We start from the raw sequence: 56,709 nt of genomic DNA, 5'->3' as shown, positions 1-56,709 counted from the left end.
TCCCGCTCACCCAGCAGGCGTGCGAGCAGGTGGTCGAGCCCGGCCTGGCCAACACCCTCGCCAACGCGATGAGCAAGGACGACGTCAGCGGCACCGCCGCCGGTGCCGCGCGGGCCGCCGGCTGGAACGCGCCGATGTCGGGCAAGACGGGTACCACCGAGAGCCACCGGTCCTCGGCGTTCCTCGGCTTCACCAACTCGCTGGCCTCCTCGGTCTACGTCTACGGCGACAGCCCGACCCCCGGCGAGATCTGCTCGTTCCCGCTGCGCAACTGTGGCGCCAGCAATGCCTCCGGCCTGTTCGGTGGTAACGAACCGGCTCGCACCTGGTTCAACGCCATCAAGCCGGTGCTCGACCGCTTCCCACCGGCCGCCCTGCCGCCCGTGGACGACAAGTACGTCCGCGGTGCGAACAACTCCCAGGTCCCGGACGTGGCGGGCAAGTCGCAGGGCGAGGCCACCTCGATCCTGTCCGGCGCCGGCTTCCAGGTCTCCGCGGTGACCAGTCCCGGCTCGCAGGCCAAGGGCACGGTGATGGGCAGTTCGCCGAACGGCTCGGCCATCCCCGGCTCGGTCGTCACCATCTACATCAGTGACGGCTCGGTCCGCGTGCCGACGCCGACCACGCCGCCGCCCGCGGCGCCTGCCCCGGTGATCCCGGGCCTCCCGCAGATTCCGCGTCTGCCACCGATCCCCATACCGGTGCCGCGGTAACAGCGAACGCGAAGGGCCGCCGTCCACTCCGGACGGCGGCCCTTCGTCGTTCGTGCGTCAGAGGCGGGCTTTGACCGCCGCGGACAGCCGCGACCCGTCGGCCTTGCCCTCGGCGAGCGCGGTGGCCGCCTTCATGACCTGACCCATCTGCTTCATGCCGGGCCGCTCGCCGATCTCCTCGGCAACCTGCGCGATCGCCGTGTCGGCGACATTGGCGACCTCGGCCTCGGTCAGCTGCGTCGGCAGGTACTGCTCGATGATCTCTTCCTCGGCGCGCTCGTTCGCGGCCAGTTCACCGCGCCCGTTCTGCTCGTAGATGACGGCCGCCTCGTTGCGCTTCTTGGCTTCCTTCTGCAGCAGCGCGAGCACGTCGGCATCGGCGAGTTCCCGCGCCTGCGCACCGGAGACCTCGGCGTTCTGGATCGCGGCGAGCAGCATCCGCAGGGTCGACAGACGCAGAGTGTCCTTGGCTTTCATCGCGGCGGTCATATCCGCGCGCAGTTGCGCTTTCAGTTCCGACATGCGCCTCACGCTAGCGGTTCGGCCACTCGAGTCTCATCACATTTTCATCGCGGCCGAAATTCGGACCGTTTGTGCGGAAACACACGCGCCGTTCCGGGAGGGGGTCGCCTATGCTGGGCAAATGCCCGTTATCTCGACGTCCGCTGTCCGCCGTACCGCGTTGGGAGCCGCCGGGGCCGCCGTCGCCGGTATCGGATACGCCACGCTGATCGAACGGAACGCGTTCGTCCTGCGTGAGGCGACGATGCCAGTGCTCGCGCCCGGCTCGCCGACGCTGCGCATTCTGCACGTCAGCGACCTGCACATGATGCCGGGGCAACAGCTCAAACAGCAGTGGCTGCGCGAACTCGACCGGCTCGAACCCGACCTGGTCGTGAATACCGGTGACAATCTTTCGCACCCCAAGGCCGTGCCCGCCGTCGTGCAATCGCTCGGCGCGCTGCTGGCCCGCCCCGGTCTGTTCGTGTTCGGTTCGAACGACTATTTCGCGCCGGTGCCGAAGAATCCGCTGAAGTATTTCAAGAAGGATCATCGCCGCGTTTACGGTGACCCGCTGCCCTGGCAGGATCTGCGCGCGGCGTTCACCGAGCGCGGCTGGCTCGACCTCACCCACACCCGTCGCGACCTCGAGGTGGCCGGCATCCGCATCGCCAGCGCCGGCGTGGACGACCCGCATCTGCAGCGCGACCGCTACGACACCGTCGCGGGCGCGCCGAACCAGCTCGCCCAGCTCAGCATCGGCGTCACCCATTCGCCGGAGCCGCGGGTGCTCGACCGCTTCGCCGAAGACGGCTACGACCTCGTCCTCGCGGGCCACACGCACGGCGGGCAGCTTGTCGTGCCCGGCTACGGCGCGCTGGTGACCAACTGCGGCATCGACAAGTCGCGCGTCAAGGGCGCCTCCAAGTGGGGCGAGCACACCCAGCTGCACGTCTCGGCGGGCATCGGCACCTCCCCGTGGGCGCCGTACCGGTTCTGCTGCCGCCCCGAGGCCACCCTGCTGACCCTGGTCGGCGCCCCGCCGAAGCGTCCCGCGGCCGACACCGGCCACGGCATCTCCACCTCGGAGGCCGTCGCCCGCTAGGGTTTCGCCCCGAACGACTTCTGTCAGTAGGGGAATGACGTGAGCAGTGGACCCGACGACCGGCGCGACGACCCGGCCGTTTCCGGCGGACCCGACCGGCCCGGCGCGGGCGAGCAGTCCGACGCGCAATGGCAGCGTCCCGCGCCCGGCGGTTCACCGCAGGCACCCGACCCCACCGCGGTGTGGACCCCGGGCGGCCCCGGCCTCCCGCCCACCCTGCGCTGGGATGGTTCGGGCCCACCCCCTGGCCTCCCCGACCCGACGCAGTGGACGCCGGCGGGCGCCCAGACCGAGCCCACTCAACTGAGCGGTTCGCCCTGGCCCGACCCCAATGCTCCTGCCCCACAGCCCGGCTCACCACAGCCCGGCCAACCCACCTTTGGCTACCAGCCACCGGTGCAGCCTGGTACGCCGTGGCCGTCCGAGGCGACACAGCTGAACCAGCCTGCCGCCGGCGCTCGGCCACCCGCGCCGCAGCCTGGCTCACCGCAGTCGTGGCCGCCCGGCGACCGGCAGCTGGGCGAGCACGGCCAGCATCCGGGAGCGACGCCCCACCCCTGGCAGCAGGACGCGACGCCGCTCGGCGGGTACGGCGCGATTCCCCCGACGCCCCCACCCGGGCCGGGGCAACTCGGTGCGCCGTGGCCCGGTACGAACAACCCTGCGGGGCAACAGGTTCCGCCTCCCGGCTGGGGGCAGGGCGCATCGGGCGGCGGTGCGCAGCAGTGGAATCCGGCGGTGCCGCCGGGTCCGGGGCAGCACTGGGCCCCGGGTGGGCAGCAGTACGGGGAGGTTCCGCCGCTCGACCAGTACGGGCGGCAGCAGTACGGGCAGGCGGTCGGTGGGCCGAAGTCCGGTGGGAAGGCGGCGATGTGGGTCGGCGCCGGGCTCGCGGCGCTGCTGCTCGGTGGTGTCGCGATCACGGCTGTTGTGCTCACGCGCGAGGACAAGACGGCCGAAGCGTCCGATTCCGGCGCGACACCGTCGATGGTCAGCGCGCTCACCACGACCGGCGCGCCGTCGTCGAGCAGGCCCAAGCCGAGTTCGACGACACCCACACCCACCGGGGCCGCGTCCAACCGCAAACCGCTCATCGAGGGCTATCAGGTCGTTGCCTCCCCCGATCGCGGCGCCGCCTACGACGTGCCGCCCAGCTGGACCGTCGCCACCGAGACGACCATCGGCGGCGTGGGTGAACCGCCCGGAGACGCCGTCATCGGCAAGGGCTACGCCACCGACGGCCGGGACTACTGCCCCGGCTCCACCCGAACCATGTCGCTGCTGACCGGCTCCAAGCTCGACGATCACGCCGCCGCGAGCGCGGAGCTCGGCAAGAAGGCGGCGCCCCTCGCCTACTCCGGCTCCACCGGCACCCCCGGCCCCGCCCAGCCGCTGAAATCCATCGACGGCAAGACCGACGGCATGTTCACCGAAACCACGGGCACCGTCCCCAACCCGAAGCCCGGCTGCGGCCCCACCTACTCCATCTACACATACGCCTTCAAGGGCGCGAAAGACGGCAGCTTCGTCATGGTCATGATCGCCGACACCGGCGTCCCCGACGCCGTCGACGCCGCCGCCGCGAAGCGCATATTCAGCAGCATCCGAGCCCTCTGACCTCCCAATTTAACGATTCCGACCACCTCGTTGTAAGCTACTTCAGGTTCGCCTCACGGGGTGTGGCGCAGCTTGGTAGCGCGCTTCGTTCGGGACGAAGAGGTCGCAGGTTCAAATCCTGTCACCCCGACGTGTTGGTTGAGACACAAAAGAACCCCTGACCTGGGATTCCTGGTCAGGGGTTCTTTGCTTTCCCGAGTCAGCGATCCCCTCGGTTGGGCACCGTACGCAGTCACACGCAGCACTCGGATGCACGAAGACTTAGCAGGTCGTCAGTCGATGGTCTGCAGCGCGGCGCAGCGGAGTAGTTCAGCGCGGCGGGAGGACGGCGGGTCGCCACCGACTGACTGGCGTTCGCTCGTCATCGTCTACTCCAGGCCAAAAGCGACGGACAGCGCGCAAGTCGCAGTTGACGGAATGCAATCAATAGCGCGTGAGCTGACCAGGTCCTCTGGTATCAACAGGCATGGGAATCGTGCGCACCTCGACTACCCGCATCCTCGCACCGGCTGACGTGACGCATCGTGCGATCTTCGAAGCGATGCAGGCTGCAGGCTATGACGTCACTCCCGGCAATCCGATCATTGGCAATGCCAAGCGGTCCATGATGAAGAACCGATGGGCCTCGACTGTCACCGCCGGCGTACGCCCGGAGACAGGCACAACGACGCTGGTCGACTGGTCTGTCGACATGATGGGCGACAAGCACAACACAGTCCTCACAGAGATCCTGCAGTCGCTTCGGGGCGTCACTGTCGACGATCTCGGCGTCGCTGCAGCACTCGAACGTCTAGGGAAGATGGGCCGGTTCTTCGGATTCCTGGAGGCATCCGCTCTCACTCAGTATGTGCACACCGGTGAGCGGGTCGTCGAGCTCGCGCAAGGCATCTATAACGGCCGACAGGGGATGCTGGTCCTCACCACCCAGCGGTTGTTCTTCTTCGACAAGTCGATACTTGGCGCCAAGGTGGAAGAGTTCGAGTTCTCGGCTATTGGATCGCTAGGACATTCCAAGAAGATGGGCGGTGAAACCATCAACATCTCGATCTCCGGGCGGTCGGCAGAGATCAAGCAGATTCCACACGGCCGCGCCGAGACATTCATCCAGGCGTTCCGAACGGTCAGGTCTGCACACTCGGCGCCCGCGGTTGCGCAGGCCACAGTGGCCCCCGACCTCGCCGATCAGATCAAGAAGCTCGCAGAGTTACGTGATCTCGGGTTGTTGACCGACGCCGAGTTCGAGTCGAAGAAGGCCGAACTGCTCGCCCGCATGTGACTACCGGACTGATCAGTGCTGGATCAAGCCGCCGACGTTGACGGGATCGACGTGGCCGGTGGTGGGCAGGGTTCGGGCCAGGGTGAGGCCGATGTCCACGAGGGAGGATCTGCGGAGGTCGGCGACCTCTGTGAGTGGGGTCCAGGTGGGCTCGGTGGCGGCGCCGTCGGGCTCCGCGCGGAGTTCGCCGCCCAGGACGGCTACCTGGTAGAAGACGCCCACATTCTGATGTTCCACACCGGCTCGCGCCGCCTCTGCCGGAATCACCCGGGAGTCCACGCCGAGCAGCCGCTCGACAACCCCGCGATGCCCGGTCTCCTCGGCGAATTCCCTGGTCACCGCGTCGAACGGGTCTTCGGCGTGCTCGACGCGGCCGCCGGGCAGGGTCCACAGGACCGCGCCATCAGGCCCCACGTGGCGAACGAGCAACACCGATCCGCCCTCGATACAGACGGCGTAGGCCGCCAATCGGAAACTCATCCACAACCTCCCACCTCACCGGCAACCTACGGCGTGCCGGTCAGGGCCCGTCGCGGCGGGGCGCAGGTGGGAGCGGGGGGCCGTGCAGGACGGGCTCTTCGGGAGCTTCGCGGTCGAGGGGGTTCGGCCACCAGACGGTGACGGCGATGACGGCGCACAGGCCCAGGATGAGGGCCAGGATCGCGGCGGCGGATTCGGTCATGTTCGCCCTTCCGGGTGAGCGGAGTGGGAGGGTCGAAGGCAAGGGTGCGCGCGGACTGTGTCGGCTGGAGTAACCGCGTGTTCGCGAGGGGTTGAGAAGTGCTCTCAGTGGCGATCGGGCCGCGGTGAGGGTGTCGGCTGTGAGCACCCGCTAACCTGACGCTTACTTTCTGTCACTTGATAGAAATTACCGATCGATAGCGTATACACCCATGTCGACAAGGGTGGATGCACCGGATGACGGCCCGGGCAGACCGCTGCGGGAGGTCGTCTACGAGACGCTGCGCGGCGAGCTGATGAACGGCGACATCCGTTTCGGCGCCCGCCTCACCGAGCCCAAACTGTCGGCGCGCTTCGGGATCTCCCGCACGCCCGTGCGCGAGGCATTGACCATGCTCTGCTCGGACGGTCTGCTCGAGCGCGAGGAGTACGGATTCAGCCCGGTCCGGCCGAGCGTGAGCCGCATCCGCGACCTGTACGAGCTGCGCCTCACCCTCGAGCTCGGCGGCATGGACCGCGTGCGCGCCGACCCCGCGCTCACCCATGACGAGTCGCTGCTGCGCGCCGAACAGCGGCGCTGGGAGCTGCTGCGCGCCGATCCGCCCGCGCAAGAGCCCGGGTTCGTCGTCGTCGACGAGGAATTCCACGTCGCGCTGCTCACCGCGGCGGGCAATGCCGAGATGGTGCGCGCGCTGGTCGCGGTGAACTCCCGGATCCGGCATGTCCGCATGTACGACTTCATGATCAACAACCGCATCGAGACCACCATCAGCGAGCACCTCGGCATTCTCGACGCCGTCCTCGCCGGCGATCTCGCGCTGGCGCAGCGGCTCCTGCACACCCACATCGGCGACTCGCTCGATGTCGTGCTCGACCGCATCTCGCGCGCCGTCGCCGCCATGTCCATGAGCGATTAGGAGACCAGCCATGCCAGCACCCGACACCGTGACGCCGACCGCCAGGGTCGCGGCGGCGTACGCGCGCATCGCCGAGGTGGACCGGCCGGAGGTCTGGATCACCCTGCGTCCGCAGGACGAGCTCCACACCGAGGCAGCCGAATTGGAGCGGCGACTCGATGCGGGCGAAGACCTGCCGCTGGCCGGGCTGCTGGTGGCTGTGAAGGACAACGTCGACGTCGCGGGCCTGCCCACCACCGCCGCCTGCCCCGAATTCGGCTATCCGGCAACCGAAACCGCCGCGGCCGTGCAACGACTCGTCTCCGCGGGCGCGCTGGTGCTGGGCAAGACGAACCTGGACCAGTTCGCCACCGGCCTGGTCGGCACCCGCAGCCCGTACGGCGCCGTCCGCAATGCCGCGCATCCCGAATTGATCTCCGGCGGTTCCAGTTCCGGCTCCGCCGTGGCGGTCGCGCTGGGCATCGCCGACCTCGCGATCGGCACCGATACCGCGGGCTCGGGCCGCGTGCCCGCCGCGCTGCACGGCATCGTCGGCATCAAGGCCAGCCTCGGCGTGATCCCCGCGCACGGCGTGGTCCCGGCCTGCGCCGACTACGACGCGGTCACCGTCTTCGCCGGCGACCTCGACCTGGCCGTCACCGCCGCCAGGACCATGGCGGGACCGGAGCCACGTGATCCGCGCAGCCGCGCCTGGCCCGCCGACGTGCGCCTGGCCGCCTCCACCCGGCCGAAGGTGGCGATCCCGCGTCCGGACGATCTCACTCCACTGAGCACCGCCTACCGCGCGGCCTTCACCGAAACCGTTGCCGCCCTGCGCGACCAGGGCGTCGCGGTGCACGAGATCGACATCTCCGCGCTGCTCGACGCCGCCCGGCTGCTCTACGACGGCGCGATCGTCGCCGAACGCTACGCGGCGGTCGGCGAATTCGTCGACAAGGGCGCGCCCGGCCTCGATCCGACCGTCGCCGGAATCATCGGCGCGGCAAAGGAACTCGACGCCCATGCCTTCGCCACCGATCTCGACACCCTCGCACGGGCCCGCGCCGCGGCCACCGCCCTGCTCGCCGGGTACGACGGTCTGCTGCTGCCGACTACCACCGAACATCCGTCGATCGCCGAGGTCGCCGCGGAGCCGCTCGCGATCAACCGCCGCCTCGGCACGTACACCAACTTCTGCAATCTGCTCGATCTCGCCGCCGTCGCCGTCCCCGGCACCCCCACCGCTGACGGCCTTCCGTTCGGTGTGATGGTGGTGGTCCCCGCCTTCGCCGACCAGCTCGCCGTCGACCTGGCCGCCCGCCTGACCGGCGCGGAACCACCGCTATTCGTGGAAAACGCTGTGCCCCTGGCGGTTTTCGGCGCCCACCTGCGTGGCCAGCCCCTGCACTGGCAGCTCGAACAGCTCGGCGCCCGCTTCGCCGGCGAGATCACCACCAGCGACGCCTACCGCCTCACCGCCCTCGACACCACCCCGGCGAAGCCGGGTCTGGTCCGGCACGGCGCGGGCCTCGGCGCCCCGATCAGCGGCGAACTGTTCCTCGTCTCCCCCGGCGGACTCGGCCGCTTCCTCGCCGAACTCCCCCCGCCGATGGCGCTGACCAGCATCGATCTGGCCGACGGCCGCTCCGTGGTCGGCTTCGCGTGCAGTTACGACGCGGCGGTCGCCGCCTCCGACATCACCGAGTACGGGGGCTGGGTGGCGTACCTGCGGGCTCAGTGACCTCGATGCCGAGTTCGGCGAGCAGGCCGAGCACACGCCGGTGGATGTCGTCGCGGATCGGGCGCACCTGGGCCAGTTCCAGGCCCGCCGGGTCCTCGATGATCCACTCGTCGTAGCGCACGCCGGGCACCAGCGGACAGGTGTCGCCGCAGCCCATCGTGACGATCACGTCGGCGGCGCGGATGATCTCGTCGGTCCACGGCTTCGGATACTCGCGCGAGATGTCGACGCCCACCTCGGCCATCGCCGCCACCGCGGCCGGATTGAGCTGACCGCCCGGTTCCGAACCACCCGACCAGGCGACCGCGCGGCCGAGCGCCAGCTCCTCGAAGAACCCCAGCGCCATCTGCGATCTGCCCGCGTTGTGCGTGCACAGGAACAGCACCGTCGGCCGCGGCTTGGCGACCTTGCCCTCCAGCTTGGCCAGCGCCTGCAGCCGCTGCCTGCCGAAGCGTTCCGCCAGCAGCGGCAGGTACAGGGTCACCGTCGCGCGCGCGGCGAAATTCTCGTAGGAGGAGTAGAGGTAGCGGTGGATGGTGTCCGGTTCGAACATCGTCGCGAACTCTTCGCGCAGCCGTGCCTCGGCACGATCAAGGGCGTCTCGGTGCTCGGCAATCTCGACCACTACTCAACCCTTACCGCTGATCGTGACAAACGCAAACGACCGGGCCGGTAACTCTCGTTTCGACCCGGCCCGGTCGGCGTACTCCACGACACCCCCGGTGGAACATCCGCGGCCCAGTCCGTCGGTGTGGTTACCGTCGGCAGTGCGTCTTCAGCGTCTGGAAGAGCCACCTTCTGGTCTGCACCGCCGGGTCCGACTGATCACCCCTCGAGACCGGTCGGACCCGGTAGTTCCGGTGTCTGACAAAAGGATGCGACGCGCGTCTCTAGAGGTTCTTAAGAACAACTTGTCGGCCCGCGGCGATACATCAGCGAGAATGGAAGTACCGACAAGATGGAGAAACGACGATGGAGACCTTGATCGTCTGGGTGCTGGCCAGCCTGCTGTACTGGTTCAGCAACTTCTGACAGATACGACGAGAGGCAGGCACGCCATCGGCGTACCTGCCTCGTTCACTGTCCGGGCGGTCAGCTGCCCCGCACGCCCTCCTCGACCCGCTTGCCGAGCTCGGCGTCGACATTGCGCCAGTACTCGAACACCCGGCTCAGCACCGGTTCGCTCACCCCGGCACTGACATGCCCGACGATGTTGTCGACCAGCCGCTGCCGCGCCGCGTCGTCGAGGACCTCCCGCACCAGCGTGCCCGCCTGGGTGAAGTCACCGTCCTCGGCGTGCTCGATGTAGCCGGCCCGCACCATCGACGGCTCGAACTCCCACAGCCCGCCGTCACCGGCCGCGGCCGGATCCGCGTGCGGGCCGCCGTACGAATTCGGCGCGTACACCGGCACATCCGCGGCGTTGTAGTGGTACCGCATGGCGCCCTCCTTCGAGTAGGAGTTCACCTCGGCGGCCTTGGCCTGGTTCGGCGGGAGCTGCGCGTAGTTGGTGCCGATGCGGTAGCGGTGCGCGTCGGCGTAGGCGAAGACGCGGCCGAGCAGCATCTTGTCCGGCGAGAAGCCGATGCCGGGCACGATGTTGGACGGCTCGAAGGCGGCCTGCTCGATGTCGACGAAAAAGTTGCCCGGGTTCCGGTTCAGCGTCCACTTGCCGACCTCGATCAGCGGGTAGTCGCGCTGCGACCAGACCTTGGTGAGGTCGAACGGGTTGAAGCGGTAGCCCTCGGCCTCGGCGACCGGCATCACCTGGACCTTCAGCGTCCAGCTCGGGAAATCGCCGCGCTCGATCGCGTCCCACAGGTCCTTACGGTGGTAGTCGGGATCCGAACCGGCGAGGGTGTCGGCCTCGGCCTGGGTGAGGAATTCGATGCCCTGGTCGGTCTTGAAGTGGTACTTCACCCAGAATCGTTCGCCCTCGGCGTTGATCCACTGATAGGTGTGCGAGCCGAAGCCGTCCATGTGGCGGTAGGTCCTGGGCAGGCCGCGATCGCCCATCAGCCAGGTCACCTGGTGCGCCGACTCCGGGCGCAGCGTCCAGAAGTCCCACTGCATGTTGTGATCGCGTAGGCCGCTGCCAGGCAGGCGCTTCTGCGAGCGGATGAAGTCGGGAAACTTCATCGCGTCCTTGATGAAGAAGACCGGGGTGTTGTTGCCGACGAGGTCGTAGTTGCCGTCCTCGGTGTAGAACTTCACCGCGAAACCGCGCGGGTCGCGCCAGGTGTCGGGGCTGCCCTGCTCACCGGCGACGGTGGAGAAGCGGGCCAGCGATTCGGTGCGCGCGCCCGGCTGGAACAGCTTGGCCTTGGTGTAGCGGCTGACGTCGCCGGTCACCACCAGCTCGCCGTAGGCGCCCGAACCCTTGGCGTGCACGATCCGCTCCGGCACCCGCTCGCGGTTGAACTGGGCCAGCTTCTCGATCAGGTAGTGGTCGTGCAGCAGCACCGGCCCCTGGGTTCCGGCGGTGAGCGACTCGTCGTCGCTCTCGACGGCGCTTCCGGTGTTGGTGGTGGTCGGCTTGGTCATTTCGCGTCCTCCTGATTTCGGCAGTCGGGGCACAGCCCCCAGAAGACGACCTCGGCCTCATCGATCGCGAAACCGTGATCGTCCGCGGGCTGCAGACAGGGCGCGGCGCCGACGACACAGTCCGTGTCGACGACCGCCCCACAACTTCGGCACACCAGGTGATGGTGATTATCCCCGGTCCGGGTCTCGAACCTGGCAGGCGAACCGGCCGGCTCGATCCGGCGCAGGATCCCCACTCGCACGCAGGCGTTGAGCACGTCGTACACCGCCTGCGTCGACACCGTCCCGAGCGCGGCCCGCGCGGCGGCGGTGATCGCCTCCGCGTCCGCGTGCGGCCGCGCCGCGACCGCGTTCAACACCGCGAGCCTGGGCGCGGTGACCCGCAGCCCGGCCTCGCGCAACAGTCGGCGAGCGTCGATGTCCTCGGTGTGCACGTCATCCACTCTCCTCTTTTTCTGGAATTAGTCAAGAATTGGAGAAGTTCAATCTGCCGTTGCGCGGATCACATCAGGGCACCGGAATAGCTCGCCGGGCGCCGTGGTTGAACCCCACTGTCGGCGTCCGAACAGCCCCGGGCCTCACCCCTTTGTCGCTACGAGCGACCACTCGCCGAGAGGCGCTTGTGGGGCGTCGACACCCTGACGGGCCGCCCACGCGGCGGCCCTTCGACTCGAAAAGCCGCCAGGTCTCCCTCATCGACCTGGCGGCTTTTTTCGTGTCGGGAGGCGGCGAACCTGTTCATGCTCGAGGATGGGGCGCATGGGAGCTGATGCGCCGTTGCGACGTGGTTTGGGTCTGCGGGACTCGGTGGTGATCGGGCTCGGCGCCATGGTCGGGGCCGGGGTGTTCGCGGCGTTGGGGCCCGCGGCGGGGGTGGCCGGGTCGTGGCTGCTGGTGGCGCTCGGGCTGGCGGCGGTGCTGGCGTACTGCAACGCGATGTCGTCGGCGCGGTTGGCGGCGCTGTATCCGGTGTCGGGCGGGACGTATGTATACGGGCGGGAGCGGCTCGGGGAGTTCTGGGGATATCTGGCCGGGTGGGGATTCGTCGTCGGGAAGACGGCCTCGTGCGCGGCGATGGCGTTGACGGTCGGCAGTTACGCCTGGCCGGCGTACGCGCACGCGGTGGCGGTGGTCGCGGTGCTGCTGGTGACCGGGATCAATTACGTCGGCGTGCAGAAGTCGGCGCTGGCGACGCGGGTGATCGTGGGGCTGGTGCTGCTGGTGCTGGCCGCGGTGGTCGTGGTCGGGATCGGCGGGGACCACGCGGAGGCCACAGTGCTCGACAAGGAGATCGGGCCGTACGGGGTGCTGCAGGCGGCGGGGCTGTTGTTCTTCGCGTTCGCGGGATACGCGCGGATCGCGACGCTCGGCGAGGAGGTGCGTGATCCGGAGCGCACGATTCCGCGCGCGATCATGCTCGCCCTGGCGGGCGCGTTGACGGTGTACGCGCTGGTCGCGGTGGCCGCGCTGCTGACACTGGGCTCCGGCGGACTCGCCGCAGCGCACGACCCGCTCGCGCGGGTCGTCACCGCGGCGGGCGCGCCGTGGCTGGCGCCGGTGGTCCGCGCGGGCGCGGTACTCGCCGCCGTCGGTTCGCTGATGGCGCTGATCCTCGGCGTCTCCCGGACGACGCTCGCCATGGCGCGCGACGGCCATCTGCCGCGCGCACTGGCCGCGGTGCATCCGCGCTACGCGGTGCCGCATCGCGCCGAGCTCGCGGTCGGCGCCGTCGTCGCGGTGCTCGCGGCGAGCGTCGACCTGCGGACGGCGATCGGGTTCTCCTCGTTCGCGGTGCTCGGGTATTACCTGGTCGCGAACCTGTCGGCGGCCACCCTCACGGCGGAGGAGGGCAGGCCGGCGCGCTGGGTGCCGGTGGTCGGCGCGCTCGGCTGCGTGGTCGTCGCGTTCGCGCTGCCGCTCGCCTCCGTGCTCGCCGGACTCGCCGTGCTGGCCTGCGGCGCGGCGGTTTACCACCTTCGGGGTTTTACGGGTGTGTGAACATACCGGTGGACAGGGGATCGCGCGGCCCCGCTTTACGGGTTACGGACGACGCGGCGGTCTAGTCTCGGCCGTATGGGGCTGATCAGGGGATTTCTCGCGGGGACGTTCGCGGTCGCACTGGTTTCGGGGTGCCTGCTCGGCGCCCCCGCGCAGGCAGCGCCTGCCACCTCGAAGAGCTGCGAGGTGACCTCCGCGCGGGAACTCGAACGCGCCCGCCCCGAACAGGTCGGCCTCGATCCCGCGAAACTCGAAGCGGCGCTGCAGTTCGCGGCCACCCGCAATCGCAACAACGTGCAGGTCTTCCGGCACAACTGCCTGGTCGGCGAGGGCCTGCGCAACGCCGAGACCGGCAAGGTGGCCTGGAACATCTGGAGCGTCACCAAGTCCGTGGTCTCGATGCTCGCCGGAATTGCCTCCGACCAGGGAAAACTCGCGATCGACGCCCCGATCGACCGCTACCTGCCCGCCGGTCTGGGCGACGCGACGCACCGCGCGATCACAGTCGAGAACCTGCTCACCGAGACCTCCGGCATGAAGACGGGCGTGCTCACCGAGGGCATCACCGCGGTGATCCCGGTGGACCCGAACAGCGCGGTGCAGGCGCTGGCGGTCGAGCTGGCCAACCCGCCCGGCACCGAATTCAGTTACAGCCAGCGCAATGTCGACCTGCTCTCGTACGTGATCGAGCTGGCCGTCGGCGAGCCGCTGCAGCAGTTCGCGCAGCGTGAGCTGTTCGATCCGCTCGGCATCGCGAAGACCGACTACTACTGGGCGCGCGATCGCTCCGGCCACACCTACGGCTACGCCCACCTGATGATGCCGCCCGACAACCTGTCCAAGATCGGCCTGCTCGTCGCCAACGAGGGCGAATGGGCGGGACAGCGCCTGATCTCCGCCGACTACCTGCGCAAAGCGCGCACCCCGTCGCCGCGGAACAGCTGCTACGGCTACCTGTTCTGGATCGGCGAGAACTGCGCCGAGTCACCGGATTTCCTGCCGTCGGACACCTTCTTCATGTCCGGCCTCGGCCTGCAGAACGTGTGGTTCATGCCGAGCCTGGACCTGATGGTGATGTGGACCGGCGCGTTCGGCAACGAGACGAAGTACGGACCGAGCGGGGTGATCGCGCACACCGAGGAGCTGCCGCACGAGTTCTTCCGCAGGCTGTTCGAGGCGTTCACCGACACGAAGGCGCCGACCGCGCAGCCGTACGTGGAGCCGCCGGTGCAGTTCGATCCGGCCACGCTGGTCGACAGCAACATCCTGCTCGCGGTCTTCGGCATCGGGCCGGGCGCCTACCCGGGCTGCACGGTGTTCGACTGCCTGAACCAGCCGCTGGCGGCGCCGTTCGCCAGCATTCCGCCGGGGTGCGCGATCCTGGTCTGCCTCGGCGACGACCCGCGCACCCCCGGCATCCGCTAGCGGTCCAGCGTGGTCGTCCAGCCGTGGTCGGTGTCGCCGCGCAGGGCGTCGGCGTGCCGTTTGCGCAGGGTGGTGGTGACCGGGCCGACGACGCCCGCGCCGACCGTGCGTCCGTCGACCTCGAACACCGGCGCGGCGCCCGCCGAGGTGCCGGTGACGAACACCTCGTCGGCGATGTAGAGCTCGGTCAGATCGACGGTGCGCTCCTGCACCGGGATGCCCTCCTCGCGGGCGAGGGTGAGCACGGTGCGCCGGTTGATGCCGTCGAGGATGTCGCAGGAGACATCGGGGGTGATCAGGGTGCCGCCGCGGACCAGGAAGATGTTGGCCGCGGACAGTTCGCAGACGTGGCCGTTGGCATCGAGGAAGATGCAGTCGTCGTAGCCGCTGTCGATGGCGTCCTGCTTCGCCAGCACCGAGTTCACGTACGCGCCGTTGACTTTCGCGCGCGAGGGGATGGCGTTGTCGGGGATCCGGCGCCACGGGCTCGACTTCAGCCGCATGCCGTCCTGCGGCACGATCGGTACCGCGTCGTAGACGAACATGCTCACCTCGATGGCGCACCCGCGCACCCGCGTGCCCGGAATCGACTCCACCACATGCACACTCACGCGCACGAAGACGTCGTCGGCCGGATCGTTCGCCTCGACGAGGTCGACCACCGCCTCCTGGAAGCGCGCGTAGTCCCACTCCTGGGCGAACCGGTCGATCCCGATGATCTTGCAGGACTCCTCGAGCCGCCGGAAATGGTCGGCCAGCCGGAACGCGCTGCGCGCACCGTCGGCGACCCGCACGGGAAACACCGTGTAGACACTGAGCCCGTAGAGCACCGCCGAGGTGGCGATGCCGACGGTCGCCTGAGCAGCGGGAACGAGCTTGTCACCGAGGAATACGTGCGGATGCGGTTGCGCCATCCGGCAAAACTAACAGCAGCTCCCGCCCCCGGCTAACCGTTTACCGAGCCGTGACCGGCACGGGCCGCGGCGGCGGCCATGGGCGCCGGGTCGAGGTAGTCGCGGAACAGCACGACCTCGCCGTCGCGCACGTGGATCACGTTGACGGCGGACCGGACTCGCGTGCGTTCCTGCCCCGGACGGGTCACCTCCACCTCGTTCTCCACGATCACGACCTCCGGATCGTCGGTGGCGTAGATCCGCGGGTGGATGGCGTGCACCTGCACCGCCGAGGTGGCCGACCAGCCCTGCGCCAGGGCCGCCCGGATGGCCTCCCTGCCCTCGATCCGCACCGGCGCGCCGCCCGGCCCGAAGGGCAGTTCGAAGGCCGCGTCGTCGGCGAAGAAGGCGGTGAAGGCGGCCGCGTCCCGGGTGGGGACGACGGCGAGCAGCTGTTCGACCAGTTGAACCGGAGTCATGAAACCCCATGATCCGCACCGCGCGCACGGCGGTCAAACGCGACGACGGGCCGGAGCCTCGCGGCCCGGCCCGTCGTACGGCGACACTCAGCGGTTGTTCAGCAGAACTTCCGCGATCTGAATGGTGTTGAGCGCGGCGCCCTTTCGCAGGTTGTCACCCGAGATGAACAGGGCCAGACCGCGACCGCTCGGGACGCCGGGATCCTGGCGGATGCGCCCGACCAGCGAGTCGTCCTGGCCGGCGGCGGCCAGCGGGGTGGGCACGTCGACCAGGCGCACGCCGGGCGCCTTGGCCAGCAGCTCGGTGGCCCGCTGCACCGAAAGCGGTTCGGCGAATTCGGCGTTGATCGACAGCGAGTGCCCGGTGAAGACCGGCACGCGCACGCACGTGCCGCTGACCAGCAGGTCGGGCAGGCCGAGGATCTTGCGGCTCTCGTTGCGCAGCTTCTGGTCCTCGTCGGTCTCGCCGGTGCCGTCGTCGACCAGCGAACCCGCGAGCGGGATCACGTCGAACGCGATCGGGGCGACGTACTTGTTCGGCGCGGGGAACTCCACGGCCGAACCGTCGTGCACCAGCTTCTCGGCATCGCCGGCCACCGCGCGGATCTGCGAGGCGAGCTCCTCGACACCGGCCAGGCCCGAGCCGGAGACGGCCTGGTACGAGGACACGATCAGGCGCTGCAGGCCCGCCACGTCGTGCAGCGGCTTGAGCACCGGCATCGCGGCCATGGTGGTGCAGTTCGGGTTCGCGATGATGCCCTTGGGCAGGTTGCGGGTGGCCTCGGGGTTGACCTCCGAGACGACCAGCGGCACATCGGGATCCTTGCGCCAGGCCGAGGAGTTGTCGATGACCGTCACGCCCGCCGCGGCGAAGCGCGGGGCCTGCACACGCGACATGGTGGCACCGGCCGAGAACAGCGCGATGTCCAGACCCGACGGATCGGCGGTCTCGGTGTCCTCGACGACGATCTCGCCGCCGCGCCACGGCAGCGTCTTGCCCGCCGAGCGCGCCGAGGCGAAGAAACGCACCTCGTCGGCCGGGAAGTTGCGCTCTTCCAGCAGCTTCCGCATGACGGCGCCGACCTGACCGGTCGCGCCGACGACTCCTACCCGTACACCCATCGCTTAACGCCCCGTTCCGCCGTGGACGACGGCGGCCTCTTCGCCGCCGAGATCGAAGGCCTGGTGCAGGACCTGCACGGCCTCGTCGAGTTCGGTGTCGCGCACGAGCACCGAGATCCGGATCTCCGAGGTGGAGATCAGATCGATGTTCACGCCCGCGTTGGCCAGCGCCTCACAGAAGGTGGCGGTGACGCCGGGGTGCGACTTCATGCCCGCGCCGACCAGGGAGACCTTGCCGATGTGGTCGTCGTAGAGGACCTGTGCGAAGCCGATCTCGTCCTGGCGCTTGGTGAGCATCTCGACCGCGCGGGCGCCGTCGGTCTTGGGCAGGGTGAAGGTGATGTCGGTCTTGCCCGTGTCGACCTTGGAGATGTTCTGCAGCACCATGTCGATGTTGATCTCGGCGTCGGCCACCGCACGGAACACCTTGGCCGCGTAGCCCGGCTCGTCCGGCAGGGCGACGACGGTCACCTTGGCCTCGCTGCGGTCGTGCGCGACGCCGGTCAGGATTGCCTGCTCCACGGGAATGTCCTCCATCGATCCGAAAACAGTGGTGCCGATCTTGTCGGTGTAGGACGACCGGACATGAACGGGCACGTTGTAGCGGCGCGCGTACTCCACGCAGCGCAGCATCAGCACCTTCGAGCCACAGGCCGCCATCTCGAGCATCTCCTCGTAGGAGATCTTGTCGAGCTTCTGGGCGTCGCCGACGATGCGCGGGTCGGCGCTGAAGATGCCGTCGACGTCGGTGTAGATCTCGCAGACGTCGGCCTTCAGCGCGGCGGCCAGGGCGACGGCGGTGGTGTCGGAACCACCGCGGCCCAGCGTGGTGACGTCCTTGCTGTCCTGGCTGACGCCCTGGAACCCGGCGACGAGCACGATCTGCCCCTCGTCGAGCGCCTCCCGCAGGCGGCCGGGAGTGACGTCGATGATCTTGGCGTTGCCGTGCGCGCCGGTGGTGATCACGCCGGCCTGCGAGCCGGTGAACGAGCGCGCCTCGGCGCCGAGCGAATGAATCGCCATGGCCACCAACGCGTTCGAGATGCGCTCGCCGGAGGTGAGCAGCATGTCCATCTCGCGAGCGGGCGGCGCCGGCGCCACCTGTTCGGCGAGATCGAGCAGTTCGTCGGTGGTGTCACCCATCGCCGAGCAGACCACGACCACGTCGTGGCCCTGCTTCTTGGTCTCCACGATCCGTTCAGCGACGCGCCGGATCCGCTCGGCGGTGGCCACCGAGGATCCTCCGTACTTCTGAACAACGAGAGCCACGGCTAGGTCCTTCACGATCGACAGCAAGGCTTGGTATCAGCGACCAAGAGTACCGGCCCGAGTCCACCGGTTTCCCCGCTACCTCCCCAGCCTGTGGAAAACGACACAGGCTTGTCACCTGTCGATGACCACGGGATTCAGGCCCGTTCGAACCAGGTGACCAGGGCTCCGTTGCCGAATTCCTTGCGCCGCACGGGACGGAAGTTTGTCGGTTTGAAGACACCGGTGAACGCCGCGACGCCGGAGCCCGCGACGACCGGATAGCTCTTGACGACCATCTCGTCGATCTCGTCGAGGAGCTGGCCGGCCAGGTTCCCGCCGCCGCACAACCAGATGTCGGCGCCCTCCGCGGCCTTGAGCTCGCGGACGAGCTCGCCGGGGTCGCCCGCGAAGATCTCGACGCCGGGATGGTCGGCCTGATCCAGCGAGGACGAGACCACGTACTGCTTCAGGTGCGCGAACGGGCTTTCGACGTGTCCCTCCGGCAGGAGGTAGGTGCCGCGCCCCATCAGGACGGTGTCCCACCGCTTGGCCGGCAGCTCGGGGTCCATGCCGAAATGGGCCCGCAGGTGGGTCGGGATGGAGTCGGGGAACTCCTCCATCATCCATTCCATGTACTCCGGCGGCGTCGGATAGAAGTCGACCTCCCCGCCTGGACCAGCGATGTAGCCGTCGAGGGAGACGCCGATGTAGTAGACGAGCTTTCGCATGGGGTACCGCCTCAGTTGTTGTACTCTGTTCGTAGTGATTTGAACCGTAGTACTACAGACGGAGTGGTGTCAAGTGCGAACTAACCCCGAACGACGACAAGCCCTGCTCGACGCGGCCATCGAGGTCCTCGCCGACGACGGCGCCCGCGGCCTCACCTTCCGTGCCGTGGACAAGAAGGCGGGCGTGCCCCTCGGCACCGCCTCCAACTACTTCGCCAACCGCGACGACATGCTCACCCAGGCGGGCACCCGCTTCTACGAGGTGATCGAGCCGACCGCCGAGACCATGGCGCTGGTCGATCAGGGACCCAAGACGGTCGAGAACATCACCGCGCTGATGAAGGAGGTCGTCGGCAGGCTCGAATCACACCGCACCGCCTACCTCGCGCTGCTCGAATTGCGCCTGGAAGCGACCCGTCGCCCGGAACTTCGCAAAGTTCTCACCGAACGGGTACGGGCGGACCTCGACTTCAACATCCGCAACCACCTGGCGTCCGGCCAGCCCGGCGACGAGTCGACGGTCATCCTGCTGTACCTGGCCCTGAACTGGCTCGTCGTCGAACACCTCACGCTGCCAACCCTGTTCACCGAGCAACAGAGCATGGAGCTGATCGAAACCGCCGTCGAAAGGGCCATACGCAGCTGACACGGTCATTTGTCCAGACCATAGACGTGTTGACGATCACTGGTACAGCTGTGCACAATCGGGCGCGAAAGACAGCGGGGGTTTCGGAGGATAGACAAGATGCGCGCGAAGACCGACATCCGATTCACCGTTGATGCCAGCGTGGACCAAGTCATGGAAGCCCTGCTCGCGGTCGATCGGCTAGCGGACTGGTCGCCGTCCTACAGCGATGTCCGCATGGGTCCTCTCGACGCCGACCGCAGGCCGCGCCGGGTCTTCGTCACCGCGCACTTCATGGGCGACTCCGATTCGCAGGTCCTCGAATACTCCTGGGAGCCCAACCGGGTCTCCTGGGAGGTCGTCGACAGCAGCCGCGGTTCCAAGGGCGGCGGCTCGTTCGACCTGTTCGAGACCCCGGAGGGCACCGAGATCGACCTGCACGTCGAGCTCAAGTACCCGCTGCCGGTCCCGGGCATCCTGTTCAACCGCACCCTGCGCAAGCAGTACGACGAGGCCGTCGCGAACTTCATCGACTTCGCCGAGCGGTACCCCGAGGTCGAGGGCTACGCCGTCGGCTGATTTCTTTCCGCGCGTACCCGCCGTCGCAGTGCGACGATGAGCGCATGATCGGTACTCGACGGGTTCGGTTCCAAACGGTGTCAGAGGGCGCCACGGTGACCCAGCTCGAACTGTTCTTCGACCTCGTGATCGTGTTCGCGTTCACCATGGTCACCGCGCTGGCCGCCGACGATCCCACCGCCGCGAACCTGCTGCGGGCCGGGCTGGTCCTGGCGCTGATGTGGTGGCTGTGGATCGCCTATTCCTGGCTCGGCAATGTCGTCAAGGCCGACGAGGGCATCACCAGGGTGGCGATGTTCGTCGCCATGGGCGGCGCGTTCATCGCGGCGCTCACCATCCCCGAGGCCTTCAGCGACATGCCGGGCGGCTGGTTCGGGCCGCTGGTCTTCGCGATCGCGTACCTGGTGGTCCGGCTGGTGCACGTGGGCATCTTCTGGGTGATCAGCGCCGAGGACCCGCAGCTGCGCGGGCAGCTGCTGCGCTGGGCGCTCGGCTCGATCACCTTCGGCACCACGCTGCTGGTGATCGCGGCGATGACCGAGGGCATCGTCCAGATCGCGCTGTGGCTCGCGGCCATCGTCGGCGACATGGTCTGGACCTGGGCGGCGGGCACCGACTGGCGGATCAACTCGGCCAAGCACTTCGCCGAGCGCTACGGCCTGATCGTCATCGTGGCGCTGGGCGAATCCATCGTCTCGATCGGCATCGGCGTCGCCGGACTGCCGGTCTCCTGGCCCATCGTGCTCGGCTCGATGCTCGGCCTCGCCGTCTCGGGTCTGCTGTGGTGGCTCTACTTCGACGTCGCGGCCATCTCGATCGAGCACGCCTTCGCCCACGCCAGGGGCGCGCACCAGATCAAGATCGCCCAGAACAGCTACACCTACGGGCACTTCCCGATGATCGCCGGCGTCATCGCGCTCTCGCTCGGGCTCAAGAAAGTGCTGTACTACGTGGGCGATTCCTCGCACCACACGCTCACCGACGCGCTCTACGGCATCCCGCTCGGCGCGCTGTACGGCGGACCGGCACTCTTCCTGCTCGGCGTGGTCGCGGCGAAGTACTACGCCGTGAAGGAGGTGTCGATCGGGCGGGTGGTCACCGCGGTGCTGCTGGTCGTGCTCGCCCCGCTGGCGTCACAGCTGCCCGCGCTCGCCTCGCTCGCCCTGCTCTGCGCGGTACTCGCGGCGCTGGTGGTCTTCGAGACCGTGCGCTACGCGACGCCGCGCGACGAGATCAGGCACGCTTGATCTGACTGAGGTGGTGGCGCACGCCGTGCTCGGCGGGCGTCGCCCCTCGGTGCGAGGGCGGCACCTTGATGCCGAGGCGGACCGCCTCGTTGATCTGGTCCAGGTTCTCCCTGAGCATGTCCGCGACCAGCTCGTCGGTGCGCGGATCGTCGAGCAGCTCGCGCAGCAGCCGGTACACGGTCGCCGAGATCAGCCTGATGATCTCGTCGTGGAACGGCACGTAGCGCAGCTTGCCGGTCTGCGGATCGTTCTTGATCAGGTCGACGATCATCTGGTCGACCTCGGCGTGGTTCTCCTCCAGCGCCGCGGCGATGTTCTTGGTGTAGTGCCCGGCGCGCAGCACCTTGGAGACCTCGTCGAGGATCGCGACCGTCATCGGCCGCTTGATCACGTCGACGATGGTGCCGACGAACCGGTTCACCAGCGTCGCGGTGACCCGCTCCCCCAGCGCGCGATCGGCCACCCGCCCCAGCCGGATCAGGATGACCACGATCCGGAACAGCCGGAAGCCGCGGAAGATCGGGCTGGTCACCGGGATCATGCCGAGCACTTCGTACCAGTAGACGAACGGGAAGGTCCACGGCCAGCCCGCGCGCCGCCAGCGCCACAGGAACTCGATCAGGAAGATGCCGCAGATCGTCCAGTCGACGATCACGATCGCGTGGTAGGTCTTCCCCGACACCGGGAAGAAGGTGATCCACACGACCAGCACCACCGAGATGATCGCCAGGACCAGCATCAGCAGATCGGTGCGCAGCGACGGCGTCTTGGAGCGCACGTCCGGCAGTGCCTCGACCCGCTCGATGCCCGGTGAGGCCACGTGCATGCTCCCTTCGAACGCCGTCGTCGCACCGAGGGTAACGGCCTGACCGGCGCTCGCCGGGCAGATCGGCGTGATCTTGTTCGGTGTCAGCGACCGGCGGACACGATGGCGGCGATGTTGCGTTCGGCCAGCGCGGCGATGGTCAGCGAGGGGTTCACGGTCGCGGTGCTGCCCGGAATCGCCGCGCCGTCCATCACGTACAGGCCGGGGTGTCCGTGCACGCGGCCGAAGGCGTCGGTGGCCTTGCCGAGCACGGCGCCTCCGAGCGGATGCGCGGTGAACTGGGCGTTCGCGTCGTAACCGAGCGCGCTGTATTCGGCGAGGGCGCCCGCGCGTTCGGCGATCCGGTGGTCGACCGCGCGCGCCGCGTCGACGACGGCGTTCTGCGCGGCCGCCGACCAGCTCAGACCGACCCCGCCCGAGCCCGTGTCGTAGCCGAAGCGCGCCCTGGTCGGGTCGAGCACCATGCCGAGCGAGGCCAGCGCGCCGGTCTCGAACGGGATGCCGGGGATGTACCAGTTCTCCAGGGTGAGCGGCACGCCCGACTCGTCGAAGATGCGGCTGGCGCTCGGCACGCCCTGGCCGTGCCCGGAGACTGCGCTCGCGCCGCGGGCAAGCACCACGTCACCGTTGGTGCCCCAGCCGTCGCCGATGTGCTCGTTGAGGTGGGGCAGCGCGCCGGTGGCCTGGGCGCGGACCAGCAGCTCGGAGGTGCCGACGGATCCGGCGCCGAGGAACAGCTTGTCGCAGGTGAGCGTGCGAGTGCCCAGGACCTGTCCGGTCGGGTCCAGTTTCGTCACCGTGACCACGAACTTGCCGCCCGCGTCCTGGGCGATGCTGTCGACGCGGTGGCCGGGATACACCTGCGACTTGCCGGTGTCCCTGGCGTAGCGCAGGTAGTTCTGGTTCAGGTCGAACTTGGCGCCGTTGGAATTGCCCAGGTTGGAGCGGGCGGCGGTGGCCGAGGCGCGCGAGGTGCCCGCCAGTTCGCTGCGCAGGATGTCCCAGGTGAAGATCGAGTCGTTGGGCAGCGGCTGGTAGCCGGCCGCGCGCACCTGCTCGTCCCATGCGCGCGAGTGCGCGAAGGGCCCGGACTGGTAGATGTCGGCGGGCATGGCGTCCAGGCGCAGCATCTGCCGCACCTTCGGGTAGTAGACGCGTTCCAGCTCGCCGTAGTCGACGACACCGCCGAAGACCTGGTCGAACAGCCTGCGCTCCGGCGCGACCATGGCGCCGGTGAAGATCACCGAGCCGCCGCCGACGGCCGCCGCGCGCCACACGTCGATGCCCGGGTACTCGGTCACGTCGAGCACGCCGCCGAACGCGCCGAAACTCATCGGCACCTTGGTGACGCCGGTGAAGCTGGTGCGATGCCAGAAACCGCGGCCGTCGGGCAGGTCGTCGCCGGTGAAGATCTCCCGCCACGGGTCGTTGGGCCAGCGCGAACCGCGCTCGAGCACGGTGTTGACGATCCCGGCCTCGGCCAGGCGCAGCGCGGTGACCGCGGCGCCGAAACCGGACCCGATGACGATGGCCTGGGTGTGCGCGGGCGGGTCGGGCAGTGGCTCGAAGATCTCCGGTACCCAGGTCCGGAACATCGCCTCGCGCGGGTCGGCCGTGGCCGCCGTGGTCGTCAGCGTCGTTCCCACGGCACCGGCGATCGTCGCCAGTCCCGCCGCCTTGAAGAAGGCACGTCTGTGCACCAGGCCACCTCCCTCATCACGCATGGCCGAGCGCAGGATACCCCGTGTGAAACACCAATGGTGTTCAACGGAGCGGCCTTTGGTGGTCGTCACAACGGCGGGTGTCGCCCGCGGGGATCAGCCGGTGGTGAGCAGCCTGATCACGGCGATGGTGCCGACGATGACGATCACCGCGCGCAGCACGTTCGGCGGCAGCTTGCGGCCCACCCGCGCACCCAGCTGACCACCGATGATGGAGCCGACCGCGATCAGCGCCACGGCCTGCCAGTTCACCTCCGCGATGACGATGAAGATCACCGCCGACACCGCGTTCACGATCAGCGCGAGGACGTTCTTCACGGCGTTGAGCCGCTGGATGTCCTCGTGCACGAACACCCCGAGCAGCCCCAGCAGCAGCACGCCCTGGGCCGCGCCGAAGTAGCCGCCGTAGATGCCGGTGCCGAACACCGCGACCAGCAGGATCGGCCCGCCGTGCGCGGGCGCCGGCGCGTCGCCGTCGGCCCTGCGCCGCTTCACCCAGGCCGCCAGCCGGGGCTGGACCACCACCAGGACCAGCGCGGCGATGATCAGGACCGGCACGATCGCCTTGAAGGCCTCGGCGGGCATGGTGAGCAGCAGGATCGCGCCGGTGATGCCGCCGAGCAGCGAGGCGGTGCCCAGCTGCAGCAGTCGCGACCGCTGGCCTTCCAGTTCGCGCCGATAGCCGATCACCCCGCTCACCGAGCCGGGGACCAGGCCGATCGTGTTGGAGACGTTCGCCGTCACCGGCGGCAGCCCGAACGCGAGCAGCGCCGGGAAGGTGATCAGGGTGCCGGAGCCGACGATCGTGTTGATGCCGCCCGCGGCGACACCGGCCACGAGCACGGCCAATTGCTCATACCAGGTCATTCGAATTCCTTTGTGCCGTCTCGTCGGACGCGGTGGTCCGTACAAGCGCGCGTTTCCGCCCCCGAACCGTACCGGCTGGTAGGAGCGATGGATTCGCCAGGCCGCTTACCAGCGGCGCATCACACACGGTAAGCTCGGGGAATCATGCAGCGGGCACTTCTTCTCGGCCGCCGCGACGGGTTCTGATACGGACCGGCTCCCGTCGCGGGGTTCCAACGCGCCGGTCGACCCGCTCCCACCCGGGAATACACCACACCCCACGGAGAAACTTGCATGTCCTCGGCTGACGCATTCGTATCCGCTTCGCGCACCATCACGGCCCCCGGCAAACCCGCTCCGGCCGACCAGCCCGCCTGGAACCAGCAGAAGAACTCGTCGATGCCCGCGTTCCGGTACCGGCCCTTCGCCGAAGAGGTCGAGCCGATCACGCTGCCCGACCGCACCTGGCCCGACAAGGTCATCGACCGCGCCCCGGCGTGGTGCGCCGTCGACCTGCGCGACGGCAACCAGGCTCTCATCGACCCGATGAGTCCCGCCCGCAAGCGCCGCATGTTCGACCTGCTGGTGCGGATGGGCTACAAGGAGATCGAGGTCGGGTTCCCGGCCGCGAGCCAGACCGACTTCGACTTCGTCCGCGAGATCATCGAAGACGGCGCCATCCCCGCCGACGTCACCATCCAGGTCCTCACCCAGTGCCGCCCCGAGCTGATCGAGCGCACGTTCGAGGCCTGCAACGGCGCGCCGAACGTCATCGTGCACTTCTACAACTCCACCTCGATCCTGCAGCGCAGGGTGGTGTTCCGCGCCGAACGCGACGCCGTGAAGAAGATCGCCACCGACGCCGCGGCGCTGTGCCTGGAGATCGAGCAGCGCTACCCCGACACCGAGTGGCGCTACGAGTACAGCCCGGAGTCCTACACCGGCACCGAGCTGGACTACGCCCGCGAGGTCTGCGACGCCGTCTCGGCGATCATCGCGCCGACCCCGGCGAAGCCGCTGATCATCAACCTGCCCGCCACCGTCGAGATGGCGACGCCGAACGTGTACGCCGACTCGATCGAGTGGATGCACCGCAACCTGGCCCGCCGCGACTCGATCGTGCTGTCGCTGCACCCGCACAACGACCGCGGCACCGCCGTCGCGGCCGCCGAGCTGGGCTACCAGGCCGGCGCCGACCGCATCGAGGGCTGCCTGTTCGGCAACGGCGAGCGCACCGGCAACGTCTGCCTGGTGACGCTGGGCATGAACATGTTCTCCCGCGGCATCGACCCGCAGATCAACTTCTCCGACATCGACGAGATCCGCCGCACGGTCGAATACTGCAACCAGCTGGCCGTGGCCGAGCGGCACCCGTACGGCGGCGACCTGGTCTACACCGCCTTCTCCGGCAGCCACCAGGACGCCATCAACAAGGGCCTGGACGCGATGAAGGCCGCCGCCGACGCGCAGAACGCCGACGTGGCCGACATCGTCTGGGAGGTCCCGTACCTGCCGATCGACCCGAAGGACGTCGGCCGGACCTACGAGGCCGTCATCCGGGTGAACTCGCAGTCCGGCAAGGGCGGCGTCGCCTACATCATGAAGACCGATCACGGCCTGGTGCTGCCGCGCCGCCTGCAGATCGAGTTCTCGCAGGCGATCCAGGCGATCACCGACGGTGAGGGCGGCGAGGTGACGCCCAAGGAGATGTGGGACGTCTTCGCCACCGAGTACCTGAACCCGATCCTGCCGCTCGAGCGGATCAAGCAGATCGTCACCGCGGCCGAGACCGACGGCGGCGTCGACTCGATCGTGGCGACCGTGAAGGTCGACGGCGTCGAGCAGGAGATCACCGGTTCGGGCAACGGCCCGCTCGCCGCGTTCGTCGACGCCATCGCCACCGTCGGCTTCGACGTGCGGGTGCTCGACTACAGCGAGCACGCCATGTCGGCCGGTGACGACGCGCAGGCCGCCGCGTATGTCGAGGTCGCGATCGGCGACAAGGTGGTGTGGGGTGTCGGCATCGCCACCTCGATCACCACGGCGTCGCTGCGCGCGGTCGTCTCCGCGGTGAACCGCGCCGCTGCCGCACGCTAGTTTTCCCCGACGCGGGCCGGGTCTCCCCAGTGGAGATCCGGCCCGCGTCGTCTTGTGGACAACTTCCAGACCTGTGGACAACCCGGCACCCCGCCGGGCCGATCCGCCTTGTGAACTGGGCTCATGCGGCTTCGCGGCGGCCGGTCGCCGCGCCGCCCCCAGCGCGCGAGAATTAGCACCGTGCTAGCGTTTTAGTGCACATTCAGCGCCGAGCTTCCTGCTCGTTCGAGCGAGCAAGTGGGGGAACTGTGACCAACAACGACCATAATCCGACCTCTCCGCCCTGGCTGCAGAGTCCGTCGGCTGAAACGGCCGACGCTGCGTCCGGTCCCGCCGGCGTGCAAACGGTGGGCGACGAGGACATCGAGCCCGCCGAGGCCGCTCCCGAACCGAAGCCCACCCCGGCCGACCAGGCGCCCCCCGAGCCCGACGGGCAGCCCGGCCTGGCGGAGCAGACGGTGTTCCACCCCGGCGGCTTCGTGCCCGGTCCCTTCGCGCCGAGTTCGGTGCCCGATCCGTATCAGAGCGGTGGGGCGCATCCGCTGGCGCACGCGCCGGAGCAGCAGCCCTACCCGGGTCCGCCGGTCACCGGTGAGCAGCCCTACCCCGGTCCGCAGGCCACCGGCGAGCAGCCGTATCCCGGCCCGCAGGGCACCGGCGAGCAGCCGTACCCCGGTCCGCCGCAGTACCCCGGCGCCGAGCCGCAGCCGCAGTACCCGGGTGCCGAACAGGCGCCGCAGTACCCGCAGGAACAGCAGCCGCAGGGCCCGCAGTCCGAGGCCATCTACAGCTGGGCGCCTCCGCCGCCGCCGATGTACCAGCCGCCGATGGGTGGGATGCCCGGCCAGGTCCCGGGCCAGCCGGGTCAGCCGCCGCAGGCCGGTCCCGGCCCGCAGCCGATGGCACCGCAGCCCGGCCAGTGGCAGGGTGGGCCGGCCCAGCAGCCGTTCCAGCCGCAGCACGTGCCTGCGCCGGGTCAGCCGGGCCACTCGGTCAACGATCTGAACCTGCTCAAGCGGGCCCGCAAGGCGCCGCGCAGCGGGTGGCGCCGCGCCGTGCACAAGGCGTCCGGCGGCATGATCAACCCGGGCGAGTCGGCGGCCGACGTGGTGCACCGCGACCTGGCCGAGCGGGTCAACCAGCCGGTCCGCGGTGATTACCGGATCGCGATCCTCTCGCTCAAGGGCGGCGTCGGCAAGACCACCACCACGGTCGGCCTCGGCTCCACCTTCGCCTCGCAGCGCGGTGACCGCGTCATCGCGATCGATGCCAACCCCGACCTGGGCACCCTGGCCCACCGGGTGCCGCGCCAGACCCGGTCGACGGTGCGCAACCTGCTCGAGGACCAGAACATCACGCGCTACTCCGATGTCCGCGCGCACACCTCGCAGGCGCCGAGTCGGCTGGAAGTCCTTGCCTCCGAGCAGGATCCGGCCGTGTCGGAGGCCTTCAGCGAGGCCGATTACCGCAAGGCCATCGGCATCCTGCAGTCGTTCTACAACATCATCCTCACCGACTGCGGTACCGGTCTGATGCACTCGGCCATGTCGGGCGTGCTCGACATGGCGAGCTCGCTGGTGCTGGTCACCTCCCCCGCGATCGACGGCGCGCGCAGTGCGTCGGCGACGCTGGACTGGCTCGACCACCACGGCTACTCCAAGCTGGTCGAGCGCACCGTCGTGGTCGTCAACGCCTCGCGGCGCGGCGCCTCGACGGTCGACCTGGACCAGCTGCGCAAGCTGTTCCTCGACCGCACCCGCGCCGTGCAGATCGTCCCGTTCGACGATCATCTGGCCGAGGGCGCCGAGATCGACCTCGAGCTGGTCAGCAAGCCCACCCGCCGGGCGCTGCTCGAGCTGGCCGCCATGGTCGCCGACGACTTCGGCTACCACGGTCAGCCGCAGGGTCAGCAGTTCGCGCCGCAGGGCCAGCCGTACCCGGGGCAGCAGCCCTACCAGCCGGGCCAGTTCTGAGTCAGCTGCCGACGGCGCGCGCCGCGGCCTCGAACGCCTCGAGGACCGCGGCGATCGCCGGGCGCCGATGGGCCTGCGGCCGGGTGACGATCTCGTACACCCGCGCCGCGCGCACGCCGGCCAGCGGCAGCACCGACAGCGCCGGGTGCGCAACCGCGTACCTCGGCATCAGCGCGACGCCGTAGCCCGAGGCCACCAGCGTCTCGATGACGCGGAACTCGTTGAGCCGCTGCGCGATCCGCGGCCGCACGCCGGTGATCGTGGCGATGGAGTTCAGCACGTCGTCCACCGGGAAGCCGCCGCGCACACTCACCCAGGTCTCGTCGGCGAGTTCCTCCGGTCGCACCGAGTCCCGGCCCGCCAGCGGGTGGGTCGGCGCGACGACGACGTCGATCGGTTCGCGCATCAACACCCGCGCCGAGAGCCGCGGCCCGGCGACCGAGGGCGCGCGCTCGTCGCGGTGGGTGAGCACGATGTCGTAGTCGGCCAGCAGCCTGCCCGCTTCCGCGGGCGGCAGGTCCTCGTCGCCCGCCACGATCTCCACGCCGCTGTCGGCGAGCGCGGTCAGGACCGACGGCAGCAGCAGCGCGGCGCCGGAGGGAAACGACGCCACCCTGACCTGCCCGCGCGGCAGGCCGCGATAGTGCGCCATCTCGGCGACGGCGCGGTCCATGGCCGCCAGCACGTCGTCGGCGCGCAGGACCAGCGCCTGGCCGGCATCGGTGAGCCGGACCCGGCGCCCGTCGGGTTCGAGCAGCGCGACGCCGGCTTCCCTGGCGAGCACCTTGAGTTGCTGGGAGACCGCCGACGGCGTCATGGACAGCACCTCGGCCACAGCGGCGACCGTTCCGCGGTCGGCAAGTTCCCGCAGGATGCGCAGCCGCTCGATCGAGAACATGAAGCAAATCTACTTCATTCATCCACTTTTATTCGATTGTCCTGATGCTTCGCTCGGCTCACGATGAGTGCGTGACCACCCGTGACCGCCTGCTCGGACTGACCGTCGTCGTGCTCTGGGGCCTGAACTTCCTCGCCATCCGCATCGGCCTCGATCACTTTCCGCCCTTCTTCTTCGCCGCGCTCCGGTTCGCCGTCATCGCGGTTCCGGTGCTCGTCTTCATTCCGCGCCCGGCTGTGCGCACGCGCTGGCTGCTGCTCTACGGCACCGGGTTCGGCATCCTGCAGTTCGCGTTCCTGTTCACCGCCATGCGGGTGGGCATGCCGACCGGCTTGGCCTCGCTGGTGCTGCAGTCCTCGGCGCCGTTCACGGTGGTGCTGGGCGCGGTACTGCTGCGCGAACGGTTGCGGCCGGTGCAGGTCGCCGGGCTCGCGGTGGCCGTGCTCGGCATGGTCGTGATCGGCGCCGACCGGCTGGCGAACGCGACGCTGCTACCGGTGCTGCTGACGCTGGCGGGCGGGCTGGGCTGGGCCTTCGGCAATATCGGCGCGCGTCAGGCGGGCGCCGACTCGCCCGGCTTCGATCCGCTGCACCTGACCCTGTGGATGTCGGTGGTGCCCGTGCTGCCGCTGCTCGCGCTGTCGATGGCTGTCGAGGGGCCTGGCACCGGATTCCGCGCGCTCGGCGCCGCGGTCACCTCCAGCGACGGGCTGCCCGCGCTGGCCGCGCTCGCCTACATCGCGGTGCTCGCCACGGTGTGCGGGTCCGGCCTGTGGACGTACCTGATGAGCCGCTATCCGGCGGGCACCGTCGCGCCGTTGTCGCTGCTCGTGCCGGTGGTCGGCATCGCCGCCGCGTGGGCGGTATTCGGCGAGGAGCCGTCGGCGGCGGCGCTGATCGGCGGGGTGATCGTGATCGCGGGCGCCTTCGCCGCGACGACCACCCGCGGGATCGGCCGCGCGCCGGAGCGGGCGCCCGAACCGAGCCTCGTGCAGGTCTGACGTCCAATTCCGCCTCTGACCGCGGGGGCGCTGGCTAGCATGTGACCGATCGCGCGAGCCGTTATCCGCGCGACCGGTCGGTTTCGGGCGCGGGTGAACGACGCGACAGGTCGTCACAGCCAGGTCTTCGCCGCGCTCTAGAGTGTGAGCAAACAGCAGGCAAAACACGAGCAAGGCAGCTGAACAGCGTATGGCGGAACAGCGGTCGGCCGTCTCGCGGAGAACCTTTCTTCGCGGCACGGTCGCAGCGGGGGTGGTATCGGCGGGGACCGTCGCGGGCGCGTCCGGGATCGCGCTCGGCGCACCACCCGGACGCCGGGTCGCCGTGCTCGGCGGCGGTGTCGCCGGCCTGACCGCCGCCCATGAGCTGGCCGAACGCGGTTTCGAGGTGACCGTCTACGAGGCGAGGGCGCTCGGCGGCAAGGCGCGCAGCGTCGCCGTGGCGGGCACCGGCCGCGACGGCCGCCCCGATCTGCCCGGCGAGCACGGGTTCCGGTTCTTCCCCGGCTTCTATCAGAACCTGCCCGACACCATGCGCCGGATCCCCGTCGCGGGCAACCCCGACGGCGTCTGGAACAACCTGCTCAGCGTGCCGGAGGCCAGGTTCTCCCGCCGCGACGGCGACGACATCTCCCTCGCCCTGCCCGGCAGCCTCACCGGAGCGAACTTCCATCCCGACGCGATCAGGGAGACACTCGCCGGGACCATCGCCACGGGCACGAAGATGCCGCCCGCCGAGGCCGCCTACTTCGCCAACCGGCTGCTGGTCTTCAACAGCAGCTGCGACGCCCGCCGATTCGGGCAGTGGGAACACACCTCCTGGCAGGACTTCGTGCACGGGCACCAGCGCTCGCACGAGTTCCGCGCGATCGTGTCGCGCTCGCTCACCAGCATCATGGTCGCGGCCAAGGAGAATCTGGCCAGCACGCGCACCATCGGCAGCATGGGCGAGCAGTTCCTCGGCAATCCGCTCGGCCTCGGCAACGACGGCGGCCTGGACCGGGTGCTGAACAACGCGACCAATATCGCCTGGATCGATCCCTGGGTCGAGCATCTGCGCGGGCTCGGCGTGCGGTTCGAACTCGGCGCGCGCGTCGAGGAACTCGTGGTGCGGGACAAGCGGATCGGCGCGGCCAGGATCGCCGGGACGGGCACCGTCGAAGCGGACTATTTCGTGCTCGCCCTCCCCGTGGAACAGGCCAGGAAGCTGTGGTCGCCGCGGGTGCTCGAACTGGCGCCGGAACTGGCGGCCACCGAGCGCCTTTTCGTCGACTGGATGAACGGCATCCAGATCTATTTCCGTACACCGCTGAACATCTCGCGCGGGCACACGGCCTTCGTCGATTCGCCGTGGTCGCTCACCTCGATCAGCCAGAACCAGCTGTGGACGCGCAAGCTGTCGTCCTTCGGCGACGGCACGGTGGCCGATTGCCTCTCGGTGGACATCTCCGACTGGCACACGCCCGGCGTGCTGTTCGGCAAGCCCGCCGAGGTCTGCACGCACGAGGAGATCTTCCGCGAGGTGTGGGCCCAGCTCAGCGCCCATCTCAACGATCGCGAACAGCTGCTGCGCCCCGCCGACGTGCATTCGTGGTTCCTCGACCCCGGCATCACCTGGCAGGGCGCGCGCAATGCCAACGCCGACCCGCTGCTGATCAACACCGCCGGCTCGTGGGACGCGCGGCCGGAACCGCACGGCTCGATCGAAAACCTGTTCCTCGCCGGTGATTACGTGCGCACGGATGTCGACCTGGCGACCATGGAGGGCGCCAACGAATCCGCGCGCGCGGCGGTGAACGCGCTGCTCGACGTCGCCGGATCGGGGGCCGAGCGCTGCCGCACCTTCCGGCTGCGCCGCACGCCCGAACTGGAGCCGCTGCGCCGCGTCGACGCCGACCGTTACGCCGCCGGCCTGCCGAACATGTTCGACGAGCCGGTCTGACCTGCGCCGACGTACCTCACACCGCTCCCCTACCCGGCCCGTAACAACACGCACATAGACTCGCGGCGTGGCAGACATCTCGGTGCGTGGGCGCCTGGCCTTGCGAGCGGCGGCGGCAGCGTCGTGGGCTTCGCAGAAGGCGGGCCGCGGCAAGGGTTCGATGATCGGCGGCCTGATCGCGTTGAAGATCGATCCGACGATCATGACGCAGCTCGGGCGCGGCAGGCGGACGGTGCTGATCACCGGCACCAACGGCAAGTCGACGACCACCAGGATGACCACCGCGGCCCTGGGCACCCTGGGCCGGGTCGCGACCCAGGCCGACGGCGCCAACATGGACGCGGGCATCGTCGCGGCGCTGAGCCTGCACCCGGGGGTGCCGCTGGCCGCGATCGAGGTCGACGAGCTGCACCTGCCGCACGTCAGCGACGCGCTCGACCCGGCGGCCGTGGTGCTGCTGAACCTGAGCCGCGATCAGCTCGACCGGGTCGGCGAGATCAACATGATCGAGCGCAAGCTGCGCGCCGGCCTGGCCAGGCATCCCGACACCGTGGTCGTCGCCAACTGCGACGACGTGCTTGTCGCCTCCATCGCCTACGACCATCCCAAGGTGATCTGGGTGGCGGCGGGCAGCGGCTGGGCCGTCGACGCGACCAGCTGCCCGCGCAGTGGCGAGCCGATCGTCTGGGAGGGCGAGAACTGGCGCTCCACCGGCGCCGATTTCCATCGCCCGCAACCGGATTGGTGGCTCGAGGGCGAAGACCTCTGCGGCCCCGACGGTTTCCGGGCGCCTCTACACCTGGCGCTGCCCGGGCGCGCGAACCGCGGCAACGCGGCGCAGGCCGTGGCCGCGGCGGTGGCCATGGGCGCCGAGCCGGTCAAGGCCACCGACGCCACCGGCACCGTGCGCGAGATCGCGGGCCGGTACCGCACGGTCACCGTCGGCGAGCACGACGCCCGGCTGCTGCTGGCGAAGAACCCGGCGGGCTGGCAGGAAGCGCTGTCGATGATCGATCCGAACTCGGCCGGTCTGGTGATCGCGGTGAACGGGCAGGTACCCGACGGCGAGGATCTGTCCTGGCTGTGGGACGTGCGGTTCGAGCACTTCGAGGGCGTGCAGGTGGTGGCGTCCGGCGAGCGCGCCACCGACCTCGCCGTCCGCCTCACCTACGCCGGGGTGGAGCACACCCTGGTGCCCGATCCGCTGCGCGCGATCGAGTCCTGCCCGGCCGGGCACGTCGAGGTGCTGGCCAATTACACCGCGTTCCGCGATCTCAACCGTGACCTGGAGGCCCGCGCATGAGTGACACCCTCCGCATCGGTCTCGTTCTGCCCGACGTGATGGGCACCTACGGCGACGGCGGCAACGCGCTCGTGCTGCGGCAGCGGCTGCGCATGCGCGGCTACGACGCCGAGATCATCGACATCACCCTCGCCGATCCGGTCCCGGACTCCTTCGACATCTACACCCTCGGCGGCGCCGAGGACTCAGCGCAGCGCCTGGCGACCCGCCACCTGCAGAAGTACCCCGGCCTGCAGCAGGCCGCCGCCAAGGGCGCGCCCGTGCTCGCGATCTGCGCGGCGATCCAGGTGCTCGGCAACTGGTACGAGACCTCCTCGGGCGAAAAGGTCGACGGTGTGGGCCTTTTCGACGTCACCACCTCGCCCCAGGCCACCCGCGCCATCGGCGAGGTCACCACCTCGCCCGTCATGGACGGCCTGAAGGCCCCGCTGACCGGCTTCGAGAACCATCGCGGCGGCACCCTGCTCGGCGCCGACGCGGCCCCGCTGGCCAAGGTGACCCGCGGTGTCGGCAACGGCGTCGGCGACGGCACCGAGGGCGTCGTCCAGGGCTCGGTCATCGGCACCTACCTGCACGGCCCCGCCCTGGCCCGCAACCCCGAACTCGCCGACCTCCTCATCGCCCGAGCCCTCGGCATCCCCGCCACCGACCTCGCCCCCCTCGACCTCCCGGTCGTCGACCGCCTCCGCCGCGAACGCCTGCGCGCCTAGCTCAGCACGGCAGCGTGCCGACCTCGTAGCGCAGGCAATACGGATCGCGGGTGACCAGAGTCAGGTCCTCGCACCGCGCCTGGGCTACGAGGATCCGGTCGAAGGGATCGCGGTGGATCGGCGGCAGCCGGGCCGCCTCGATCGAGTGCCGCGCCTCGATCGGCAGCGGCAGGAACCCGCTGCCGACCACGCGTTCGGGGAGGTCGGCCGGACCGGCCAGTTTTCCCGACGCCTGCTTCATCGCGATCTCCCACACCGACGCCGAACTGACGTGGATGTCCGGGTCGTGGTCGAGCCGTTCCCGCAGGCCGGCATCAAGGGTGGGATCGTCGATGAGCCACCACAGGATGACGTGGGTGTCCAGGAGCAGGCTCATGCTTCGAAGTCGCGGGCGATCTCGGCGTTCGTCTCGGGTGAGTCCCAGCCCGGCGACAGGTTCAGCCGCCCGCGTAACGAGCCGCGAGCGGTCCGGTTCACCCGCCTGGTGAGCGGCACGACCTTGGCCACCGGAGTTCCCGCACGACTGATCACGATTTCCTCCCCCTGCTCCACCCGCTCGATGATGCGCGACAGATTCGTCTTCGCGTCGTGAATGTTGAACCGTTCCGCCGCGTCCCCTGCCATCACGCCTCCTTAGCTAAGAGGTTAGTCCGCCGTCGAGCGCCTGTCGAGGGACTTCGGCTCACGGCGACTTTTACCCTCGCGGAGGCGCTACCTGCGCCGATAGCGTCGGGCTCGTTGTGTCGGGCGTGTCGGCCGGGGCACCGAGGCTGAGGAGTGCGGGCGTGACCGGAGTGCTGACCGAGACCGTGGGCACGCGGCGTCCCGGGGCGAAGGTCGTGCGGACGGGCCGGGCGCGGCGGGGTCGGCGGGTGCTGGCTTCGGTGGTCGCCGGCGGGCTGGTGCTGGTCGTGTGGACGGTCGTGTCGGCGGTCGGCCTGGTGAATCCGCTGTATCTGCCATCGCCGGGCGCCGTGTGGGAGGCGTTCGTGCGGGCCAACACGCTGCACCGGATCGCGGACGGAGTGGACCGGTACGTCATCGGGGAGCAGGGCTACTACCTCTGGGAACATCTGCTGGCGAGCCTGCAGCGGATCGCGGTCGGGGTGGGGGCGGCGATTCTGCTCGGTCCGCTGGTGGGGTTCGTGATGGGCATGGCCGCGCCGGTGCGCTGGGTGGCCGAGCCCGTACTGAACTTCCTGCGCGCGCTGCCCCCGCTCGGTTACATCGGCCTGTTGATCGTGTGGTTCGGCATCGGTGACACCTCCAAGATCTGGCTGCTGTTCCTGGCCGCGTTCCCGCCGATCGCCATCGCCACCCTGGACGGGGTGCTCGGCGTGAAGCAGGACTACCTCCATGCCGCTCGCTCGCTGGGAGCCCGTCGCGCCCAGGTGGTTTCGCTCGTCGTGCTGCCCGCGACGCTGCCGAACGTGCTCAGCGGTATCCGCATCGCGACCGCGTTCGCCTGGACAACGGTCGTCGCGGCCGAACTCAACAACGGCATCCCCGGCATCGGCGGGCTCGCGTATATCGCGGGCACGCAATTGAATACGCCGCTCACCATCGCCTGCATCATCGTGATCGGCGTGGCGGCGCTGCTGCTGGACGCGGTGATCGCGTTCATCGGCACCAGAGTCGTTCCGTGGAAAGGCAAAGCATGACAACCACCGTGCGCAAGGTCGTGGCGACCGCGGCCGCGCTCTCCGCAGTTCTCGCGGTCACCGCGGGCTGTGTGGAATCCGGCCGCGCTGACACCGGCCAGGGCGCGGCGAGCTGCCCGTTCGCCGCCGATCCGAGCGTCACCAGCACGGTCCGGCTCGGATTCCAGGCCATCCCCAACGGTGACCTGCTGGTGAAGGACCGCAACCTGCTCCAGGCCTGCCTGCCCAACGCGAAGATCACCTGGAGTCAGTTCGCCTCCGGCGCCGACATGGTGCAGGCGTTCGGCGCGGGCAGCCTGGACATCGGCACGCTCGGCTCGAGTCCGGCGACCAAGGCACTCTCGTCCCCGCTGAACCTGCCGGTGCAGGTCGTGTGGATCCACGACGTGATCGGCGCCTCGGAATCGCTGGTCGCCAAGCAGAAGTCGGATCTGGCCGGGCTCAGGGGCAAGCGCGTCGCCACGCCGTTCGGCAGCACCTCGCACTACAGCCTGCTCGCGGCGTTGGACAAGGCCGGGCTCACCGGCCAGGTGGAGCTGATCAATCTGCAACCGGAGGCGATTCCCGGTGCGTGGCAGGGCGATCAGATCGACGCGGCCTGGGTGTGGGACCCGACCCTGTCCAAGCTCACCGCCGCGGGCGGCACGGTGATCACCAGCAGTGCCGAGACCGCCGCCGCGGGCGCGCCGACCTTCGACGTGGCCATCGCCGACAAGAAGTTCCTCGCCGACAACGCCGCCTTCGCCATCGCATGGGCGAAGCTGCAGAGCTACGCCGTCGAGCAGATCAACACGGCGAAGGAGGAGGCGGCGGTCTCGATCGGCGCCCAGCTCGGCATCGCGCCGGACAAGGTGACGCCGCAGCTGGCCGGCTACCGCTATCTGACCGCCGCCGAGCAGGCGGGCCCGCGCTACCTGGGCGGCGGATTCGCCGCCGACCTCGCGGGCACCGCGGGATTCCTGCTGAGCCAGGGCGGAATCGCCGCCGTCGGCAGCGAGCAGCAGTACCGCGACGGCATCGCGGTGGCCCCCGCGGCGGGCGCGGCGGGGTGAGCGCCGAGCGGGTGACGCTGGCCGGGGTGAGCAAGAGCTACCCCGGCCCCGAGGGCGGCGTCGAAGTGCTCGCACCCACCGACCTCACCATCGAGCCCGGCGAATTCGTCTGCGTCGTAGGTCCTTCCGGCTGCGGCAAGTCGACGCTGCTGAACATCCTGGCCGGATTCCTCGCCCCGTCCACGGGCGAGGTACGGGTGGGCGATCGCGTCGTCGACGGTCCCGATCCCGATCGCGGCGTGGTGTTCCAGCAGGCGAACCTCTACCCGTGGCTGTCGGTGCGCGGCAATGTGGAGTTCGGGCCGAAAGTCCGCGGTGTGGACAGGAATACACGCCGGGCCGAGGCCGAGCGGTTGCTGGCGCTGGTCGGGCTGGACGAACTCGGCGACCGCAGGCCCTATGAACTGTCCGGCGGACAGCAGCAGCGCGCGCAGATCGCCCGGGTGCTGGTGAACGATCCCGGCATCGTGCTCATGGACGAGCCGTTCGGCGCGCTCGACGCCCTCACCAGGGAGCGCCTGCAGCGCGAACTGCGCGCACTGTGGCGCGGCGGCGACAAGACGATCCTGTTCGTCACCCACGGCATCGAGGAGGCGGTGCTGCTCGGCACGAGGATCCTGGTGATGGCGCCGGGCCGGGTCGTCTACGACACCTCGCCCGCCTTCAAAGCCGCCGACGACGACTTCGAGACGATCCGCGCCCACCCCGAATTCGCCGGGCTGCGGGACGAATTGGCGCGCCACATCTACGCGGCCTGACTCACTCGGCGGCGACCACCGCCCGTGCCCGCCCCCGGGTGATCAGGTAGCCGAACGCGGCGGCGATCGGGAACATCAGCACGCCGTACACGGCGGCGGGCACGGCCAGCTCCGTGCTGTCCAGGACACTGATCGCGATGGTGATGGCGATCGTGCTGTTGTGGATGCCGACCTCCATCGAGCAGGCGATGGCCTGCCGGTCCGGCACTCCGAGCAGGCGCGGGACGAGGTAGCCGAGGGCGAGGCTGATCAGGCAGAACAGCACGGTGATCGCGCCGACCTGGCCGAGCGAATCGGCGAGGGTGTCGGATTCGGCGATGATCGTACCGACGATCACCAGCAGCAGGGTGAGCGCGGAACCGATGCGGACCGGGCGGTCCATCCGGTCGGCGAACGCGGCCGACCAGCGGCGCACCAGCATGCCGACCGCGACCGGGACGAGCACGATCGCGAACACCTGCACGACCTTGCCGAACTGCAGGCCCACCGACCCGCCGCCGTCGGCCGGTTCGAAGTAGCCGATCGCGAAGTTGGTGACCAGCGGCAGGGTGACCACCGCGATGATCGAATTGACCGCCGTCAGCGACACGTTCAGCGCGACGTCGCCGCGGAACAGGTGGCTGAACAGGTTCGCCGTCGTCCCGCCCGGCGAGGCGGCCAGCAGCATCATGCCCACCGCGAGGACGGCGGGCAGGTCGAACAGCAACACCAGCCCGAAGGCCACGGCCGGGAGCGCGATCAGCTGGCAGAGCAGGGCGATGGCGACGATGCGCGGGCTCTTCGCGATCCGGGTGAAGTCGGCGGGGGTGAGCGAGAGCCCGAGCCCGAACATGATCACGACCAGGGCCAGGGGCAGTCCGACGGAAACCAGGGGTGAGTTCATAGCCATCCTCATCGAGCAGTCCGGGCCCGCGGCCCAGCTTGAGACGCGCTCGTCTCAATAGTGAGAGTAGCCAGCTGTGACCCACGTCGCAGTCGAACGGCGAAATCGCTAGGCGGGCACCGAACTCCGCTCACACAGCTCGTGCACGAAGCGCATCTTCTCCAGCACCCGCTCCGGGAGGACGAAGGGGTACAGGTCGTCGTGGCCCATCGAGCGGTTCACCATGTTCAGCGACCAGGCCAGCGGCAGCCACAGTTCGATGATCTTGTCGAAACCGGCGCGGCCCACCTGCGGGCGATCCAGGGTGGCGCCCGCGGGCGCGAAGCCGAAGGCGGCGGCGGTGTCGAGGGTGTCGCGGATGTGCAGGTAGTGGGCGAAGGTCTCGGCCCAGTCCTCGGCGGCGTGCATGGTGGCGTAGGAGGAGACGTAGTCGTCCTCCCAGCCGGGCGGGGCGCCCTTGGCGTAGTGGGCGTCCAGCGCGGCCTGGTAGTCGGCGTACGGGTCGCCGAACAGGTCGCGGAACCGTTGCAGCTCTTCGTCACCGGTGACCAGGACGGTGAAGTAGTAGTGGCCGATCTCGTGCCGGAAATGGCCGAGCAGGGTGCGGTACGGCTCGGCCATCTCGATCCGCAGTTGCTCGCGATGCGGGTCGTCGGCCTCGGCCAGATCGAGGGTGACGACGCCGTCGAGGTGGCCGGTGAGCACCCCGTCGGTCCGGCTGGAGAGCAGGTCGAAGGCCAAACCGTGGGCGGGGTCGGCGTCGCGCCCGACGATCGGCAGGTCGAGTTCGGCCAGCTCGAAGATCAGCCGGCGCTTGGCCGCCTCGGCCTCGGCGAAGGCGGCCAGGCCCTCGACGTCGTTGTCGTTTGGCCTGGTACGGGTGAGCGCGCAGGATTCGCACAGCGTCGGTCCGTCGGTGCCGCCGTCGGTCGGCACCAGCCAATTGCACTGCGCCACATGCAGGTTGTCGCAGAGGCGGAAGCGGTCGCCGTCGACGACGCCGCCCGCGTGGTCGATCGCCGCGTCACCGGGCGGGTCGCCGATCACCACCAGCGCCCGCTCCCGCAGGCTGAACCCGAGCGGGCTCGAGCAGGACAGGCACACCGAATTCTCGAAGGCCAGCTGCTGGCCACAGTTCGGGCAGACGAAATCACGCAAGGGACTACACCTCCACCGGGGCTACATCGACCGAGACCGTGATCGTGGACTGTTTGGCGTCGGTGTAGATGATGCCACGCAGCGGCGGCACATCCTGGTAGTCGCGGCCCCACGCCACGGTGACGTAGCGCTCGTCGGCGAACTGGTCGTTGGTCGGGTCGAAGGCGATCCAGCCGCCGGTGCGGTCGCCGGCGTCGGTGCCGGGCAGCCAGACCGCGGCCCAGGCGTGGGTGGCGTCGACGCCGACCATGCGCTCCTTGCCCGGCGGCGGGTCGGTGGCGAGATACCCCGAGACGTAGCGGGCGGCCAGGCCGTGCGAACGCAGGCACGCGGCGCCGATGCGGGCGAAGTCCTGGCAGACGCCCTCGCGGGCGGCGAACACATCGGCGACGCTGGTGCTCACCGTGGTCGAGCCGGAGCGGTAGCGGAAGTCGCGGTGGATACGGGTGTTCAGCTCGGTGACCGCCGCGAGCAACGGACGTCCCGGCGTGAAGGTCTCCGCCGCGTACGCGGTGACCTCGTCGGTGATCTCGGGCGGCAGCAGGTCGAGGGTGAACTCGACCGCGAGCGGACCGGTCGCGGTGGTCGGACGCGCCGCCTCCCAGGGGATGTCGGCGCCGTCGACGGTCGACTGCCGATCGACCTCGACGAGCGATTCGCCGGTGACCTCGAGTGTCCGGTGCTCCGCGGTGACGTGGAAGTACGTCGTCGTGTTGCCGTAGACGTCGGTGCCGACGGAGCGGTCCGAGGGCACCGGGTCGATGTGGATGTCGTGCTCGTGCAGCCGCTGGCCCGCGAATTCGCGCGGCGTGAGATAGGCGCGGCCGTAGGAGCTGGTGACCTCGTCGGAATAGCTGTAGGTGGTGCGGTGGGTCACCAGGTAGCGCCTGCTCATCCGACCATCCTGGTGTTGCCCCACAGCGGCTGGATGCTGACGGGCACAGCGAGTTTCGTCGCCTCGAACGATTCCGACAGCTTGCGCAGCCGCAAGTGCACCCCTTCCAGCAGTTCCACCAGTTCGGTGCGGACGCCGTCGGCGTCGGTGTGGGCGAGGTCGTCCGGGTCGACGCGACGCAGCATGCGCTGGGCGTCGGCGAGCAGCCGTTGCGAGCGGGAGGCGCCGGAACCGCCGGGCAACGCCTGGAAGTCGGCCTCGAGCCGGTCGAGCTGATAGACCAGCGAACGCGGATTGCCCGCGTCGAACAGCAACAGCGCGGCCAGTGCGCCGACATGGGCCGACCCGCGGTGCCTGCGCCGATAGATCACCGCCGACTCGGTGGCGGTGAGGACGGCCTCCGCCACGACCCGCTCCACATCCGGCGGATTCACCTGCGCCAGTGCGGCATTGACCAGGGAGGTGACGGCGAGGCCGCGCTCGATCCGCTTGCCGATGTCCATGACGTACCAACCGGTGTCGCGCACCAGCGACTCCGCGCCGATTCCGGACAGCGACAGCAGCGCGCCCAGCGTCAGCGAGTGCACCGCCGACATCGCGTTCTCCTGTTCGCTGCTGGCCGAACGGAATTCGGCCAGCGCGCGATCCACCGCGCCGATGATCATCCAGGTGTCGCCGGAGAGCTGGTCGCGCACCGCCCTGGCGGCCGACCCGTAGTGATCCACCGCGTACGAGAGCGAGCCGGGCAGATTCCGGTCCCCGGTGAGCGAGGCCAGGTAGTGGTACCCCTCCGCCGAGGCCCCCGCCACGGCCTGCGCTTGCACCCGCGGGGAGCGCGCGCGTGCCTTTCCGCGCGGCTGGCGAGGGTGTTCGTCCTGCGCCGGCTCGTCGCTTCCGGCCGATTCCGCGCCGCGCTCGGCGGTGGTTCCGGTGGTGCGCAGAGCCCGCGCGAGCGCACTGGTCCCCCGCTCCCACGCCGCGCCTTCGGAGGCCGGGGCTTCGTCAACGGCTGCGTCGTCGTCAGGCGCCGAGTTGGAGCCCGCCGCCGAGTTGTCATCGGACGTGGAGTCGGCCACTCCGCCCGGCGGCCGCGTGTTCTCCTCGGTCGCTTCGACCGGCGCGACGCTGCTGAGCTGACTGGTTCCGTTGGGCAGCACGGAATCCGGCGCGTTGGTGCCCGTGGTCACCGAGAGGGCGTGCATCAGGATGGGCAGGGCTTCGGCGCCGTCGAGCCAGGGGCGGTAGCGGTAGTCCTGGTAGACGTCGTGGGTGGCGGCGAGGAGGCGGACGACCGACTCGGCGCGCTCGCTGTAGCGGCCCATCCAGAACAGGTCGTTGAGCACGCGCGGGGAGCTGATCGCCTCGACCACCGGCATCGCCCGGCGCAACCGGTCCTCGTGCGGCGCCTCGCTGCCGACGGCGGGCGCGGTGGCGGGAGCGGCGCGGACCCAGACGTCCTTGGCGGCCACCTTGATCACGCTGCGGGTGGGTTCCAGCCGCATCCGCTGCTGGCCGAGTCCGCCCGACATGGCCGTGTACCCACCGCGCCGCGCCATCGAGAACAGCCGCATGCCCACCGGCGCGGGCGCCAGCCCCGAACCGTCCTCGATCGCGGGCGCCACCGAGAACTCGGCCGGTTCCTGCCCGACCCACTTCCACCGCTCGACCTCGATCCGGGCCGCCAGCTCGGCGCGTTCGGCGGCCGACAGGCTCGGCCCGAAGATGGTCGACCCGTCGACAGCGGATCGGATCACCAGATCACCGAGGTGGGCCACGAGATGGGAGCGCTCGCTGTCGTCGCCACCCCAGTACGCGGGCGTGCCGTCGAGCAGCAGATCGGCGCCGAGGACCGAGCGGGCGATCCGCGGCAGGAACGCGCTCAGCGCGGGCGATTCCAGCAACCCGCTGCCGAGCGTGTTGACCACGGTCACCGCACCGCGCCGCAACACCTCCACCAGTCCCACCACGCCCAGGCGCGAATCCGGGCGCAGATCCAGCGGATCGGAGAATTCGGCGTCGACGCGGCGCAACACCACGTCGACCCGCTCCAGGCTGCCGAGCGACCGCATCCACAGGGCGCCGTCGCGGACCACCAGATCGGCGCTCTCGACGAGCGGAAAGCCCAGCACCTGCGCGAGATACGCCTGATCGAACGCGGTTTCGGAGTACGAGCCCGGGCTCAGCACCACGACCACCGGCTCCTCGCCGTCGGCCAGTTCGGGCGCCGCCTCCGCGAGCATCAACCGCATCGCGCGGGCGAACGGCGTGAGCGGACGCGGTCCGGCGTGCTCGAACGCCTCCGGAATGGCCGAGGCGACCACGCGGCGATCGGCCAGCGCGTACCCCGCCCCCGACGGCGCCTGCGCCCAGTCGGCCAGCACCCGGAACTGCCCGTCGCCCCATCGGCTGATGTCGCAGGCGTGCAGGAACAGCTGATGGGTGCCGGGAATGGTGATGCCGTGCGCCGCCCGCACGTAGCCGGTGTTGCCGAACACGATCTCCGGCGGCAGCAGACCCGAACTCAGCAGCCTGCGTGGGCCGTACACATCGGTGAGCACCTCGTCGAGCACGAGCGAGCGCTGCACCAGGCCGGTTTCCAGGCGGGTCCAGTCGTCGGCGGAGACCAGCAGCGGGATCGGGTCGAGGCGCCAGGGGGCGGCGGTCGTGGTGTCGTCGGCGCCGACCTCGGTGTAGGTGACGCCGTCGTCCTCGATCTGCCTGCGCACTCGCTGGTCGATCTTGCCGAGCCCGCCGACACCCTGGTCGACGAAATCGGCCGACAGCTCCGACCACATCGACCGCACCCGGCCGCGCCCGTCGACCAGCTCGTCGTAATAGCCCTGGGTCGGCCTGCCGCACTCGTCGAACCGCGCGCCCGCCCTGCTCTCGGACCGGTACCGCGCGAACTGTTCGGCGGCGGCCGCGGCGGCGCGCCCGCCGCCGGTCTCGCGGCCCACTGTGTCCCGTCGGTCAGGCACCGTTGCTTGCTCCTACGCGGCGAGTGGTCGGGCGGTTGACTTTGCTAGCGGCTGTCGGGCACGCCCCACACCGTGCGCGCGCGACGTAGATCCAGGATGCCCGGTGCGCCGACATCGGTCGACTGTGCCGCGATCTTCGCACGGAGTTCGGCCGGGTCGAGCGGATTCACCGTATGCCCCGCTGCCTCGAAGCGGCGATTGCGCCGCGACTGGGCCGCGACCGCGTTGACCGGGGCGTCGTCGAAGGCGCGGCCGCCGGGGTGCACGACGTGATAGGTGCAGCCGCCGCGCGACAGGCCGGTCGCCGGGTCGATCAGGTCGAACACCAGCGGCGCGTCGACGGTGATCGAGGGGTGCAGCGAATTCGGCGGCTGCCAGGCCCGATACCGCACTCCGGCGACCTGGACGTCGGACTTGTCGGTGGCGAGCAGCGGCACCGGCATGCCGTTGCAGGTGAGCACGTAGCGGTCGCGGTCGGCGCCGACCACCCGCACCTGCAGCCGCTCCACCGAGGAATCCACGTAGCGGGCCGTGCCCTGTCCGGTGGTCTGCTCGCCGAGGGTCAACCAGGGTTCGATCGCGCCGCGCAGTTCCACTTCCACGTCGCCGATCACGGCGGTGCCGATGCGCGGGAACCGGAACTCGGTGAACGGATCGAGCCAGCTGGTGTCGAAGTCGATGCCGTGCGCGCGCAGGTCGGCGGCGACCTCGGCGATATCGCGCGTCAGGAAGTGCGGCAGCAGGTAGCGGCCGTGCAGGTTGCCGCCGTGGCGCAGCAGCGGCGCGCGGTAGGGCCGATCCCAGAACATCGCGACCAGCCCGCGGACCAGCAGCGACTGGACCATCGCCATCTGGAAGTGCGGCGGCATCTCGAAGCCGCGCAGCTCCAGCAGTCCGAGCCTGCCGCGCGCGGAATCGGGGCTGTAGAGCTTGTCGATGCAGAATTCCGCGCGGTGGGTGTTGCCGGTGAGGTCGGTGAGCAGGTGCCGCAGGGCGCGGTCGATATGCCAAGGCGCCGACTGGATCTCCGCCGGTGTGCCGTCCGCGCTCGATTCGGCGGTGAGCCGGGCGATCTCGGCGAAGGCGATCTCGAGTTCGTAGAGCGCGCCCTCGCGTCCCTCGTCGGCGCGCGGCGCCTGCGAGGTCGGGCCGATGAAACGCCCGGCGAACAGGTACGACAGCGCCGGGTGCCGCTGCCAGTAGGTGAGCATCGAGACCAGCAGATCGGGACGCCGCAACAGCGGTGACCGCGCCGGGCTCACGCCGCCCAGCGTGATGTGGTTGCCGCCGCCGGTACCGCCGTGCGTGCCGTCCACGTCGAAGGACTCGGTGCTCAGCCGTGCCAGCCTGGCCTGCTCGTACAGCGTCCCGAGCACCTCGGACTGCTCGGCGAACGAGCTGGTCGGCATGATGTTGACCTCGATGACGCCGGGATCGGGGGTCACCGAGAAGGTGTGCAGCCGTGCGTCGTTCGGCGGCGCGTAGCCTTCCAGCACCACCGGCTGCCCGATCGCGACGGCGGCCGCTTCGACCTTGGCGATCAGATCGAGGAAGTCGTCGAGTTCGGCGACCGGCGGCAGGAACACGTGCAGCCTGCCTGCCCGCACCTCGGCGACGAGGGCGGTGGTGGGGGTGAAGTCGGCCGGCTCGACGACGGCGGGCGGCTCCTCGCGCGGCAGCAGCGGACCCTGGAACAGCGGGTCGGCGTCCGGCAGCGGGGGCGGGGTGTGCCAGGACACCGAGTTCAGTGGAAGCCGCAGTCCCGCGGGGGAATCGCCGTCGGCCAGGACGATGCGGCCGGGTCCGGCGTCCGCGTCCCGCCCGCGCCGCAGTTGCCAATCGGCGCTGGCCCAGCCCGCGCCGTCGGCCCGGCGATGCAGTGGCAGCACGTAAGCCGCCGGTTCGTTGACGGGTTCGTCGAGTCGCTCGAGGAGAGCGTGCCGGGCCGCCGGGGAATCCTCGGCCGGATCGAGATCCAGCTCCGGTGGCTCGCCGTGTGGCGCGCTCACCGTGGCAGCCAGCCGGGCCAGCGGATCCTCGAACGCGGGACGCACCTGCGTGTCCGGCAGACCGAGCGCATCCGCGATCCTGGCGACCAGCGCCTCGGCCGCGTCGACCGCCGCCCACGCGTGCGGCCGATCCGCGACGAGCGCCGCGGTCCGGTCCACACCCACCACCGCCGCACCCTGCTGCTGCGCCGCGGCGGCTTGTCGGCTGTCGGCCGCCGACCCCGCATCCATGCCGGCCGGCGTCGCGTGGCCTGTCCCTCGCGAGGTCACCTCTTCGGCACGCGCCGGCACCGCGCTCGAGTCAGTTGGCGGCGCGTCGTCCGCCGAGGCCGAGACCACCTGCGGCGCCTCGTCTCCCGCGAACTCGGGCGACACGGGATCAGCCGGAATGCCCGAACCCGGCCGAGCTCGATCGCCGTCCGACCCGGTAGTGGGAACCGGAGGGGCCGGGGCAGCGAGCGGGGTCCACGGGTTGGTGAGCAGGTCCTGTCTGGTCCAGACGGGTTCGCCGTCGGCGCGCCAGGCGATGGCGATCTCCCAGCGGGGCAACGGTTCTCCGGGGTACCACTTGCCCTGGCGGTACTGGACGATGCCGGTGGGGGCGTAGATCGCGCGCAACCGGTCGGCCAGGTCGACGGCGCGTTCGCGTTTGTGCGAGCCGTCGGCGTCGGTGGTCCACTGGGCGCTCATCTGGTCGTCGACGGAGACGAAGGTGGGTTCGCCGCCCATTGTCAGGCCGACGTCGGCGGCCGCCATCCGCTTGTCGACGGCGGCGCCGGAGGCCGTGATGCGCTCCCACTGGGATTCGGTGTAGGGCAGGGTGACTCGCGGGTCCTCGTGCACCCGGCGCACCACATTGCTGAATTCGAGGGTCGCCTCGGTGATCCCGGTGGCACCGGTGATGGGGGCGGCCGCGCCGGGATGCGGGGTCGCGGCCAGCGGAATGTGCCCCTCGCCCGCGAACAGTCCCGAGGTGGGGTCCATGCCGATCCAGCCGGCGCCGGGAATGTACACCTCGGTCCAGGCGTGCAGGTCGGTGAAGTCGGCGCTCGGCCCGGACGGTCCGTCCAGCGCGGGGGTGTCCGAGGTGAGCTGCACCAGGTATCCCGAGACGAACCGCGCGGCCAGTCCGAGTTCGCGCAGGACGGCGACGAGCAGCCAGGCCGAATCACGGCAGGACCCGAGCCGGGTCCGCAGGGTGTGGTCGGGCGTCTGCACCCCCGGCTCCATCCGCACCGTGTAGTCCACGGTGCTCCGCAGCGCGTAGTTGAGTTCGACCAGGTAGTCGATGACGCGCAGGCGCCCGTGCGGACCGTGCACCCGCACCCAGTCCCGCAGCAGCTCCCCCGGGCCGGAGCCCGGCTCGCCCTCGTCGACCGGTCGCAGATACGGCTCCAGATCGGTGGCCAGCGCGCCGGGGTAGGCGAACGGGAAGTACTCGGCGTAGTCCTCGACGAAGAAGTCGAACGGGTTGACCACCTCGAGATCGGCGATCAACCCCACGGTGATCGACAGCTCCTCGGTCGGCTCCGGGAACACCAGGCGCGCAACGAAATTGCCGAACGCGTCCTGCTGCCAGTTCACGAAGTGCGCGGCCGGGGTGACCTGGAGCGAGTAGGCCTCGATCGGGGTCCGCGAGTGCGGGGCCGGCCGTAGCCGCACCTCGTGCGGATGCACCTCGACGAGACGATCGAAGGAGTACGCGGTCCGGTGTTCGAGCGACACCTTGATGCCCATGCGACAAGTTGACCACAGGCCACCCGCCCTCGGCGTGCCGATGAAACGGGCGTTTCCCGACGGGCATCATGTCGAAACCCGCAGGCAACACACCGTAGGCTGGGCTGGGTGAGCTACGACCACATCCTCCTACCGTCCTGCGTCGCCAACTCCGTCAACGAGGTGGACGAGTACCTGGCGACCCAGGAAGGTCGGCCCGCGTCCCCTGAGATCGCTGAGATCGCGGCGGCGCTGAACGCTCGCAATGCCGAACTGCCGGTCGACGACTCGTTTCTCAGCGTCGAATCCGTCGGTGGCGAGAACGGGACCACGCTCTACGTCCCGTCGCCGTACGACGCCGTCGGCTTCGTCCGCAACCTGCTCTTCGACCTCGCCACCCCGCGCGGCTATGCCCTCTACGATCCGCAGCTGAGCTGGCTGATCGACCCCCAGGGCCACATCCCGATCCGCGTCACCCACGGCGGTGCGGGCGAATTCCCCTATCTCACCGAGGAATTGGCGCACCGCTGGGTCGCCGGACTGGCCGCCCCGAATCCGTACCTGATCGTCGAACGCGGCGAGCAGCGCTACATCCAGACCTATCACGACCCCGACGGCGGCTACATCCTCGAGTACCGCGACGGTTCACCCGAGAAGCACTTCGGAACCAGCAGCGACGACCCGGCCCAGGTCGCCCGAATCATCTGGGCCTGGGCGACCGAGCAGCCCGACGCGGGCGCCGAGCTAAGCTGGGACCGGGTCAAGCTCTAGAGCGCGCGGCGGCCCGACAGCGCGCGACCGAGCGTCAGCTCGTCGGCGAACTCCAGGTCACCGCCCATCGGCAGGCCGGACGCCAGCCGGGTGACGGTGAGACCGGGGAAGTCGCGCAGCATGCGCACCAGGTAGGTGGCCGTCGCCTCGCCCTCGGTGTTCGGGTCGGTCGCGATGATCACCTCGCTCACGTCGACGCCGTCGTCCTGGTTGCCGATGCGGGTCAGCAGTTCCCTGATCCGCAGCTGATCGGGACCGACGCCGCTGAGCGGATCGAGCGCACCGCCGAGCACGTGGTAGCGACCACGGAACTCGCGGGTGCGCTCGATCGCCTGCACGTCCTTGGGTTCCTCGACCACACAGATCATGGTGCGGTCGCGGCGCGGGTCGGCACAGATCCGGCACAGTTCGCCGTCGGCGACGGTGCCGCACGAGACACAGAACTGCACGCCGTCACGCACCTTCTGCAGGGCCGCCTGCAACCGGTCGATCTCCGGCGGCTCCACCTGCAGCAGGTGGAAGGCGATGCGCTGCGCGCTCTTCGGACCGACGCCGGGCAGCTTGCCCAGCTCGTCGATCAGATCCTGAACCGGCCCCTCATACATCAGAAATCAGGCAGACCGGGCATCGAGCCGCCGCCGAGGCCCTGCGAGAGCGGGCCGAGCCGCTCGGCCGCCAGCTTCTGCGCGTTGGCCATGGCGTCGTTGATCGCGCCGATCACCAGGTCCTGCAGGCCGTCGACATCGGACGGGTCGACGATCTTCGGATCGATCGTCAGCGACTGCACCTCGCCGCTCACCTTGATGGTGGCCTGGACCAGGCCACCGCCGGCCTGACCCTGCACTTCGGACTCGGCGAGCTCGGCCTGGGCCTGCATCACCGCTTGCTGCATCTGCTGAGCCTGGGCCAGCAGGGCCTGCATATCGAACTGACCGCCATCGGGTTGCACCAGCACGTCCTCTCAGAAGTTTCGTCCGCGTCAAGCGTAGTCCTCACGCGCCGCCGGGATACTCCCACACCCGGTGCCGCGACGGCGCGTACCGACCGCGCCGTTATCCGTGATCCGCCTGGTAACAGCTTGATTGCTGACTCTCCGGCCTGGATCGCGTCGGGCAGGACCCACTTAGGATCGGACGGGGTCGGAACCGGGTACAGCAATCGTAGGGAGAACAGATGAAGGCCCACCGCACTTCGCTCGCCACTGCCTCGATAGCCGCGTCAGTCCTTGTCGTTCTGGCACCAGCGGCGTCGGCCGAGCCGGTCGCCGACTACGGCGGCGGCTGCGTGGTCGACCCGGGCAATTCGGCGGCGACTCTGGATTCGCTGCGGTTTCGCTGTGACGTCGCCCAGCAGGATCAGATCTATCGCGACGCGCAGGCGGGCGCGGTGCCGTCGGGGATCACCAACGGCTGGGTGACCCGTCCGCCGCAGTTCGCGCCGACGGCCTCGGCCCTGTGGATCGGCAATGTGTTCCGCACCGGCGCCGACGGCGGCAGCCTGACCAATCGCGTCACCGGCGCCGGCATCGAGGCGTTCCCCGCCGACGTGTACCGCGCGCCCTCGATCCTCGACGGCGGGCCCGCCTGGGCGCTGAACTACGCGCCCTCGCCGACTCCGCAGGTCTACGACGAGATCCGCGAGATCGCGCCGGGCGTCTGGTTCGGCTATTCGTGGTGGCGCGAGAACGACTGGCCGCTGCTCGCGGCGTTCGTGTTGGCCCCGGCCTGAGTCAGAGCATCCCGAGGACGCCGTCGAAGGCGGCCTCGGCGGCGCCGAGCAGCTTCGAGTCCGCGCCGAGGCGTGACTTCTCGATCCGCACGCCGCCGATCGCGCGACTCACCATGCTGCGCCGCCGGACCTCCTCGGCGACTCCGGCGACGGCGGCGTCGGGCAGGGCGGTGAACAGGTCACCGAGGACCAGCAGTTCCGGGCCGAGGATATTGACGACATTGACCAGGCCGAGCGTCAGCCAGTCCAGATACTCGGCGAGCGCGGGCCCGCCGTCGCCCGGCAGGGCACGCAACTCCGCGACGATGGCGCCGCGCGGACCGTGCTCGGACCGGCCGAGCGCCCGGCACAGCGCGGCCTCGCCGACCTCGGTCTCCCAGCAGCCGGTGTTGCCGCAGTGACAGGGCCTGCCGTCGGGCCGCACCGTCATGTGCCCGATCTCGCCGAGGTATCCGGCGGCGCCGCGCAGCAGTGTGCCCTGGGAGATGAGGCCGCCGCCGACGCCGACGTCGGCGGAGACGAAGACGGTGTCGCCCGCCCCGCGTCCGGCGCCGCGCGCGTGTTCGGCGAGCGCGCCGAGCTCGGCGTCGTTGCCGACCACCACCGGTATGCCGAGCACGGCGGTCAGCCGCGCGCCGAGCGCCACGTCGGTCCAGTCGAGGTTCGCGGCGTCGTGCACCAGGCCGTCGGCACGGCGCACGACACCGGGTACCGACACTCCGGCGGCCACCGGGCGCAAGCCGAGATCCGCGGCCAGCAGGGTGGCCGACTCGGCGATGTGGGTGATGACCTCGGCCGGTTGCCGTTGCCGCCCGTGCAGATTCCAGCTGTTACGGCCGAGGATCTGCCCCCCGAAGCCGACCAGCGCGATGCCCGCGTGCTCGACCTGCACGTCGACCGCCAGCACCACGGCGGCCTGCGGTTGCGGCAGGACGAGCAGCGACGGGCGGCCCGCCCCGCGCGCCAGCCGGGGCACCCGCTCCTCCACCAGTCCGCTCTCGGCCAGCGCGTCGACGAGCATCTTGATGGTGGAGCGGTTGAGCCCGAGCTCGGTGGCCAGCGCCGCGCGGGTGGCGGGGCCGCCGAGGTGCAGCAGGCGCAGGAGGCTCGACCGGTTGAAGCGGCGCACCTCGTCCGGTCGGGCGACGGTCATGGCCTCTTGAATACCACTGCGGCACTCACCGTTGCGCCACCGCCGCGCGTCGCCGGGACAATGCGTCGACCGTGGCGGCGAGCAACAGCACCAGCCCGGTGACGATGGAGACCACCGCCGCGGGCTGTTCCAGCAGGCCAAGACCGTTGGAGACGACCGCCAGCACCGCGCCGCCGATCACCGCGTCGGCCACCCGGCCACGGCCACCGAACAGCGAGGTACCGCCGATCACCGCCGCGCCCACCGCGAACAGCAGCGTGTTGAGCCCGCCCGCCTGCGGGTCGACCGAACCGACCTTCGACGAGTAGACGATCGCCCCGACCGCCGCGCACGCCGAGCAGATGACGAACACGCTCGCCCGCAACTGAGTCACGTTGATGCCGGCCCGCCGGGCCGCCTCCGCGTTGCCACCGACCGCGTAGATGTGACGGCCGTAGGTCGTCCGGTTGAGGACGTAGGTACCCACCACCAGCAAGGCCAGCACGATCGGCACCACATACGGCACCCCGGAGATCTCGACGAGATCGTTCGGCGAGCGGTTCACCGTGAGAGCGGCGGTCACCACTGCGGCGAAGACGGTGAGCGCCACCACCTTCGCCAGCACCAGCGGCGTCGGCCCGGTTACCAGCCCGCGCCGGCGACGCAGGAAGTGCCCGCCGAGGGTGACCGCCGCGTAGCCACCGGCCGCCACCACGAACAGCACCCAGCTGCCCACCGTCGACAGGTTGCCGTTGGCGACCTTGTCGAGCACCGGCGAGGAACTGATGCCCAGCACCCCGCCCTCGCCGATGAGCTGCAGGATCACCCCCTGCCAGGCCAGGAACAGCGCCAGCGTCACCACGAACGAGGGCATCCCGATCTTCGCGATGAGAAAGCCGGTGATGCAGCCGATGGCCGCGCCGACGCACACCGCGAGCAGCATCTCCACCCACGGATTCGCCTTGAACCCGATGACCGTGATCGCCACCCCGAGCAGCGACATGGCCACGCCGGGCCAGATCCGCAGCAGCGCCGCCAGCACCGCGCCCAACACGAGCAGCGCGTTGAAGACGACGAAGACCGTGGATCCCATGCCCGCCATGAGGTTTCCGTCCTCGACGTAGTGCATGGCCAGCACCGCGCCCGCCACGCCCGACGCCGTTCCCGCCGACAGATCGATCTCGCCGATCAGCAGCACGTAGACGATGCCGATCGCGATGATCGTCTGGCCCGCGCCCTGCGCGAGCAGATTGGCGATGTTGTTCAGCGAGAAGAACACGTCCGACAGCACCGAGAACAACACGATCAGCGCGACCAGCCCCAACAGCGCGGGCAGCGAACCGATCTCGCCGGCGCGCAGCCGCGCCACGTAGTCGCCGAGCGCCTCCCTGGTCGAGCGGGTCGTGGTGTCGATCCCGAAATCGGCGACGGCCGTTTCCCGCTTCTCCACCACCTCGCTCACAGGACCACCGCCTCGGGCCGTGCCAACCCGAGGTCACCCGAGCGACCCGCCGTGATCAACTCGACGACCTGCCCGTGCGTCACGTCGGCGGTGCGCACCTGGGCGGCCATCCGGCCCAGGTACAGCACCGCGATCCGATCCGCGGCCTCGAACACGTCGGCCAGGTTGTGGCTGATCAGCACGACGCCGAGGCCCTGCTCGGCCAGCCGCCGGACCAGGTCGAGCACCTGCCTGGTCTGGGCGACGCCCAGTGCCGCGGTCGGCTCGTCGAGCAGCACCAAGTTGCTGTTCCACAGCACCGCCTTGGCGATGGCGACGGTCTGCCGCTGCCCGCCCGAGAGCGCCGACACCGGCGTGCGCACCGATTTCACGGTCCGCACACCCAGCGAGGCCAGGGTGCGCCGCGCCGCCTCCTCCATGCTCGCCTCGTCCAGCAACCACGGCTTGCCGCGTTCCCGGCCGAGGAACATGTTGCCGACGATGTCGAGATTGTCGGCCAGCGCCAGGTCCTGGTAGACCACCTCGATGCCGAGTTCGGCGGCGTCCTTCGGCCCGCGCAGATGCACGGGCTCACCGCGGAAACGCACCTCCCCCGAGTCCGAACCATGGATCCCGGCAACACATTTCACCAGCGTGCTCTTTCCGGCGCCGTTGTCGCCGACCAGCGCGGTGACCTCACCGGCGGGCACGGTGAGATCCACGTCGTGCAGCACGTGGACCGCGCCGAAGCTCTTGTTCAGCCCGGTGATCCGGAGTAGCGGCTCACTCATGTCCTCGGCCCTCAGCTGATCCCGAGCTCGGTGCAGGCCGCCGCCAGATCGCCGCCACAGATGTCGACCGCCTCGACGAAGCCGGCGTCCACAACCACCTTGACGTCGGCGCGGGTCACGGTCTGCGGTTGCAGGAGCACCGATTTCACCTCGCGCTTGCCCTTCGGGTCCTGGCTCACGTCCACCGCCAGCGCGTCCGCGGCCGCCTTGTCGCCCTTGGCCAGCGCGGCCGCGAGTTTCGCCGCGGTCTGCGCCTCGCCCAGGATGGGCTTGAACACGGTCATGTACTGGTCGCCGCGCAGTACCGCCTTGAGGCCCTCGGCGGTGGCGTCCTGGCCGGTGACCGGGACCTTGCCGTTGAGCCCGTTCTTCTTCAGCACGGTGATCACCGCGCCGGCCAGCCCGTCGTTGGCCGCGACCACGCCGTCGACCTTGCCGCCGTTGCCGGTGAGGATCTGCTCGAAGGTGGTGCCGCCCTTCTGGTTGTCCCAGCCGTCGATGGCCTGGGAGCGCACCAGTTTCAGCGTGCCGTTGTCGTAGAGCGGCTTCAGGACGTTCTGCTGGCCCTGATGGAACAGGGTGGCGTTGTTGTCGGTGGGCGCGCCCTCGATCTCGACGACCTCGGCGCCCGGCTTGGTCTTCAGCGCGTCCGCGATGGCCCGCCCCTGCAGCTCGCCGACCTTCACGTTGTCGAAGGACACGTAGTAGTCGGAGGATCCGCCCAGGTTGAGCCGGTCGTAGTCGATGGTCGGGATGCCTGCCTTCTTCGCCTTGGCCGCGACCGCGCCGCCGACCTCGCTGTTGATCGCGGCGATGATGAGGACCTTCACGCCCTTGGCGATCATGCCGTCGGCCAGGGTGGTGAACTTCTGCACGTCGCCCTGGGCGTTCTGCACGTCGGCGTCGAAGCCCTCGGCGCGCAGGGCCTGCTGCAGCATGGGCTTGTCGAAGGATTCCCAGCGGGCCGAGGTGGCGGTCTCGGGCAGGATCACGCCCACGGTGGGCCCGCCGCTGCCGCCCGAGGCCGCGTCGGGTTCGTCGCCGCCGCTGCTGTTGGATCCGCAGGCGGTGAGCGTCAGTGCGCCGGACAGTGCCAGCGCCACGGCGGCGTGCCCCAGGCGGAACTTCCGGTTGTTCGTCCTCATCACGGTGACCTTCCCGAACCGCGGTCGTGCCACCTCGACATCTGTGACGTAGACCACTCTCGATATGTTGTGGGCAACAACATATGCGAATCAGGCCCGGCGGAACGGCGAAATCGGACAAACCGTTCGCCCCGACCTGCGCCGAGTGCCGTCCGGTCTCCTTGACAGCGTCGCGGTGTTGACCCTCCCGCCACTGGAGGGTGTTGTCTTGTGCACATGACAGCGACCGTGGCGATCGGCGAGTTCGCCCGCCTCACCCATCTCAGCGTCAAGACCCTGCGCTACTACCACGAGATCGAGCTGCTCGAGCCGGTCGCGGTGGACGCGGGCACCGGCTACCGGCGCTACTCCACCGATCAGGTGGATCGCGCCCACCTGATCCGGCGCCTGCGCGACCTCGACATGCCACTCCCCGACATCCGCACGGTCCTCGCCGCCGCCGACCCGGCCCACCGCGACGCCGCCCTGCGCGCGCATCTGACCAGGATGGAAGCCGAATTGCAGCGCACCCGCGACGTGGTCGCCTCGCTGCGCGCCCTGCTCACCACGCCGGCGCCCGCACTGCGGGTCGACTACCGGGTCGAGCCCGCGTGCACGGCGCTCACGGTGACCGAGCGGGTGGCGCACAGCGCGATCTCCGCCTGGTGCGATCAGGCGTTCGAGCGCCTCTACACCGGCCTGCTCGCGGCCGGGGTGACACCGGGAGGCGTTGCGGGCGCGACCTATTCGACCGAGTTCTTCACCGAGGACGCGGGCGAGGTCACCGCGTACGTGCCGCTGCCGCCGGGCGCCACGCTCACCCCGCCCGCCGGGCTCGCGATCACCGAATTCGGCGCCCAGCGCTATGCCATCGCGGTGCACACCGGCGCGTTCGAGGACTTCGACCGCACCTACGGCGCCCTCGGCAGCCACGTCGCCGAGCACGACACCGTCGCGCCCGGCCGACCGATCCGCGAGCGCTATCTCGTCGGACCCGACATCACCAGCGATCCCACCCAGTACCGCACCGAAGTGTGCTGGCCCCTCACCGAAGGAGAAAACTCATGAGTCTCACCATCGACAACGTCACCTACGACTGCGCGAACGCGGGCGCGCTCGCGCAGTTCTACGCCCAGCTGCTGGAACGCACCGTCGACCCGGAGGCCTCGGAGTTCTTCGCCACCGTCGGCCAGACCGAGGGCGCCTCGCCGGTGCTGATGTTCATCCAGGTCCCGGACAAGACGCCGGGCAAGAACGTCATCCACCTCGACCTGCACGCACCCGACTGGCGCGAGCACGTCGACCGCGCGATCGGCCTTGGCGCCAAGCACATCGGCGACTTCGACGAGTACGGCCAGCAGTGGGCCACCCTCGCCGATCCCGAAGGAAATCTCTTCGACATCGGCAAGGAGTGAGCTCAGGCGAGCTCGCTCGCCAGGTTGCCCAGCACCTCGGCCTGGATCTTCTTCAGGCCGAGCGGGGCGAAGATGCCCTCGAAGATGCCCGACACGCCGCCGGCGCCCTGCCAGGTGGTGCGCAGGGTGACCTGCGAACCGGCGCCGTCCGGGGTGACGGTCCAGGTGTTGACCATCGAGGAGTTCGCGTCGCGCTCGGTGAGGATCGAGTCCGACACGGTGACGTTGGCGCGCACGTTGCGCTGGCGCTTCTCGGTGGCCTGCAGGGTCCACTCCACGACGGTGCCCGCACCCTTGCCACCCTCGACGACCTTGTAGTCGCGGTAGTGCGAGGAGAGGATGCGCGGGCGGACCGTCTCGTAGTCACCGATCGCCTCGAGCGTGCGCTGCGGATCCGCGGCGACGGTGATCGAACTGCTTGCGCTGACCTGTCCCACTGTTGACTCCTTGTCGGGGGTG

General features: G+C 69.7%; 53 protein-coding genes and 1 tRNA gene (1 of these 54 running past the window's edge). 25 read left to right on the top strand and 29 right to left on the bottom strand.

Going from position 1 to position 56,709, the window contains the following annotated elements:
- Positions 1 to 713: the 3' portion of a penicillin-binding protein gene (locus tag DFR69_RS15640; protein ID WP_110038221.1), read on the top strand. It extends 1,666 nt beyond the left edge of the window; the window shows 713 of its 2,379 coding nt (coding positions 1,667-2,379); its start codon lies off the left edge, out of view; the stop codon is at positions 711 to 713.
- 57 nt (positions 714 to 770) lie between these two features.
- Here DFR69_RS15640 and DFR69_RS15635 read toward each other — a convergent pair whose 3' ends face one another.
- Positions 771 to 1,235 carry a GatB/YqeY domain-containing protein gene (locus DFR69_RS15635; protein ID WP_110038220.1) on the bottom strand — a complete coding sequence of 155 codons (465 nt, stop codon included), beginning with the start codon at positions 1,233 to 1,235 and terminating at the stop codon, positions 771 to 773.
- A gap of 121 nt (positions 1,236 to 1,356) precedes the next feature.
- On the opposite strand from DFR69_RS15635, the gene DFR69_RS15630 reads away from it, so the two are divergent.
- The 4 genes from DFR69_RS15630 to DFR69_RS35225 all read left to right on the top strand — a co-directional run bounded on the left by DFR69_RS15630 (position 1,357) and on the right by DFR69_RS35225 (position 5,212).
- Positions 1,357 to 2,319: a metallophosphoesterase gene (locus DFR69_RS15630; RefSeq protein ID WP_110038219.1), complete on the top strand. Its 963-nt coding sequence runs from the start codon at positions 1,357 to 1,359 to the stop codon at positions 2,317 to 2,319.
- 39 nt (positions 2,320 to 2,358) lie between these two features.
- The gene (locus DFR69_RS33990) at positions 2,359 to 3,936 is read left to right on the top strand and encodes a DUF8017 domain-containing protein (protein ID WP_146229289.1); all 1,578 of its coding nucleotides are present in this window, start codon (positions 2,359 to 2,361) and stop codon (positions 3,934 to 3,936) included.
- Positions 3,937 to 3,992: 56 nt separating this feature from the next.
- Positions 3,993 to 4,066, top strand: a tRNA-Pro gene (locus DFR69_RS15620).
- A 336-nt stretch (positions 4,067 to 4,402) separates the two neighbouring features.
- Positions 4,403 to 5,212, top strand: a complete 810-nt coding sequence (locus DFR69_RS35225) for a PH domain-containing protein (RefSeq protein WP_110038321.1) — start codon at positions 4,403 to 4,405, stop codon at positions 5,210 to 5,212.
- A gap of 12 nt (positions 5,213 to 5,224) precedes the next feature.
- On the opposite strand, the gene DFR69_RS15610 is transcribed toward DFR69_RS35225, so the two are convergent.
- Complete coding sequence (locus tag DFR69_RS15610) at positions 5,225 to 5,692, bottom strand: NUDIX domain-containing protein (RefSeq protein WP_110038217.1); 468 nt, start codon at positions 5,690 to 5,692, stop codon at positions 5,225 to 5,227.
- Positions 5,693 to 5,732: 40 nt separating this feature from the next.
- Positions 5,733 to 5,894, bottom strand: a complete 162-nt coding sequence (locus DFR69_RS34465) for a hypothetical protein (protein ID WP_167456268.1) — start codon at positions 5,892 to 5,894, stop codon at positions 5,733 to 5,735.
- A 211-nt stretch (positions 5,895 to 6,105) separates the two neighbouring features.
- Between DFR69_RS34465 and DFR69_RS15605 the strand changes: the two genes are divergently transcribed.
- Entirely contained in the window at positions 6,106 to 6,810 is a 705-nt protein-coding gene (locus tag DFR69_RS15605) for a GntR family transcriptional regulator (protein ID WP_110038216.1), read from the top strand.
- A gap of 10 nt (positions 6,811 to 6,820) precedes the next feature.
- Positions 6,821 to 8,530: an allophanate hydrolase gene (gene atzF, locus DFR69_RS15600; protein WP_110038215.1), complete on the top strand. Its 1,710-nt coding sequence runs from the start codon at positions 6,821 to 6,823 to the stop codon at positions 8,528 to 8,530.
- Here atzF and DFR69_RS15595 read toward each other — a convergent pair.
- The 3 genes from DFR69_RS15595 to DFR69_RS15585 form a co-directional block, all read right to left on the bottom strand.
- Entirely contained in the window at positions 8,487 to 9,155 is a 669-nt protein-coding gene (locus DFR69_RS15595) for an arsenate reductase ArsC (RefSeq protein WP_244198265.1), read from the bottom strand. The two genes, atzF and DFR69_RS15595, sit on opposite strands and share 44 nt — an antisense overlap.
- A 467-nt stretch (positions 9,156 to 9,622) precedes the next feature.
- Entirely contained in the window at positions 9,623 to 11,074 is a 1,452-nt protein-coding gene (locus DFR69_RS15590; protein ID WP_110038214.1) for a catalase, read from the bottom strand.
- A complete protein-coding gene (locus tag DFR69_RS15585; RefSeq protein WP_110038319.1) occupies positions 11,071 to 11,508 on the bottom strand; it encodes a Fur family transcriptional regulator in 438 nt (145 codons plus the stop codon). The genes DFR69_RS15590 and DFR69_RS15585 overlap by 4 nt, the downstream gene beginning before the upstream one ends.
- Before the next feature lie 325 nt (positions 11,509 to 11,833).
- On the opposite strand from DFR69_RS15585, the gene DFR69_RS15580 reads away from it, so the two are divergent.
- Both DFR69_RS15580 and DFR69_RS15575 read left to right on the top strand, forming a co-directional pair.
- Complete coding sequence (locus tag DFR69_RS15580) at positions 11,834 to 13,072, top strand: APC family permease (protein ID WP_208643971.1); 1,239 nt, start codon at positions 11,834 to 11,836, stop codon at positions 13,070 to 13,072.
- A 75-nt stretch (positions 13,073 to 13,147) separates the two neighbouring features.
- A complete protein-coding gene (locus tag DFR69_RS15575) occupies positions 13,148 to 14,497 on the top strand; it encodes a serine hydrolase domain-containing protein (RefSeq protein ID WP_110038212.1) in 1,350 nt (449 codons plus the stop codon).
- On the opposite strand, the gene DFR69_RS15570 is transcribed toward DFR69_RS15575, so the two are convergent.
- From DFR69_RS15570 to DFR69_RS15550, 5 genes are all read right to left on the bottom strand, one after another.
- Positions 14,494 to 15,411, bottom strand: coding sequence for an aminotransferase class IV (locus DFR69_RS15570; protein WP_110038211.1), 918 nt, complete (start codon positions 15,409 to 15,411; stop codon positions 14,494 to 14,496). The genes DFR69_RS15575 and DFR69_RS15570 overlap by 4 nt on opposite strands.
- Positions 15,412 to 15,443: 32 nt before the next feature.
- Positions 15,444 to 15,869, bottom strand: coding sequence for a nuclear transport factor 2 family protein (locus DFR69_RS15565; RefSeq protein WP_110038210.1), 426 nt, complete (start codon positions 15,867 to 15,869; stop codon positions 15,444 to 15,446).
- Between the two features lie 87 nt (positions 15,870 to 15,956).
- Entirely contained in the window at positions 15,957 to 16,991 is a 1,035-nt protein-coding gene (locus tag DFR69_RS15560; RefSeq protein ID WP_110038209.1) for an aspartate-semialdehyde dehydrogenase, read from the bottom strand.
- A 3-nt stretch (positions 16,992 to 16,994) separates the two neighbouring features.
- Positions 16,995 to 18,260, bottom strand: coding sequence for an aspartate kinase (locus DFR69_RS15555; RefSeq protein WP_110038208.1), 1,266 nt, complete (start codon positions 18,258 to 18,260; stop codon positions 16,995 to 16,997).
- 137 nt (positions 18,261 to 18,397) lie between these two features.
- Positions 18,398 to 18,970 (bottom strand): dihydrofolate reductase family protein, encoded by a 573-nt coding sequence (locus DFR69_RS15550; protein ID WP_110038207.1) that lies wholly within the window; start codon positions 18,968 to 18,970, stop codon positions 18,398 to 18,400.
- 73 nt (positions 18,971 to 19,043) lie between these two features.
- Between DFR69_RS15550 and DFR69_RS15545 the strand changes: the two genes are divergently transcribed.
- The 3 genes from DFR69_RS15545 (at position 19,044) to DFR69_RS15535 (ending at position 21,421) form a co-directional block, all read left to right on the top strand.
- Complete coding sequence (locus DFR69_RS15545; protein WP_110038206.1) at positions 19,044 to 19,616, top strand: TetR/AcrR family transcriptional regulator; 573 nt, start codon at positions 19,044 to 19,046, stop codon at positions 19,614 to 19,616.
- Positions 19,617 to 19,715: 99 nt separating this feature from the next.
- On the top strand, positions 19,716 to 20,174 hold the full coding sequence (locus DFR69_RS15540; protein ID WP_110038205.1) for an SRPBCC family protein: 459 nt from the start codon (positions 19,716 to 19,718) through the stop codon (positions 20,172 to 20,174).
- Positions 20,175 to 20,218: 44 nt separating this feature from the next.
- Positions 20,219 to 21,421, top strand: a complete 1,203-nt coding sequence (locus DFR69_RS15535; protein WP_110038204.1) for a low temperature requirement protein A — start codon at positions 20,219 to 20,221, stop codon at positions 21,419 to 21,421.
- On the opposite strand, the gene DFR69_RS15530 is transcribed toward DFR69_RS15535, so the two are convergent.
- The 3 genes from DFR69_RS15530 to DFR69_RS15520 form a co-directional block, all read right to left on the bottom strand.
- Entirely contained in the window at positions 21,408 to 22,247 is an 840-nt protein-coding gene (locus DFR69_RS15530) for an ion transporter (RefSeq protein WP_373867019.1), read from the bottom strand. The two genes, DFR69_RS15535 and DFR69_RS15530, sit on opposite strands and share 14 nt — an antisense overlap.
- Before the next feature lie 83 nt (positions 22,248 to 22,330).
- Entirely contained in the window at positions 22,331 to 23,947 is a 1,617-nt protein-coding gene (locus tag DFR69_RS15525) for a GMC oxidoreductase (protein ID WP_186817351.1), read from the bottom strand.
- Positions 23,948 to 24,064: 117 nt separating this feature from the next.
- Positions 24,065 to 24,835, bottom strand: a complete 771-nt coding sequence (locus DFR69_RS15520) for a sulfite exporter TauE/SafE family protein (RefSeq protein ID WP_110038202.1) — start codon at positions 24,833 to 24,835, stop codon at positions 24,065 to 24,067.
- A gap of 273 nt (positions 24,836 to 25,108) precedes the next feature.
- Here DFR69_RS15520 and leuA point away from each other — a divergent pair, with 273 nt between their 5' ends.
- Both leuA and DFR69_RS15510 read left to right on the top strand, forming a co-directional pair.
- Positions 25,109 to 26,911, top strand: a complete 1,803-nt coding sequence (gene leuA, locus DFR69_RS15515; RefSeq protein ID WP_110038201.1) for a 2-isopropylmalate synthase — start codon at positions 25,109 to 25,111, stop codon at positions 26,909 to 26,911.
- A gap of 338 nt (positions 26,912 to 27,249) precedes the next feature.
- Complete coding sequence (locus DFR69_RS15510) at positions 27,250 to 28,884, top strand: MinD/ParA family ATP-binding protein (RefSeq protein WP_110038317.1); 1,635 nt, start codon at positions 27,250 to 27,252, stop codon at positions 28,882 to 28,884.
- A 1-nt stretch (position 28,885) separates the two neighbouring features.
- On the opposite strand, the gene DFR69_RS15505 is transcribed toward DFR69_RS15510, so the two are convergent.
- A complete protein-coding gene (locus DFR69_RS15505; RefSeq protein ID WP_110038200.1) occupies positions 28,886 to 29,782 on the bottom strand; it encodes a LysR family transcriptional regulator in 897 nt (298 codons plus the stop codon).
- A 71-nt stretch (positions 29,783 to 29,853) separates the two neighbouring features.
- Between DFR69_RS15505 and DFR69_RS15500 the strand changes: the two genes are divergently transcribed.
- The 4 genes from DFR69_RS15500 (at position 29,854) to DFR69_RS15485 (ending at position 34,738) form a co-directional block, all read left to right on the top strand.
- Complete coding sequence (locus DFR69_RS15500; protein ID WP_110038199.1) at positions 29,854 to 30,783, top strand: EamA family transporter; 930 nt, start codon at positions 29,854 to 29,856, stop codon at positions 30,781 to 30,783.
- Positions 30,784 to 30,973: 190 nt separating this feature from the next.
- Complete coding sequence (locus tag DFR69_RS15495) at positions 30,974 to 32,725, top strand: hydroxysqualene dehydroxylase (RefSeq protein WP_110038198.1); 1,752 nt, start codon at positions 30,974 to 30,976, stop codon at positions 32,723 to 32,725.
- A 67-nt stretch (positions 32,726 to 32,792) separates the two neighbouring features.
- Complete coding sequence (locus DFR69_RS15490; protein ID WP_110038197.1) at positions 32,793 to 34,028, top strand: MurT ligase domain-containing protein; 1,236 nt, start codon at positions 32,793 to 32,795, stop codon at positions 34,026 to 34,028.
- Positions 34,025 to 34,738, top strand: coding sequence for a type 1 glutamine amidotransferase (locus DFR69_RS15485; protein ID WP_110038196.1), 714 nt, complete (start codon positions 34,025 to 34,027; stop codon positions 34,736 to 34,738). Before DFR69_RS15490 ends, DFR69_RS15485 begins: the two co-directional genes overlap by 4 nt.
- Position 34,739: 1 nt before the next feature.
- On the opposite strand, the gene DFR69_RS15480 is transcribed toward DFR69_RS15485, so the two are convergent.
- Together DFR69_RS15480 and DFR69_RS15475 are read right to left on the bottom strand one after the other, a co-directional pair.
- Positions 34,740 to 35,114, bottom strand: a complete 375-nt coding sequence (locus DFR69_RS15480) for a type II toxin-antitoxin system VapC family toxin (RefSeq protein WP_110038195.1) — start codon at positions 35,112 to 35,114, stop codon at positions 34,740 to 34,742.
- On the bottom strand, positions 35,111 to 35,362 hold the full coding sequence (locus tag DFR69_RS15475) for a type II toxin-antitoxin system Phd/YefM family antitoxin (protein ID WP_110038194.1): 252 nt from the start codon (positions 35,360 to 35,362) through the stop codon (positions 35,111 to 35,113). The genes DFR69_RS15480 and DFR69_RS15475 overlap by 4 nt, the downstream gene beginning before the upstream one ends.
- 161 nt (positions 35,363 to 35,523) lie before the next feature.
- Between DFR69_RS15475 and DFR69_RS15470 the strand changes: the two genes are divergently transcribed.
- From DFR69_RS15470 to DFR69_RS15460, 3 genes are read left to right on the top strand one after another with little or no spacing between them, the layout of a single operon-like run.
- Positions 35,524 to 36,399 (top strand): ABC transporter permease, encoded by an 876-nt coding sequence (locus tag DFR69_RS15470; RefSeq protein ID WP_244198264.1) that lies wholly within the window; start codon positions 35,524 to 35,526, stop codon positions 36,397 to 36,399.
- A complete protein-coding gene (locus DFR69_RS15465) occupies positions 36,396 to 37,451 on the top strand; it encodes a taurine ABC transporter substrate-binding protein (RefSeq protein ID WP_110038193.1) in 1,056 nt (351 codons plus the stop codon). Before DFR69_RS15470 ends, DFR69_RS15465 begins: the two co-directional genes overlap by 4 nt.
- Entirely contained in the window at positions 37,448 to 38,209 is a 762-nt protein-coding gene (locus DFR69_RS15460) for an ABC transporter ATP-binding protein (protein ID WP_110038192.1), read from the top strand. The genes DFR69_RS15465 and DFR69_RS15460 overlap by 4 nt, the downstream gene beginning before the upstream one ends.
- Position 38,210: 1 nt before the next feature.
- Here the strand turns inward: DFR69_RS15460 and DFR69_RS15455 are convergent, their stop codons facing one another.
- The 5 genes from DFR69_RS15455 to DFR69_RS15435 form a co-directional block, all read right to left on the bottom strand.
- On the bottom strand, positions 38,211 to 39,092 hold the full coding sequence (locus DFR69_RS15455) for a bile acid:sodium symporter family protein (RefSeq protein ID WP_110038191.1): 882 nt from the start codon (positions 39,090 to 39,092) through the stop codon (positions 38,211 to 38,213).
- Positions 39,093 to 39,200: 108 nt separating this feature from the next.
- Entirely contained in the window at positions 39,201 to 40,250 is a 1,050-nt protein-coding gene (locus tag DFR69_RS15450; protein WP_110038190.1) for a zinc-binding metallopeptidase family protein, read from the bottom strand.
- A 4-nt stretch (positions 40,251 to 40,254) separates the two neighbouring features.
- On the bottom strand, positions 40,255 to 41,145 hold the full coding sequence (locus DFR69_RS15445; protein WP_110038189.1) for a transglutaminase family protein: 891 nt from the start codon (positions 41,143 to 41,145) through the stop codon (positions 40,255 to 40,257).
- Positions 41,142 to 44,123, bottom strand: coding sequence for a circularly permuted type 2 ATP-grasp protein (locus DFR69_RS15440; protein ID WP_110038188.1), 2,982 nt, complete (start codon positions 44,121 to 44,123; stop codon positions 41,142 to 41,144). Before DFR69_RS15440 ends, DFR69_RS15445 begins: the two co-directional genes overlap by 4 nt.
- A 44-nt stretch (positions 44,124 to 44,167) precedes the next feature.
- Positions 44,168 to 47,869, bottom strand: a complete 3,702-nt coding sequence (locus DFR69_RS15435) for a transglutaminase family protein (RefSeq protein ID WP_110038187.1) — start codon at positions 47,867 to 47,869, stop codon at positions 44,168 to 44,170.
- A gap of 108 nt (positions 47,870 to 47,977) precedes the next feature.
- On the opposite strand from DFR69_RS15435, the gene DFR69_RS15430 reads away from it, so the two are divergent.
- A complete protein-coding gene (locus DFR69_RS15430) occupies positions 47,978 to 48,619 on the top strand; it encodes a hypothetical protein (RefSeq protein ID WP_110038186.1) in 642 nt (213 codons plus the stop codon).
- Here DFR69_RS15430 and recR read toward each other — a convergent pair.
- Both recR and DFR69_RS15420 read right to left on the bottom strand, forming a co-directional pair.
- Entirely contained in the window at positions 48,616 to 49,224 is a 609-nt protein-coding gene (gene recR / locus DFR69_RS15425; RefSeq protein WP_019044526.1) for a recombination mediator RecR, read from the bottom strand. The genes DFR69_RS15430 and recR overlap by 4 nt on opposite strands.
- A complete protein-coding gene (locus DFR69_RS15420; RefSeq protein WP_373867020.1) occupies positions 49,224 to 49,541 on the bottom strand; it encodes a YbaB/EbfC family nucleoid-associated protein in 318 nt (105 codons plus the stop codon). The genes recR and DFR69_RS15420 overlap by 1 nt, the downstream gene beginning before the upstream one ends.
- A gap of 251 nt (positions 49,542 to 49,792) precedes the next feature.
- Between DFR69_RS15420 and DFR69_RS15415 the strand changes: the two genes are divergently transcribed.
- The gene (locus DFR69_RS15415; RefSeq protein ID WP_110038185.1) at positions 49,793 to 50,347 is read left to right on the top strand and encodes a hypothetical protein; all 555 of its coding nucleotides are present in this window, start codon (positions 49,793 to 49,795) and stop codon (positions 50,345 to 50,347) included.
- Between the two features lies 1 nt (position 50,348).
- On the opposite strand, the gene DFR69_RS15410 is transcribed toward DFR69_RS15415, so the two are convergent.
- The 4 genes from DFR69_RS15410 to DFR69_RS15395 are packed head-to-tail and all read right to left on the bottom strand — an operon-like array spanning position 50,349 to position 54,856.
- Complete coding sequence (locus DFR69_RS15410) at positions 50,349 to 51,500, bottom strand: ROK family protein (RefSeq protein ID WP_110038184.1); 1,152 nt, start codon at positions 51,498 to 51,500, stop codon at positions 50,349 to 50,351.
- A gap of 25 nt (positions 51,501 to 51,525) precedes the next feature.
- On the bottom strand, positions 51,526 to 52,941 hold the full coding sequence (locus DFR69_RS15405; RefSeq protein WP_110038183.1) for a sugar ABC transporter permease: 1,416 nt from the start codon (positions 52,939 to 52,941) through the stop codon (positions 51,526 to 51,528).
- Positions 52,938 to 53,711 (bottom strand): ATP-binding cassette domain-containing protein, encoded by a 774-nt coding sequence (locus DFR69_RS15400; protein WP_110038182.1) that lies wholly within the window; start codon positions 53,709 to 53,711, stop codon positions 52,938 to 52,940. The genes DFR69_RS15405 and DFR69_RS15400 overlap by 4 nt, the downstream gene beginning before the upstream one ends.
- Positions 53,712 to 53,722: 11 nt before the next feature.
- On the bottom strand, positions 53,723 to 54,856 hold the full coding sequence (locus DFR69_RS15395) for a sugar ABC transporter substrate-binding protein (protein ID WP_110038314.1): 1,134 nt from the start codon (positions 54,854 to 54,856) through the stop codon (positions 53,723 to 53,725).
- Between the two features lie 216 nt (positions 54,857 to 55,072).
- Between DFR69_RS15395 and DFR69_RS15390 the strand changes: the two genes are divergently transcribed.
- Both DFR69_RS15390 and DFR69_RS15385 read left to right on the top strand, forming a co-directional pair.
- Positions 55,073 to 55,903 carry a MerR family transcriptional regulator gene (locus tag DFR69_RS15390; RefSeq protein WP_110038181.1) on the top strand — a complete coding sequence of 277 codons (831 nt, stop codon included), beginning with the start codon at positions 55,073 to 55,075 and terminating at the stop codon, positions 55,901 to 55,903.
- Positions 55,900 to 56,250, top strand: a complete 351-nt coding sequence (locus tag DFR69_RS15385; RefSeq protein WP_110038180.1) for a VOC family protein — start codon at positions 55,900 to 55,902, stop codon at positions 56,248 to 56,250. The genes DFR69_RS15390 and DFR69_RS15385 overlap by 4 nt, the downstream gene beginning before the upstream one ends.
- 2 nt (positions 56,251 to 56,252) lie before the next feature.
- On the opposite strand, the gene DFR69_RS15380 is transcribed toward DFR69_RS15385, so the two are convergent.
- A complete protein-coding gene (locus DFR69_RS15380) occupies positions 56,253 to 56,687 on the bottom strand; it encodes an SRPBCC family protein (protein ID WP_110038179.1) in 435 nt (144 codons plus the stop codon).
- Positions 56,688 to 56,709 lie beyond the last annotated feature (22 nt).

The sequence above is a fragment of the Nocardia neocaledoniensis genome (assembly GCF_003182135.1).
GTDB classification, from domain to species: Bacteria; Actinomycetota; Actinomycetes; order Mycobacteriales; family Mycobacteriaceae; genus Nocardia; species Nocardia neocaledoniensis.
Note: the sequence above shows the minus strand (reverse complement) of the source record. Positions and strands in the feature narration are given on the sequence as shown.

Bases quoted from the DNA above. Each gene is read 5' to 3' on its own strand.
- DFR69_RS15635 (WP_110038220.1), bottom strand. From the start codon at position 1,235: ATGTCGGAACTGAAAGCGCAACTGCGCGCGGATATGACCGCCGCGATG.
- DFR69_RS15630 (WP_110038219.1), top strand. From the start codon at position 1,357: ATGCCCGTTATCTCGACGTCCGCTGTCCGCCGTACCGCGTTGGGAGCC.
- DFR69_RS35225 (WP_110038321.1), top strand. From the start codon at position 4,403: ATGGGAATCGTGCGCACCTCGACTACCCGCATCCTCGCACCGGCTGAC.
- DFR69_RS15610 (WP_110038217.1), bottom strand. From the start codon at position 5,692: ATGAGTTTCCGATTGGCGGCCTACGCCGTCTGTATCGAGGGCGGATCG.
- DFR69_RS34465 (WP_167456268.1), bottom strand. From the start codon at position 5,894: ATGACCGAATCCGCCGCCGCGATCCTGGCCCTCATCCTGGGCCTGTGC.
- DFR69_RS15605 (WP_110038216.1), top strand. From the start codon at position 6,106: ATGTCGACAAGGGTGGATGCACCGGATGACGGCCCGGGCAGACCGCTG.
- atzF (WP_110038215.1), top strand. From the start codon at position 6,821: ATGCCAGCACCCGACACCGTGACGCCGACCGCCAGGGTCGCGGCGGCG.
- DFR69_RS15590 (WP_110038214.1), bottom strand. From the start codon at position 11,074: ATGACCAAGCCGACCACCACCAACACCGGAAGCGCCGTCGAGAGCGAC.
- DFR69_RS15580 (WP_208643971.1), top strand. From the start codon at position 11,834: ATGGGAGCTGATGCGCCGTTGCGACGTGGTTTGGGTCTGCGGGACTCG.
- DFR69_RS15575 (WP_110038212.1), top strand. From the start codon at position 13,148: ATGGGGCTGATCAGGGGATTTCTCGCGGGGACGTTCGCGGTCGCACTG.
- DFR69_RS15570 (WP_110038211.1), bottom strand. From the start codon at position 15,411: ATGGCGCAACCGCATCCGCACGTATTCCTCGGTGACAAGCTCGTTCCC.
- DFR69_RS15565 (WP_110038210.1), bottom strand. From the start codon at position 15,869: ATGACTCCGGTTCAACTGGTCGAACAGCTGCTCGCCGTCGTCCCCACC.
- DFR69_RS15560 (WP_110038209.1), bottom strand. From the start codon at position 16,991: ATGGGTGTACGGGTAGGAGTCGTCGGCGCGACCGGTCAGGTCGGCGCC.
- DFR69_RS15550 (WP_110038207.1), bottom strand. From the start codon at position 18,970: ATGCGAAAGCTCGTCTACTACATCGGCGTCTCCCTCGACGGCTACATC.
- DFR69_RS15540 (WP_110038205.1), top strand. From the start codon at position 19,716: ATGCGCGCGAAGACCGACATCCGATTCACCGTTGATGCCAGCGTGGAC.
- DFR69_RS15535 (WP_110038204.1), top strand. From the start codon at position 20,219: ATGATCGGTACTCGACGGGTTCGGTTCCAAACGGTGTCAGAGGGCGCC.
- DFR69_RS15530 (WP_373867019.1), bottom strand. From the start codon at position 22,247: ATGCACGTGGCCTCACCGGGCATCGAGCGGGTCGAGGCACTGCCGGAC.
- DFR69_RS15520 (WP_110038202.1), bottom strand. From the start codon at position 24,835: ATGACCTGGTATGAGCAATTGGCCGTGCTCGTGGCCGGTGTCGCCGCG.
- leuA (WP_110038201.1), top strand. From the start codon at position 25,109: ATGTCCTCGGCTGACGCATTCGTATCCGCTTCGCGCACCATCACGGCC.
- DFR69_RS15505 (WP_110038200.1), bottom strand. From the start codon at position 29,782: ATGTTCTCGATCGAGCGGCTGCGCATCCTGCGGGAACTTGCCGACCGC.
- DFR69_RS15495 (WP_110038198.1), top strand. From the start codon at position 30,974: ATGGCGGAACAGCGGTCGGCCGTCTCGCGGAGAACCTTTCTTCGCGGC.
- DFR69_RS15485 (WP_110038196.1), top strand. From the start codon at position 34,025: ATGAGTGACACCCTCCGCATCGGTCTCGTTCTGCCCGACGTGATGGGC.
- DFR69_RS15480 (WP_110038195.1), bottom strand. From the start codon at position 35,114: ATGAGCCTGCTCCTGGACACCCACGTCATCCTGTGGTGGCTCATCGAC.
- DFR69_RS15475 (WP_110038194.1), bottom strand. From the start codon at position 35,362: ATGGCAGGGGACGCGGCGGAACGGTTCAACATTCACGACGCGAAGACG.
- DFR69_RS15465 (WP_110038193.1), top strand. From the start codon at position 36,396: ATGACAACCACCGTGCGCAAGGTCGTGGCGACCGCGGCCGCGCTCTCC.
- DFR69_RS15455 (WP_110038191.1), bottom strand. From the start codon at position 39,092: ATGAACTCACCCCTGGTTTCCGTCGGACTGCCCCTGGCCCTGGTCGTG.
- DFR69_RS15445 (WP_110038189.1), bottom strand. From the start codon at position 41,145: ATGAGCAGGCGCTACCTGGTGACCCACCGCACCACCTACAGCTATTCC.
- DFR69_RS15435 (WP_110038187.1), bottom strand. From the start codon at position 47,869: ATGGGCATCAAGGTGTCGCTCGAACACCGGACCGCGTACTCCTTCGAT.
- recR (WP_019044526.1), bottom strand. From the start codon at position 49,224: ATGTATGAGGGGCCGGTTCAGGATCTGATCGACGAGCTGGGCAAGCTG.
- DFR69_RS15420 (WP_373867020.1), bottom strand. From the start codon at position 49,541: ATGCAGGCCCTGCTGGCCCAGGCTCAGCAGATGCAGCAAGCGGTGATG.
- DFR69_RS15415 (WP_110038185.1), top strand. From the start codon at position 49,793: ATGAAGGCCCACCGCACTTCGCTCGCCACTGCCTCGATAGCCGCGTCA.
- DFR69_RS15410 (WP_110038184.1), bottom strand. From the start codon at position 51,500: ATGACCGTCGCCCGACCGGACGAGGTGCGCCGCTTCAACCGGTCGAGC.
- DFR69_RS15400 (WP_110038182.1), bottom strand. From the start codon at position 53,711: ATGAGTGAGCCGCTACTCCGGATCACCGGGCTGAACAAGAGCTTCGGC.
- DFR69_RS15395 (WP_110038314.1), bottom strand. From the start codon at position 54,856: ATGAGGACGAACAACCGGAAGTTCCGCCTGGGGCACGCCGCCGTGGCG.
- DFR69_RS15390 (WP_110038181.1), top strand. From the start codon at position 55,073: ATGACAGCGACCGTGGCGATCGGCGAGTTCGCCCGCCTCACCCATCTC.
- DFR69_RS15385 (WP_110038180.1), top strand. From the start codon at position 55,900: ATGAGTCTCACCATCGACAACGTCACCTACGACTGCGCGAACGCGGGC.